The organism is Prevotella melaninogenica (genome assembly GCF_018128065.1).
Lineage (GTDB): Bacteria > Bacteroidota > Bacteroidia > Bacteroidales > Bacteroidaceae > Prevotella.
Genome location: NZ_CP072360.1, coordinates 173,014 through 230,684 on the forward strand (window position 1 = coordinate 173,014; position 57,671 = coordinate 230,684).

Genomic DNA, 57,671 nt, shown 5'->3' on the forward strand with positions numbered 1-57,671 from the left:
ATTCGTCAGTACAACATAGTCAACACTATCAGGAATAGCATTGATATGTTGTGCCTGTGTAAACGGAACAGTCTGACTGTTGTCAAACCATGACATCATAATCTTATGATTGCTTGCCTTGTAAGCACGGATACCAGCAAGGTAATTCTTATAGAGTTCAGGGTTTTGACGTTCTATACCTGGCTGGTTTATTTCTACAGGTTCAACATCTGTATCGCAGCTTGACATAAGCAAAGCCGCTGCACAGACAGTTGAATATGCTATATATTTAATGATATGTTTCATTTTCTTTCTTTTTAATCGGTAATCTTTACTTTGCCCACCAAACATCTGTAGCCATATTATCAGCTCCACCAAGCATACCAACAGCTGCATTGTAGTTTTCAAAGTTGTTGCTGCGCTCCTCCTGTGGATAAGATAAACGACGTGCACCACGCTCGCTGCTTACCACACCACCACTATTGTTAACCTTCACTGGCATCAGCTTAGGAAAACCTGTACGTCGATAGTCAGCCCATGCTTCCAAACCAAGTGGGAACATAGCCAACCATTTCTGAGTAATAATACGTTCTAACTTCTGTTCTTCACTATTGCTATCATCCCAAGCTATCGTAATAGTTGAGACTGGACCAGAATAAGAGTTGAGCCCAGCTGGGTCTGTATAGACTGCTGGTGTACTGGTATTATCAGCCAAATAAGCTGCTGCACCCTTAGCTCCCCACTGTTCAAAAGAAAGTTCAACACCCTTCTTATAGAAGTCAGCAGCCGTTCCTTCCATGTTCCAGCTCTTCAAAGCGCCTTCTGCACGTAGGAAAGCAACCTCAGCCGCATTCATCCACATGAGTTTAGTGTCAGTACTTACATTATAGTTACTGTAAGCATGAGCAACCTCAGCACCAGGAATCTGGATACCAGAACGCAAACCATAATAACCATTTGTACCGCCAGAGAAAGTTGTCTTTGTGAACATAACATCACGACGTGGGTCGTTATACCCATTCATATAAGTAGTAATATCGGCACCAACACGTGAATCACCACCATTATACTCATACATGACAACTCTGAAAGGATTAGTGTTTGATAAAGTCATAAAAGCATTATCATCATTGGAAGTTATCACACCAATCTCATTACTAATTGAAGCCTCAGCCTCTTGTTTTGCCAAAGCTGGGTCAGCCTTTGATATGCGAACAGCCAAACGAAGACGAAGAGAATTACCAAACTTAATCCACTTCTCAACATTACCACCATAAACATTGTCTGCCTTTGGTGAGAAATTAAGTGTACGGTTGGCTGTAAGAGTAGCAATAGCCTCATCCAACTGCTTGAACATTAGTTTATACACATCCTGCTGAGAATCGTATGGTGCAGTAATCTCACCATTTTGTCCCACCTTAGAATAAGGTATCGGACCATAGGCATCAGTAACACGATGAATACCTGCAACCTTTATAATCTGTGCTACAGCCAATGGAACAGGCTCATCTGTAGCACTCTTAACTTCGTTGAAATAGATAAAGAGCTTAGGAAGGAAGTCTCTAAACAACACACGACTCCAACCATTCTCCGGACTATATTGAGCAAAGTTCTTACCAGCAAAACCAGCATTGGAATCAGAGAGGTAACCACCATACGAACCACCACACAAACACTCCGTAAACTGATTGGTATTGACATCCGTAGGAACCACCCAACTCTGAAGGTTCACCATGGCTGCCCCCAATGAGTAAGCATCACGTTCCGTTTCCTTTTTCGTCACACCGTATGGATCTTGGTTATAATCCTCATAACCGTTGGTACATCCAACCAAGCTCAGAACCAAGCCTGCTGATACGGTTGACAATATGATATTTCTTAATTGTTTCATAACTTTGATTTAGAATTTAAGTTTGATGTTGAAACCAATATTTCTCGTACTTGGTGTCATGAACTTATCAATACCCTGATAATAGTTGCCAGTTGTTGCTGTTGTCTCAGGGTCGAAAGGAGCCTTACAATAGAACATCAACAAATTGCGTCCAGTCACAGAGAGGGTTAAGTCACCCAATCCAAAGAAGTGATTCTTCTTAAAGGTATAGCTAAGACTTGCCTCCTGCAAACGAACATTCGTTGCACTATAGGTGTAGAACTGTGGGATACCGTCACTTCCGCCGATGGTTGAATACCATGATTCTGGGTTAAGACGGTCATTACCATTCACCTCCACATATCCCTTGTCACGTGCCTTTGCACTTGCTTCTGATACTCCATAGAGGTCGAGTGCAGCCTGTGTTGCAGAGTAAACAATACCACCGAAACGTGCACTTACCATCACACTGAGGTTAAAACCTTTATAAGAGAAATCATTACGCCATGCCATGTTTGCTTTAGGGAAAACAGAACCTAACTTCACATCGCCAACATTATTATTACGATAAACCTTACCATTTTTGTCGATATATACGCGTCCCTTATCGTCACGCATCACATCTGTCAAAGAGTAAAGGTCACCTAAGGTGCCACCCTCCTTTAGAATAAAGTGAGCATTACCTAATCCTCCTACATCAAGACGATCTTTATTGATTATAGTACCTGTTTCTGGATGAACGTAGTTGCGAACCAACTCGTTGATACGGTTACGGTTAGAACTCAAAGTATAGTTACTTGACCATCCGAAGCCACCCCAGTTATTACTGTAACCCAAAGCTAATTCAATACCATTGTTTGACACATTACCCGTTTGGATATAAAGTGCAGAATAACCAGATGATACCGATATATCAGGATTGAAGGTCTGGTTGAAGGTCTTTGTCCAATAAAGAGTTGCATCCAAGCTGAAGTGCTTGAGGAAACGAGCCTGCAAACCAACCTCCCAAGAGTTTGTCGTCTCTGGCTTCAAGTCATAGATAGGATAAATAGTCTGACTCTTCCACTGCTTTGTTGTATTATCCCACTCATACTTTGGATTCGCAATATTGCGAAGGAATGGAATACCTACAGATGCAAACGAACCACGTACCTTCAGATAATTGATAGCCTGTGGCATCTTCACGGACTCTGAGATAATCCATGACCCACCCACTGAAGGATAGAAGAAAGAACTCTTATTAGAGTGAGGACCCGCCAACATTGAAGGCCAGTCGTTACGTCCTGTCACTGTAAGATACAGCTGACTCTTCCAGCCCAACTCCAAACTACCAAGAAGTGACTTCGTCTGCTCATGAAAACCAGAAGGCATACGCTTCTCACGTGCCGCATCTACCTGATATTCATTGAAAACATTTGGAATCAAGTTGTCTGCTATCGGACCGTCAAGACCGGTCTGATCCTGCTTAACATCAGATAGAGAAGCACCAACGTTAGCTACAAGCGATAACTTATTCTCCAAGAAATGTTTGTTGATATTCACCATAATATCACCATACACCTGCTTATCATCAGTCTTTATCTTTGCATACTGACCATTAACACCTGCAATTGTTGTATTCGTGCTGGCATAATACTTCTTCTCGAAAGTATTCGTTGCATTATCAATACGAATACGTCCCACAACGTTCAACCAATCTGTTACCTTATATGTAAGTCCTGCATTCATCATATAGCGATACTTCTTATTGGTACGAATGTTACGATAGTTAATCCAATAAGGGTTCTGACCTACAAACTCACTGAGCAGATTGTTCCAGTTCTGTGTGTAAATATTACGTGTCGTATCGAAATATTCGAACATAGCCATGTCGTTGTAGTCGTTACCACGTGGATAGAGGTAAGCTGACACCAATGGGTTGGCATACACACCCTGATTGGTCATATTGCGGTCGTTCTGAATGATATAGCTTGCACCAACATCCAATAACAACTTATCGCCCAACATACTGGATGTATTGCGGAACGTAAAGTTATAACGATTATAACCATTGTTAGGAATAATACCACCTGAATTCAACGCACTGGCAGAGAAATAACTCTGATTCTTCTCCGAACCCGTTGAAACAGTGAAAGCCTCAGTAGTCATGATACCAGTCTTGAGGTAATCCTTCTTTGGGTCATAACCCATATAGTTAGCATCATTCAACAGACGCCCCCAGCTGTAGCTATCACCACCAGCATCACGCAGGCCACTACCTGTTCCATAACGGTTCTGGAACTCTGGCAAACGGAAAGCTGAAGAGTACTCAGTACTCTGACTAACAGTAAACTCTGTATGTCCTATCTTTCCTTTCTTTGTTGTAATAACAATGGCACCGTTAGAGGCACGGTTACCATAGAGGGCTGCTGCAGCAGCACCTGTCAAGACAGACATACTCTCAATATCCTCTGGATTGATATCAGCAATTGCCTCCGTCGTACCGTTAGACCCAAAGGATGAATCACCGCCACCACCGAGGTTAAACATTGGCACACCATCAATGACATACAAGACATTGCTTGACTGCTCAATACTACGTGTACCACGCATCACAACCTTCGAAGCACCACCAGCACCAGACGAACTGGCATTGATATTTACACCAGCAACCTTGCCACTAAGAGAATTGATAAAGTTAGCATCTTTGTTTGTTCCCAACGCATCACTGTTCACCTGTTGCACGTTGTAACTCAATGCCTTTTGCTCACGTTTGATACCCAAAGCCGTAACAACAACCTCGTTCAGTTCCTTGGCACTACCCATAGAAAGACTGATGTCATATTTGTCAGCTTTACCAATACGTACCGTCTTTGTTGTATAGCCAATGTAAGAGATTTCCAGTTCTGCACCTTCTTCCGCCATCAGCGTAAACCGACCATCAATGTCAGTCACAGCACCTCCTTGGGTATCTTTCAGACGAATCGTAGCACCAATTACCGGTTCCCCATTCTCATCTTTCACAACTCCGACAACTGTAAGCATCCAAAATTCGCCGTCTTGTCACTTCACAAAAAAACCTTATATGACTGGCTTCATATAAGGGTTCTATGCTATTTATAGTTTATGGGTAGCAGTTTAATCAATTCCTCATCCTCCATGTCCAGCAAGGGTTTTGCTAATACCTGCCTTAACCACACATTAGGTTCTATCTTTGCTTCCCTACAACATGCCATGAACGTATAGAAGATGGCATTGTTTTCGGCTCCTTCGTTGTTGCCACAGAACAGATAGTTTTTCCTTCCCAATGTAATGGGTCTGATGGCTTGCTCCATAAGATTGTTGTCTATATTGAAACGCCCATCTTGTACGTATCGGCTGATGCGTATCCATACGGCGAAAGCATAACGCAGAGCTTTCTCCATAGCTTCGCCAGGGAGATACTCCTTGTGTACCTCCTTCATATATGCTTCAAGAGCCTTTAATATAGGATATGCTTTGGATTTTCTTTCAGCCTGAATCTCTTCGTAGCTGGCGTTACTGTGTTTTAAGTTTGCTTCTAACTCGTAGAGTACAGCGATCATCTTAACGATATGGGCGGCATTCTTATCATTTGTCGATAAATGCTCGAACTTTCGCCGGACATGTGCCATACATCCCAAGAGCTCTATGCCTTGAACGTTTTCAAATCTGCTGTAAGCTTCATACCCATCGGATTGTATAGCACCATGATAGCCTTTGAAGAGTTCGTCGGGTACGGCTCCCGATCGTGAACCTTCCTTCCAATGAAAGAAGACCCCTCGGCAGTGCAGCGCATCTCTTACTCCCCACAGATAACCCTTGCGAGTCTTACCCTTACGGTCGGCAACTTGTACGCTTGTCTCATCAACTTGCAAGTAGGGACTCTGTAAAATCAACTTTGCTTGGAGTTTATATAGAGGATATAAAGCGTTAGCTGTGCTGTGAACCCAGCTGTTTATGGTAGAGGTTGGGATGTTGATGCCATACTCTTTCCATCTGGTGCTTTGTCTATACTCTGGCAAATGATAGACAAACTTTCCTGTGATAATCTCAGCCAGCAGAGAGGCATCGGCAAAACAATCCACAGCTTGCTTCTGTAAAGGAGCTTCCAGTATGTCAATCTTTGCATCCGTGGGTTTTGCATCTTTCAAACGGCAGACGATGCGGTCTTCAACCTTAACATAAAAGCTTGAGGGACGTAAGCACAAGTGTTCTGTCTTATCGTGACCGATGATAACCATACGGTTTTCATCATAACCGTCTGGATAAATCTCAGTAACCACACGCTCTATATCATTAGGAACATAAGAGGCATATGGCTTGCCTTTTCTCGTAGAACGAGCGTTACAGCTTGCTTCCCTGCGCTGCTTAGCTTGCTTCTCTACTTCCTTAATGATAGTTGGTATTTCCCCCGAAAGTTGTTTACCTTCTTTTGCCCAATCTTTATCAAAGAACGAACCTGCCCAGCCGTTGGGACTCTCAGGTAAACGCTTTTCGCTACGTCTACCGAATACCATACGCTCAAGTTCAAGAATACGTTGAGATTTTCTTGCTAACTCTGCATCCTTTTGCTTAAGTTCTGCATCCTTTTGCTTAATCTCAACATCCTTAACCTTGATCTCTGCGTCCTTTTGCTTAAGTTCAACATTCTTGCTCTTAAGTTCTACATCCTTACTTTTAAGCTCCATGTCTTTCTGCTCAAGGAGATTTATAAAATCTTCTCGAGTTAAAAAATGATAGTTAGACGCAGTCTTATTGTTGGATGTATTCATCAGAAAACCAGTTATTTATATGATACAAAGGTACGAAAAATATCTGGATTTTGCAAGAAATTTCTAAGGTTTATTGTAACGTTTCCTTCGATAACAATGAGGATTTATACCTTCTATATAAAGGACCAATTCATCCCATCGAAGTTCATAAAATCCCTTGGTTTGCTGCATGATTTTACCACTTAAACAACCCTGTGCCATCTGCTTGTGGTATACGACAAAACCACATCGTTCCCAATGAAGCAGCTTGATACGATTGCGAGAACGATTATAGAACACATAAACACAACCATCAGATGGGTTAAAATCATTACCACGGACGAATTGACATAATCGAAGCATCCCCTGGCGCATATCCACAGGAGAACAACAAACCCGATAAACATTTGTTTCATTCAGTGCAAACATCTTTTTTGTGCAAAGGTAGCAACAATGCTGCATCCACAAAAGACGGCTAATTTTGGATGCTTACCGACAACTTTTTTCTTTTCGCCAGCGTCCTGTGCTTTTTGCGAAATCTGTGTTGACGAAACAGAAACAGCATTTCCATTTTTGTGTCTTAAAGTAGTCATGACATCATCCAATGTTGCGACTTTCTTGTTGTTCGCAACACCATGAGCTTCCATGCTTAGATTTAGACATAACAGGAATGCGGCCAAATACAGACCATTTCTCTTGTTATTCATTCAGACTTAGTGTTTAAAGATTAATATTTCTATTATTTATTGCTATTTAATTCTTAGGTTATAATTTATCAAAATAATGATTATTATTTAGGCTCAGCTTTCATATATCAACGTGTTATTTTCCCATGTCTCAACCTGCATTCAATAACCTATCGGTTTGTTGAGAATATTACATTATATGTAAAACTATATGCATACTTAGCTATAAAGTTTATCCACTTTGTAACATCAATGTATTGTTAAAATTTATGCTTCGCACTGGTCAAGACACGTTGTTTAGGTTATAGGCTTATTTATCTGCATTTTGATGACTATAAAGTCACTTTGTTTTTAGATATTTTTACCACAGTATTTCTTTTGCAAAGATAATAAAAAAATACAAAAACAAAGAATATAACAGATTTATTCATCGTCAATAATAATTCGGCAACAAAGAATTATTAGTGCAAATAATCCTTTTCCATAACTTACTCATTCGTTTCTTACAATTATATTATTATAACGATAACATTCTCTGTCTCTATCTTCAATCGATGTGTTTACGCCCCACACAAGTGGTGTTGAAACTAAGCACAAGTGGTGCTGAGGCTAAACACCATGTGTGCTATAACTGAACACAATGCAAAACAACATGAAGATAGGATATGATTGCAGGATGAAAAGAGTTCTGAAGGTCAATAACAAGCAATGTTCTTTTGAAAAATAGATTGTATCTTCAAATTTAACATCTATGATTATAGAATAGTTACTCATTATTTGCAAAGCCCAATGAGAGGACACTGACTTTGACATTCTCTCCTTTAAGGACTTCTTTGGCGGCTGCAACAAGGGTTGCGCCTGAAGTTATGACATCATCAACCAACAAGATATGTTGATTATTTAAGGCAGAAGCATCAAGGAGACGGAAGGCTTTTTCTACGTTTTCATTACGCTCCCAACGTCCTTTCTGTGTCTGACTACCATGAAAACTGATGCGTTCCAACACTTTATCTAATACTGGCAGACCTGTTTCTGCACTGATACCACGCGCTATCTCCACACTTTGATTATACCCTCTTTCCTTCTCACGCTGGCGAGCAAGTGGCACAGGAACCACAGCTGTGATTCCTTCAAAGAAGCCATCATGAGCAAACTCTGCAGCAACAATACGCCCAAGACCTTCGCCTAATTCGGGATGTCCGCCATACTTCAATTGATAAATCAAACGACTGGTATCAGAATGGGCTTTATAAAAGAAGAAAGCAGCACCTTTCTCTATGGGAATCCTCCCCCAGAAGAGCCGCACAAGTCTATTGTCATAACCTGATTTTGCATAGCCCGTACGAGGGAGAGAGTGGTTACAGCAAGCACACATCACCTCTTCCGTAATGGTAAGACGCCCACCACAAACCGTACACGAACGAGGGGCAAGGGTGTCTATCAGGCGAGCAAGTAAACTAATCGTCTGTGTCATCATCAACGAAGTCTACATCATCGTCCGCAGCTACAACTCCTTCATCTATACATCGACGGATTAAATCCATCGTAAAACCTCGTCCCATAGCAAACTTTATCAGCTTCATTGAACGCTCATAATCGCTCTCCGCCTTGATAGTACGATACTTACTTGCTAACAATGGGCGCAAGACTTCAAGATATTCTTCGTCATCTACAGCATCGAGGATGGGCGAAGAGACAGAACTATCAATCTTTTTCATCCACAGTGCCTGCTCAATCTTACGCCTTCCCCATTTATTATAGCGAATTTTATCATGCACAAAAGACTCCGTATAACGACTGTCATCAACGTAATGCAGCGTTATTAACTTCTCCATAATACGTGCTTGCGCATCTTCAGAAAGTTCCCACTTACGCATCTTCTCCAACATCTCACCAGAGCAATGCTCACCTTTCGCACATAAGTCGGCAAGTTTCTTCAGGGCTTGTGACTCTAATATAGGTCGTTTCTGTATCATGGTCGGATGGCTTTCGTGAATCGGAGCTTACCAAACTGGTCTTCTCGCAGTTCTATCTGCTTATAACCCAATTCGCTTAACATCTGCTTTACATTATCAATATATAATGGGTTGGTCTCAAAATAAAGCACACCATCAGCTGACAAAGCCTGCACGCCATACTCAGCGATTGCCCGATAGAAGCGTAGTGGGTCATTATCTGGAACGAAGAGAGCTGTTTCAGGTTCATACGCAAGTACGTTCTTCGCCATCCCTGTCCGTTCTTTGTCGCAGATATAAGGTGGATTACTCACTATAATATCAAATTGCTGCTGCATAGCTGCTGCTGAAGGATGAAGCGCATCCTCCATCTTTAGTTCAACACGAACCTGCCATTGGTGTACATTCTCACGTGCAATAAGTAGTGCATCACCCGATATATCCCACGCTGTAACCGCCGAGTTGCGTAGGTCGGCAGCCAATGTAACAGCAATACAGCCACTACCTGTCCCTACATCCAACACCTGCAGGGGCGCAGGAGGCTGCAAAGCACAATAACATCGGTTGTTATCCTCCTCTATCCAACGGCACAGCACCTCAGTCTCTGGGCGCGGAATCAATACGCCCGGAGCCACATGAAATGTGCGCCCACAAAAGGTTTCACGTCCTAAAACATATTGTACAGGCTCCGAACGTTCCAAACGAAGGATGATTTTCTCTAATTCCTCCTCCGCTTCTCGGGATAATTCATTAACTTTGCCCGTATATATATCGGGCAGCGTAATGCCAAACTGCACCTCTAACACAAGCCGAACGATTGCTTGTGCCTCACCTTCATCATATAAAGGAGTGAGTCTGTGCCATAAATCTTGGTATATCATAGCTGCAAAGATAGGAATTTTAATCAAATGAAACAAGAAGAAACTGACGAAAAATATATGCGTCGCTGCCTGCAATTGGCACGCAATGGACAGCTACTTGCTAAGCCTAATCCAATGGTCGGAGCAGTCATTGTGAGCAAGGAGGGTAGGATTATCGGCGAGGGCTACCACATACGTTGTGGCGAAGGACATGCCGAAGTGAATGCCTTTGCCTCAGTAAGGAAAGAGAACGAGCCTTTGTTGCACGAAGCGACAATATATGTTAGTCTTGAACCTTGCTCTCATCATGGCAAAACACCTCCTTGCGCAGACCTGATCATCAGCAAAGGTGTGCGCCGTGTGGTATGCGGTTGTATCGACCCTTTTGCTGAAGTGCAAGGACGTGGGGTAAAGAAAATTCGCGAAGCTGGGATAGAAGTGACCGTGGGTGTATTGGAAAAGGAGTGCTTGGAACTGAACAAACGGTTTATAACTTATAACACACATAAACGACCGTATGTGATATTGAAGTGGGCACAGACAGAAAGTAGACTAACCAACACGCCATTCAACACGCCAGCTGACACACCATTCAACACACCTGCCAGCCCCTCCCCCTTACCCCTCCCCCATAGGGAGGGGAGTAATCACCGAGATTTCCCTAATGAAGCAAGTATTATAAATGACAATAAAGATGGTGTAACTACTTGTACTAAAAAATCTTCTGTGGCTTACATTGGCAACTTGCCGGGTAAAGACTATCAGCCGTTGATTATCTCTACACCTTTCACAAAGATGTTAGTACATAAGATGAGGGCGGAGAATGATGCGATTCTCGTTGGGAAAACAACGGAAGAACTGGAACAGCCAAAGTTGACAGTGAGGGAATGGAGTGGTCCAAGTCCTGAGAAGTTAGTGCTGACAAGTCAACCGACAAAAGCTGGAGAATACGCAACACCTGCTGAAGTGCTGTCGCATCTCTATGCTGAAAAGAAGCAAAGTCTCATCGTGGAAGGTGGTACAAAGACCTTACAGAGTTTTCTTGATGCAGGACTATGGGACGAGATACGCATAGAATCTGCACCTTTCACGGTTAACGAAGGTGTAGAAGCTCCAAAACTCCCAGAGAACTTACGTGTTATAAAGATAGAAAAGTACGTTAATACGATTGTAACTTACGAGCGAGAGTAGGATGAAATGACATCCATACGATACAACAAAACGGCTAAAAACAATTTATCTTCATGAAAAAAAGAATTTCTTTTCATGAAGATAAATATTTATTTTCACGACAAAAAATATTTCTTTTCATGAAAATAATTCGAAAATAAGACTGAGTTGGGGTGTAATAGTCTTTTTAATTACACTTATGTGTCATAATATTCAATACCATATCATCGGTAATACACATCGCTTCCTTACCTATACTTGTAAGGTTGCGGATAGACTTATCAACGTCTTCGTCTATAATTCCCTCTGCAGCCGTTACGTGCTTACCCTCCATTGAAAGCGTTGCAGAAAGGATAGCTGTCGACACACCCGACGAAATCTTTAGTGAACAACTTGGCTTCGCACCATCGCAAATCATACCAGTAAGGTTGGCTATCATGTTCTTTACCGAATGGCAGACATTAATATAATCACCTCCCATCAGATAAGTGATACCACAACTGGAACCAATACTTGCTACAACACAACCACAAAGGGCGGAGAGTGCGCCAAGACTCTGCTTGATATAGATAGCTGTGAGATGACTCAAAGTAAGTGCGCGGATAAGTTCCTCACGCGTATTCTCATTCTCCTTGGCAAAGACAGCCACAGGATTTGTAGCACAGATGCCCTGATTTCCCGAACCGCTATTGCTCATCACTGGAATCAAAGCACCACCCATACGAGCATCACAGGCTGCAGCCGTCTTCGCAATGATATGTGAAAAGATACTATTTCCAAAGATTCCACGACTCAAAGGGCGGTCCATAACCTTACCCAAACAATGTCCGTAGTTTCCCTTTGCAGCCTCAGCTGCAGCACGGAGGTTGTATCGCTTTGCCTCAAGGATAAACTCTATTTCATCTACTGGAGAAGTCGTTGCAAACTCCCACACCGTTTTGAGATTCAGACAGAGTGGGGCTTTTTCAACAGCTGCTGCACATGGTTGCATCTTATCAAGTAGGACAGTACCTTCCTTCTCTTCAAAGACAATATTCGTATGTGTGCCGCAGATGATAGCTTTCGCATACTTTTCTTCAGCCTTACAAGTGATTTCTATATAGAGTTTCTCTGTGATACCGTCTTTCAGTTTGACATCAATTCGATTCTCACTAATAAACTGTTTACCAGCTTCCAACGTATCAGGTGTAAGATCCTTGATAACCTCTAACTGATATTCTGACTTACCCACCAAAGCACCGAGGGCAATGGCAATAGGCAAGCCTATCATTCCCGTGCCCGGAATACCAACACCCATAGCATTTTTTAGAATGTTAGCAGAGAGCAAAACGCTAATCTGCTCGGGTTTCTGACCTAACAACTCCGTAGCACGTGCAGTACACAATGCTACAGCCATTGGCTCTGTACAACCTACGGCAGGTACCACCTGCTGGTGTATCAACTCGATAATCTGTTCTCTAATGTTCTTCTCAAGCATAATGATTGGTTTAGGTTTAGCCTGATATTATGACCATAACAAAAGAATATTCTTTGTATTCTCGCTCTCAGACATTACTATCCTTGAGAGAGTATGTTATCTAACTCTTGTCGCATAGCCTCCATCTTTTGATGTCGGTCGATAGAGAATGTTGAGCCATTCGCCTCAACATAATCAAATAAAGCGTATGCCTTCTCCTGTAAGATTTGGCGCAAAGGTTGCCCTTTATAGCTTGCCTCAGCATGTAACAACTCTGCAACCATGTTTATTTTATCTATCCGCTCAGCCTCATTCCACTGTTCCTTAGCGTATTTCAACAGCTCGTCAACGGAGAGATTACGTAAATCATCATACTCTCCAACGTACTGTCTATAAAGGTCTTTCAAGTCATTATCTCGCTTCAAGTCATCGTCTTTCTTTGTTAGAAAGCGCGAAATAGCAGCATTGAATTCCTCTATCAAACGAATAAAATAATCTCGTTGTAACATAGTAGATTTCCTTTTATGACACAAAAGTAAATAAAAAAATGATATAAATCCACTTTTCTGTGTGTAATTAAACAAAAAATATTTTAGGATTAGGCTTATAAAGAATTAGCCTAATTAGCCTAATAAGGTCAATTGGGCTAATAGAACAGACACTTTTAGGACTGCGAAAGACTCTCCCACAGCTTCTTATAATATTCGTGTTTGATCATTGTTTGAACATTACCAAGTATTATCAGCTTCATTCGGGCACGTGTTATAGCCACATTCATACGGCGTAAGTCACGTAAAAACCCTATCTGACCATCATCGTTGGAACGCACAAGAGAAATAAGAATCACGTCGCGTTCCTGTCCTTGGAAGCCATCAACGGTGTTCACACTGATAAGACTTCGATAAGGCTTAAAGAACTCTCGCTTCTTTATCAGACTGCGAAGATACTGCACTTGAGCACGATAAGGAGAAATAACTCCCACGTCTATCCGTTCTTCCAACACTCTATGCTTGCCTATCTTTGTGAAATAATCCTTTAAAGTCTTGAGTGTTAGCTCTGCTTCTCCTTTGTTAATACGACCAAAAGAAGAGCCAACGAACTGTTCGTGGAAGGCATTTTCCTTTTCGTTATTTGACTGAGAAGGACCTGAATTAGCGTTACTTTCCGTCAAATCATACGATGAAACGACCGCTTCATCTGACGTATCAATCCATACCATTGGATTGTCATAATCGAGAATGCCACGATATTTAATCTGCGGAGCTGTTTCTACCTGCCCTCCATAGAACCAATCAGACGAGAAGCGCATAATCTCTTCATTCATACGATACTGTACTTTTAACAGCGTAACAACCTCTGGCTTGTTCTCAACAATGCGTTCCATCAGTGTCTTACCTAAGCCTCCACGCAGCGCAGCAATGCTTTTTACAGTCGGAGGAAGTTGGCAATGGTCACCCGCAAAGATGACCCTTGAAGCTCTACGAATAGCTATCCAACAGGCTGCTTCAAGGGCTTGTGCAGCCTCATCAATGAACAAAGTCGTAAATTTCTGACCTTCCATTATCCTACTGTTAGCTCCAACAAGGGTGGAAGCAACGACACGTGCCTCTCCAAACAGTTCTGCATTGATACGTATTTCAAGCTCAGTGGCACGGCTCTTCAGTCTGTCCATCTTCTGATGATAGCTTTCAGAACCTTTCTTTCTGTTGTTTCTTAGTTCACGAATAGCCTTCCGAATCGACCACAACTGAGGGTAATCAGGATGCGCTTCAAACTTTCGTTCGTATGTGAAACCAAGCATCTTATCATTCACTCGGGTAGGATTACCAATGCGAAGAACATTGATGCCACGGTCAACAAGCTTCTCACAAATCCAGTCAACAGCCATATTACTCTGCGCACAGACCATCACCTGACTCTCTCGCATCAGTGTTTCGTTGATAGCTTCGACCAATGTTGTCGTCTTTCCTGTTCCCGGTGGACCATGAACAACAGCCACATCCTTTGCCCATAACACCTCATTAACAGCCTTTTCCTGTGTTGGATTCAGCCAAGGTAATCGAATGGGAGCAAAGGAGAACTTCTCAACCTTTTGTCGTGAATAGAACAAGTCACGAAGATGAGCCAGCCTATTTCCTTTTGCTTTCATGGTACGGTCCAACGCATCGAACATCATCTGATAGCTCGTTTCATCAAAACCTAACTGGCAACCAATCTGCTCGGAAGCAGATTGAAGGTCTAACAACGGAACAGAGTCAGGGACAGCAACAATCATTCTATCGCCTTCCACATACGAAACAGTACCTGTAAAACCATAGTATTTCAGCTGAACAGCCTTATTAGGAGTCCCCTTCTCCGTCTCAATAAACTTAAAGAAAAGAAGCGGACGACCACTTTCAAAGTTATGTTCAATATCCCCATCTTGTGTACGAAACACCTCAATGCACAGTTGGTTGAGTCCATTATAAAACCGTTTGCCCACTCTTAACGGAAACCATGCATCCCCTCGCTTCACCTTCCGCTGCATACCAGCAGCCTCTGTCTGCTTTCTAAAGGCTTCTTTCTCAGCATAATACTCCATTTGAAGCAGTAAACGCTGTCGTTGTAAGAGTTGGATTGGACTTTCCTGAAGCATATCTTTTTATAGTTGACGAGTTTACAAGTTTACAAGTTGACGAGTTGTTTGTAAATAATTAAAATGAGATTATATATAAATAAAAGCACAGTTTACACCATGATAATAATATCTTTTTATAGTTGACGAGTTTACAAGTTTACAAGTTGACGAGTTGTTTGTAAATAATTAAAATGAGATTATATATAAATAAAAGCACAGTTTACACCATGATAATAATATCTTTTTATAGTTGACGAGTTTACAAGTTGACAAGTTAACGAGTTGTTTGTAAATGATTAAAATGAGATTATACACAAACAGAATCACACTTTACACACTAAGTATAAAAAGGTACAGAACACTAAAAGAAGAACATCTTACGACTATTCTGCTTCTTCTGTGCCAAAGCATATTCCATCTGCTTTGTAGCTGCCTTAAAAAAGAAAGCAATAAGATGTTTATCCGTCCCTTCCGTTCGTATAGTTCGCAAAGCAGCGATATACTCCTGACGATCTTCTTTCTGTATAATCAGTTCAGGATAACCATGACGTAGCAAGATGAAGTTGGACAACAACCTACCTGTTCTCCCATTCCCATCACTGAAAGGGTGTAAGTATTCGAAGAAACCATGGAACCGAGCAGAAAGCACCATAGGGTGAAGTTCTCCACGCTTCATCATCTCTGCTGTTGAAGACATCAGTCGTGGCACCTGCGCCACCAGTCCTTCATGTTCGCCAAAAACCGTATCACCAGCTGCCATATCTACCGTTGTAAACTCCCCAGGTACGGCATCTGCCTGCTTATAGGTGAGCGTACGAAGTGTTACCAACCTATTGATGGTCTTCAATAGTTCGACATCAAAAGGGTAATCTAAATGATTATGCATCCATTCATATGCTGCAAAGTGGTCTGCCATCTCCTGACACTCCAACAAAGACTTACCAACTGGATGATAGCCTAACCTTTCTTCAAACAGACAACGTGTATCATCCACTGAGAAAGAAGACCCTTCTATACCACAGCTATGGCAGGAAAAAAGGATTTCAGAATACTCTCTAAACGCCTTCTTTCCCATTGGCAACACTATCTTTTCTTGATACTCTGCTACCAACTCATCATATCTTGTTATCTCTGTTTCAAACACGTTACAAATATAATACTTTTTATCTAATATCCATTCTACAACGAATAAAAAACAGGAAGGACTTAACAACTGAAGTCATCCTCTATCTCTGCGACTTTACCTATTTGCAAACCAGGAGGCGCACAAGATGATAAGAACAAGGCAACACGGAGTTCCTCATAATCTGTAGGTAAGGAAAGAACAAGGTCTAACTTCCCATCTCCATCCAAGTCACCAGCAAACAAAAGTGCAAAACTTGCTGCATCGACCCTTGCTTCCCTAACTATTCGTTCCCCATTCAGCAATAATGTATAGTTCTTTAATTGGCTTTCTCCCTGCGCCCTTGCCTCTAACTTGTAATGCTTTCCTGCAAAAGTAAAATTCCTTACAGAGCCTGGTTCCAGATAAGTACTGTCTGAAAATGCAATATCAGCAATCTTAACTTTCCCCTTCTTTATTGGCAACTGATTGACAAACAATATCGTATTTCGCTTTTCTGCCAAGTATGTTGGAATAGTACTTGAGCACATATCCTCTCTCCTTTCAATACCATACCGAGCTTTACCAACATAATAATCCTTCCCATCTTTATAGAGTTCAACCCAATTTCGGTTGATTATCGTATCTGGATTACACAAACGATAATTAAAAGGAACAAGAATCTTATATGTTAGTGGCTGCTTCTTTGCAACCTTAACACTATCAACCTTCTTCACAGGCACACTATCTTCCTGCTGTACAGACGACTCCTGCGCTTGACTTACAGGCTTCTTATCGGTACAAGAAAGAAGTATCATACAAAGACTCAGCAAAAAGACAAGGGACTTAACTTTCTTCATAATCACATGTTTATCGCCTTTCAGCAAACACTATCATCATATATCACACGCTGCAAAAATAATACTTTTCCCTCTATATTCCAACCTTGAACACTATAAAAGACACAATAGTATTAACTATATATGGGTATTTTGCACCATAACTCCACCTATTTACCTTTTTTATCCTAACTTCTTACACCACTTCCACGAATATTTACTATTTTTGTCATCAATAATTAACAATAAGAACTAAGACTTTTAAGCTTATGAAAACAAACAAAGTGCAAATTGAGCACAAACTCCCTTCAGAGTGTACAACCATCATCATTGGTCAAGAACAGACTGCTGATGGTTCTATGATAGTAGCGCGTTCAGAGGACTGGGACGCTATGGAAGCTAAGAACTACGAGATATTTGAGGGTACAGACAATGGTCCACGTGAGTTCGTTGCAAAGGATAGCCCTTTCCGTTGCGAACTCCCAGAGAAGGCTTTAGGCTATTCTGCCCTTTCTCCGTATAATCTTCACGGTCATTGGGGCAGTGCTGGTTTCAACACAGCAGGCGTAGGAATGAGCGCTACGGAGAGTATCTTCAGTAGTGACGAGGTGTTGAAACATGACCCATTGGTCGAGAATGGTGTGGCAGAGAACTCTGTCTTCAACATTACCCTACCTTACGTCCACACCGCCCGCGAAGGTGTTGAGCGTTTGGGTATGCTCATTGAGAAACATGGTATTGCTGAAGGCTTCGGCATTGGCTTTGTAGATAGCAAGGAAATATGGTACTTGGAGACAGCTTGCGGCCATCGTTGGTTGGCTTGCCGTATGCCAAAAGATCAGTATTTCGTAACTGGTAACCAGAGCCGTTTCCGCACCTACGACCCTAATGATAAAGAGAATTACCTCGCATCAGCCGACTTGATTGAGTTTGCTGAGAAGCATGGACTTTACAATCCTGCACAGGGTGCCTTTGATTTCCATGAGGCTTACGCACGTGATATCAAACTCGACACTACCTATAACTACCCACGTGTATGGGGTTTGCAGCAGTTCTTCTCTCCAGAGATCAAGAATGACGTAACAAAGAACACCTTCCCTGTCTTTGCCAAGGCTGCTCATAAGGTCACACTGACCGAACTCCGCACGGCATTCCGTTTCCACTACGACAATACGGAGCACGACCCTTATCTCAATTGTAATCCAAAGGAACCTTATCGTCCGGTTTCTATCTTCCGTACCACACAGACCCACCTCTTACAGGTACGCCCTGAACTGCCACAAGCTATCGGTTGTGTCAACTATGTTGCAATGGGTATGGCTGACCTTGGTGTGTTCCTCCCACTCTATCAGGGCATCACTTCCTATCCAGAGGCATACACAAAGGGTAATGGTGAGTCAAGTGCTGACTCTGCTTATTGGAAGTTCCGTAAGGTGATGGCATTGGGTATGACCAACTACAACAAGTATGCTCCTATCATCAAGGAGGCGTATGCAAAGTTTGAAGCTGAGACCGACCAGCGTCAACGTGAGATGGAAGAGGAGTATCTTCGCATCTACAAGACCCAACCTCTTCATGCAAAGGACATGTTGCAGGAGTTCTCTGACAAGATTCTTAATAGTGCACTCGACCTTGCAGACTGCCTACAAGAGAAGCTCTTTACGCTAATGACACAAGATATTCAACAGGAGTATCTCTTCCACGGAGCATAAAAGTTAGTTTAACAAGTGTTATATAGGGGTAATAAGGACTTATGGGCATCTGGTAAACCATCGCCCTATAACCTCTTTATTACCATCTTCAACCAATGTGTTTATGCCCATTACTTGTAATGATGGTGAAGTTCACGTTCTGTACTGAGGCTGAACACAATGTGTGCAAAGGCTTAACACCATATGTGTTAAGGCTTAACACCATGTAAAAAGATACGAGGTTGAAGTCTGCTTACTATCAGAAAAGAACTATGCAGACTAAAACAAAGCACTGAAAGTAAGTAGATTGTATCCCTAAATGCAACACTTATGATTATTGAGTAGGTACAAATTGTCCATCAACGTTTCATTATCAGGAACTTTGATGGGCAATTTCTTTTTCATCACAGAGTTACATAAGGGTTCAAAAATCTCATATCATTCTATGGTCTTCAGATAAGGTAAAGGTAAAAAAACTATCGTTTCACAACGTATATAACTTTTTTTTTCTATCTTTGCAGACAAGAACTATTGCACGACCATTCTATGGAAGCAAAGCAATACGTGAAAAATTCGCTCTGATAGTTCAATGGATAGAACGTAGGTTTCCTAAACCTTTGATCCGGGTTCGATTCCCGGTCGGAGTACTAAACAACAACTATTACCCCCTCCTATTTAATGGGTAAGGACTTGATTATCATTATCGTATAGATTTACTACTAACAACAAAAAGAAAACATATACCCCATAGTATTTTTTAATTCCCTCTCAAGAAACGGAGAGCTTAAAGAAGAAAAGTTATGATTGGTGCTATTATAGGAGACATCGTTGGCTCACGCTTTGAATTTGGACCAGCCCCACTGAAAAGCTTTGAGCTTTTTACCCCCGACTGTTCTTATACCGATGACACAATTTGTACCATCGCTATTGCTGATGCAGTGCTGAATGAGCGTGATTACAAGGACAGTCTGCTCGATTGGTGTCGTCGTTATCCTGATCCTATGGGTGGATATGGTAAGCGCTTTTATGAATGGATTAACGCTGACGACCCACAGCCTACGAACTCGTTTGGCAACGGTTCTGCCATGCGTGTCAGTTCTATTGGCTGGCTCTTTGATGAGTGGGAGGACGTGATTAAGGAAGCTAAGAAGAGTGCTATTGTAAGTCATAACCATCCAGAAGGTATCAAAGGTGCCCAATGTATTGCTGAAGTAATCTGCTGGCTACGCCTAATGCGTTTTTCGAAGTCGGATGTCGAACGAAAAGTAGAGAAGTTTTTTGGCTATGAGCTACCACCTTTGCGAGACATAAAGAAGATTGGTTCTGAAGGACACTTTGATAGCACATGCCAAGAAACCGTACCGATGGCATTGCGTTGCTTCATGGATAGCAACAGTTTTGAGGAAACAATCCGGCTTGCTGTCCTATGTGATGGCGATACTGACACGAAGGCTTGTATTGCTGGTGCTGTTGCTGAAGCCTATTATCAAGTACCAGAATGGATGATTGAAAAGGCTATCAGCTACTTGCCCGATGATATGCTCAACATCCTCGGACAGTTCTATGAGCGCATACAAGATAGCTGTGGGGTTAAGAAAAGGTAACTTTCATCCTTTTCAGAATACTATTCTCCAAGTCTAACAACAAGGTTTTGAAAGGTTCTAACAAGCAAATTGTCTACTCATCAACTTGTTCACTCTTAAACTTTTCCTTACCTTTGCATGGTGAAGTTTCATCCTATCCTATCAAAACAGCCCCTACCCACTCGGTTTAATAACCCATTCGATTATGAACCAGACGCTCTTTGCCGTGCAGCAGCCAAGCAGTTGCAGGCAAATCTCCCTATGACACCTTCCGAAGGAAAGATGTATGGCATTCTGATTGTTGAGCGAGACGGAGAGATTGGCTATCTGCAAGCCTATTCAGGGCAGATAGCAGACGAGGGAGAAGACTTTGTGCCAGCTGTTTTCGATTATCTCCAGCCCAATGGTTACTTCAAAATTCACGAGGCTGAGATTACCCATTTGAACATGCAGATAGCCCAACTAAAAGCGTCAACAGCCTACCAACAGGCGAAAGAAAACCTAAAAACAATTCGGGAAGAGACTGAAAAAAACATTGAGGAAGCCCGAAGGATAATGCAAGGGGCTAAGTTCCTACGTGACAAACGCCGCAAGGAGGCTTTTATTTCAGAGGAGGAACGAAACGAAATGACACGCCAGAGCCAGTTTCTTAAAGCTGAACTGCACCGTAAGAAACAGGCATACGCAGAGCAGATTACCGCTGCACAGACTGCCGTAAATGACTTTCAGGACCAGATAACAGCATGGAAACGGGAACGGAAAATGAAGTCTGACCGTCTGCAACGTTGGCTGTTCTCCCAGTTCTCACTCGTCAATGCACACGGAGAACGCAAGAACCTGCTCGATATTTTCCGTGATTATTATCTAAAGAATAGTCCTGCACGTACCAAGGCTGCCCACGCAATAGCCGCAACCCCTGCTGAACGTGCCACCAAAGAGAGCTTTGCGCCCTCGCTACTTCCGCCCTCAGGCGCAGGTGAATGCTGTGAACCGAAGCTCTTGCAATACGCCTTCCTTCATGGATATAAGCCTATTAGCATGGCTATGTTTTGGTGGGGATCATCGCCAAAGACCGAAGTTCGACAAAATGGTTACTATTATCCTGCCTGCAACGGAAAGTGCAAACCTATCTTGGAGTGGATGTTGGAAGGGGTAGAAATTGAAAACAAAGGTCATAACGAGGCTGAAAATGAAATCAAAACTACTCTTTCTACAGACGTAAAACTACTCTATGAAGACGATTATCTTGCTGTCGTTGCCAAGCCGTCGGGCTTGCTTTCCGTTCCGGGAAAAGGCTGTCAACCATCAGTTTATAGTATTCTAAAGAAACGATGGGAGGGAATGAGCGATGTGTTTATGGTACATCGGTTGGACATGGCGACAAGTGGCTTGCTCGTTGTTGCACGCAATGCGGAGATTCACAAGGCTTTACAGGCACAGTTTATTGAGCGAACTGTAAAGAAGAAGTATGTTGCTTTGCTTCCCCTCTCTATTCTCGACAAACAGTTGCCAGCATCAGGACGGATTGAACTTTCGCTTTCGCCCGATCCGAACGACCGTCCCCGACAGCGTGTTGACACTGCAAATGGCAAGCCTGCCATCACAGAATATCGTATTATCGGCAAGACTACATACGGCAAGAAAGATGCAGAAGCCGTGAAGATTGAACTCTATCCGCTGACTGGTCGTACTCATCAACTGCGCATTCATTGTGCGCATCCAGACGGATTGGGTACTCCCATCATCGGTGACTGTCTCTACGGACAACGCTCTGAACGTCTCTGGCTGCACGCCGAATACCTTGAATTCACCCATCCCATCACACAAGAACGGATGAGTTTTACCCTATCGCTGAAAAAATCAGTCGACTATTTTTGAAAAACAGTCAACCGTTTTCAGAGAAAGGGTCTACCTTTTTAATGAAAAGGGTCTACCTTTTCTGTATCTATTGAAGATATAACGCTGATTTGGCACATCAACCTTACAGGTTTTCAGAACATAAATATACACTTCAGGATACTGTTCATACCTATTTTTTGGACTGTAAGAAAGCTGTACAAGTCACGTTTGGAAGGACAAGTAGAAAGTTAATTGTCAGGTTACATAGCTATTTCCTTTGTCATTTACCTTATTTACTGTAACTTTGCAAGTAGAAAATAAATAATCAAACAGATATGGAAGAAAAGAAATTCAAACGCACCACGGTTACGGCGGCATTGCCATACGCTAATGGTGGTGTACATATAGGACACCTTGCTGGTGTGTATGTTCCAGCCGATATCTATGTGCGTTATCTCCGACTGAAGAAGCGTGAGGTAATCTTTATCGGTGGCAGTGACGAGCACGGTGTGCCAATCACAATCCGTGCAAAGAAGGAAGGAATCACCCCGCAGGACGTATGCGACCGCTATCACAAGATGATTAAGGACTCTTTCGAGGAGTTTGGTATCTCGTTCGATGTGTACAGTCGTACGACAAGTGAGACCCATCACAAGTTTGCTTCTGACTTCTTCCGTAAGCTATATGACGACGGTAAGCTCGTAGAACAGGAGAGTGAGCAGTACTATGATGAGGAAGCTCACCAGTTCCTTGCCGACCGTTACATCATGGGTGAGTGTCCTCACTGCGGCAATCCGAATGCCTACGGCGACCAGTGTGAGAAGTGTGGCAGCGACCTCAGCCCTATGGAACTGAAGAATCCACACTCAACAATCTCTGGTTCGCAGCCTGTTATCAAGAAGACAAAGAACTGGTACCTGCCGCTGAACGACTATCAGGAGTGGCTGAAGCAGTGGATTTTGGAGGATCATAAGGAGTGGCGACCAAACGTTTATGGTCAGTGTAAGAGCTGGTTAGACATGGATCTCCAGCCACGTGCTATGACCCGCGACCTCGATTGGGGTATTCCTGTACCCGTAGAGGGTGCTGAGGGCAAGGTGCTCTACGTATGGTTCGATGCGCCAATCGGCTATATTTCAAACACTAAGGAGCTATGCGATAGCGACCCAGAGCACTTCGGCAACTGGCAGAAGTGGTGGCAAGACCCAGAGACGCGCATCGTTCACTTCATTGGAAAGGACAATATCGTGTTTCATTGCCTCATCTTCCCAACGATGTTAAAGGCTCATGGTGGTTATACGCTGCCTGACAATGTACCTTCAAATGAGTTCCTCAATCTTGAAGACCATAAGATTTCTACAAGTAAGAACTGGGCAGTTTGGCTTCATGAGTACCTCCGTGACTTTGAAGGAAAGCAAGACGTGTTACGTTATGTATTGACTGCCAATGCGCCAGAGACCAAGGACAACAACTTCACTTGGAAAGACTTTCAGGAGCGTAACAACTCTGAACTCGTTGCTGTTTACGGTAACTTCGTGAACCGTGCATTACAGTTGACAAAGAAGTATTGGAACGGTGTCGTTCCTGCTTGTGGCGAATTGGAAGAGATTGACCGCCAGACAATTCAGGAGTTCAAGGATGTTAAGGAAAAGGTTGAGAATTATCTTGATAACTTCAAGTTCCGTGAGGCACAGAAGGAAGCGATGAATCTTGCTCGTATCGGTAACAAATACATTGCGGAGACAGAGCCTTGGAAGCTTTGGAAGACCGACCCTAAACGTGTGGAGACTATTCTCTACATCTCGCTTCAGCTCGTTGCCAATCTCAGTATTGCCTTCGAACCATTCTTGCCATTCAGCAGTAAGAAGCTTCGCGAGATGATTAACATGACGGAGTATGAGTGGAGTGAGCTCGGCTCTACCAACCTCCTCCCTGCTGGCAAGCAGCTTGCTGAACCAGAGTTGCTCTTCGAGAAGATTGACGATGAGGCTATCGAAGCACAGCTTCAGAAGTTGGAAGAAACCAAGAAAGCTAACGAGGCGGCATCCTACAAGGCTGAACCTATCAAGAAGGATATTCCTTTCGAGGACTTCGAGAAACTCGACATCCGTGTAGGACATATCATCAAGTGTGAGAGGGTGAAGAAGAGTAAGAAGCTCTTGCAGTTCACCATTGACGATGGCTCTGGTGTTGAACGCACTATCCTTAGCGGTATTGCAGCCTACTATGAGCCAGAGCAGCTCACAGGTAAGGACGTTCTCTTCGTAGCCAACTTTGCTCCTCGCAAGATGATGGGCATTGAAAGTCAGGGAATGATTCTCTCTGCTGTTAACTTCGATGGCTCACTCACCGTTACGACAACCATGGGTGAGGTGAAGCCGGGTAGTCAGGTGGGATAAGATAAGCCCAAGCGGCTTTTTCAAATAACCTAAAAAGGCAATTATAATGTGTGAATCTCCATACTTTATAATTGCCTTTTTTCGTATTGTTTTCGTAAAAGTAAGTCTCCCTCTGTTAACCCCAAATCTCTAAGTTAGCACCTCAAAAAGCGTAAATATAAATCGACGTTCACATCTTCTTTTGCATTAAAAATACTCCTTTACGGCAAATTCAAATTGTTCTATGAATATTTGCTTAAAAGCATAAAGGTTATTCTGCTCATAAAAAATGAGCATAGCTTTCTTATAGTCTATAGAGTCTATGGAACGAAAACTAAGTGGACAATAGTCATTAGCAATAAGTATTGCATTGCTCGTAATACGTGCTGTGCGCTTATTTCCATCTAAGAAGGGTTGAATATAAGACAGAAGTAAGAGTGTGAGTAAGGCTTTCTCAAAGATATTATATTTACTGTTGATTAGCTTACAAGCATCTCTCATAGCTTCACGGATTTGAAACTCGTTATCTAAAGGATGGTAATTGGTTCCAGTAATACCAACACGATGACGACGAAGACCTTTATCTATAGAGAGATCCTTTGTTAGTAATTGGTGAATATCCTCTATATGACTAACCGTTAGTTCCTGTAGATAGTCTGAGTTATCAAGGATAAAGCTCAAAGCATCCTTATGATTGAGCAGCATCACAGCCTCTTCTTTCGTCTTACCTTCTGCTGTCTTACTCTCACGGAGCAAACGTTCTGTTTCAAGCAAAGTATATGTGTTACCTTCTATTTGCGAAGACTTCCAACTAAGATCAATTCCTAACCGCTCCATCTCCTTACGATACTCATTATCAGTCAACTCATTGACATGCTGCCGAAATTCATCTTGTAACGCATCAAGGTGAGCTTGCTCTTTATCTGAGAAAAGTCTTGTTTCTGTGAGTAGACCATTAATTAACTCAAAATTGTAACTGCTTTGCACCTGTCGTTCATCCACTTCAAGTGCGAAATAGGTATCAAGATTGAGTGGCATCAGTAACTGAGCTTGGGGAGAAAGCCTATAACGAGTAGCACGTGCCTTTCCTTCTGCCACGATGTCACCTGCCTTAATGCCTGCTGCTATCACACGTTTCAAAGTTGCATCACTACCTTTGAAAGCCGTTCCAGCAGTAATATCACCACGAGAAGAGAGTGGATGATAATGCAGATATTGCAATATGTCTCTTGATTCATTCATGACTTACAAACCTTAATCGGTGCAAATATAGCAATAAAAAGCTAATTATCGGCTCATCGTGAGCCTAAAAATGAGTAAAATGAATGGTATTTTGAGCCGATTCTTGCACTCTATACGTTTAAAGGCAAGCTCTCGATAACTCTACACAACCCTTAAAAGCTACATGTTTAACTCGTTTTATTTACCAAAAGCGATATAAGGGATCTTCTCAAAAACTAAGAACAAAACGACAACATATAAACTCTATTATCCATAATCCTTTCGTTTCTGATAGCAGTTAATACCTTAGTTCGTCGAAATCTTCTATTTCAGAGAGTTTCATTAACGGCTTCTTCTTCAGTTTAACGACGGTCCTCTTGAACACTTCATCTATTTCTGAGTCATCATCAGAATCAGCATTAAAGTTGTAAGCATTAATATTCTCATCATCATATTCGACGCCTGTAAGAAAGTTAATGCTCGTTTTAAATAAGACAACTGGTCCACGATCATGAGACGCTTCATAGCCTATAAGCATAAAATCTGAGTTCTGATAACGGAAACAATACTCCCAATAACCATATCTGCCATGGTAATAATGTAAATACAGTTTACTATCCTTTATGATTACACCCAACTCTGGAGAAAAATAATTACCCCCATCTTCATTCTCTGATGAGAAGCAATTGTAATTCTTCGACGCAAGTTTATAACCATCTTTCTCGGTAAACAGTATGATAATACCCCTGCGATTACGGTCTACCACTTTATCAAAACTGTTTTTTACGAAGCCATCCTTACGAGTTGCCTTGATAATTAACACGCAGTCGTCAAGCCCATCTTTGTTCAAGTCACCCGATATCTTCTCCAAAATCTTATAACCTTTGGGAATGAAATCAGTTATTCGCTTCTGGTCAGCAACATCATACTGACGCATATCTTCTTTCTTTTTCGACTTTGATATACGACTCACCCTCTGCCCTACTGCAGCCAAAGAGTCTGCAGTTTCAGCTTTTGACTGTACTTTATCACGGCAGCCAGTTAGCACTATTGCCACACAGAACAAATAAAGAATTAACTTACAGACTTGTTTCATATCATATATAGAATTAATTTCACTTGCAAATATAAATAAAAAGAAGGATAACAAGCGACAAAATACAGCTTTTATTATCACTAAATTGTATGTGTTTACTAACCAAAAAGAAGGTAGCGCAATAGCACAACAAGTTTTTCCTGCGAATTATTTTCATGTAAAAAAGAATTTATTTTCATGAAGATAAATATTTATTTTCACGACAAAAAATATTTATTTTCATGTAAATAATTTGGCAAGCATAGTTCTTACTTGTTTATATCGGTACTTTTAATTACTTTTGCAATCATAGGAAAGAATAGAAACGATAGTTAATTATAAAACGAAAGAGGGTTAGGAATATGAGAAGAAAGGTTTTCTACTTTTTATTATTTACGCTGTTTGCCGTTAATTGCATGGCTTTCAACCTTTCTGCCGATACCACAAAGACAAGTAAAAAGGCTGATAACCCATTCATAGAGGACAGATATGATGTTGATGCCGACACGGTCATAGCCTATTGCGGAAGACCTATTCAGCATCTGACAAGCTTTGTGAATAACACCATAACGCTTAGTTGTCCTACACCAAACTGCTGGAAGGGCTTTTATACATGGAAAGGCTTTAAGATATCTAACTTCTATGTGAAGACGGGTGAAGCATCTTTCAAGGGGATGAATGCAGCTATTTTGTCTCCGATAACGATGACGACAAGCATAGACAGCATCACAGATTCGATCTTTACCGACCGTCTTCTTGCCATTGAATACAAGGGAAAAAGATGGGTTTATAGCAATGTTATCCGTAACACGGAGGCGGATGTAATGCTAAGTTTTGAGGAGATTACGACAGGAAAAGAGGGTATAGAACTGAGTTATGAGGCTGGACAAGGATACAAATATTACTATCAACTCCTTATCAATATGTGTGGTGGACAACCCTGTTTGACGAACATCTACGTTGAAGAACACAATTCTACTGCAAAGTATCAAGCCACACATCAATTCGATTTTACGGCGTTTGACGACAAAGGCGACTTCTCCCTTTATCGTTACCGACGCCATTTCCCAATGCTCTTACGGATGGGAAACTATGAAGCCTTTGGTGAATAGTAACCTATGCTATCGTCCCCATAAATCGTAACCACAGCAAGTATCAGCACCTAAAACCGCCAACGCAATTGAATATCAAGTCCACTTAGCGTTGAGGAGTTGACTTGCTGAAGTGCTGAGGATATATGGTCACGGTCGAAATAATGCGTGGTTGAACTGCGAAGAATTATCATAAGACGGCTCGATAGGTCTGCCCGAGTAAACAGACTATAGTGCATACCCTTACCAAAGAAGGCAGGAAAGCTAAAAGAATAGAGTGGACCACGCTCGTAAACATAGATACGTGAGGCAAAATCTGTCGTTTGAAAATAACCAATCATACCATTCAGCGTGAGCCACGAAAGCGGTTTCCAAGCCCCTGACTCACTCACCATATAACCGAAACTACGCTTGAGATAATTGCTTGCAACGACATCCAACTGACTTTTACAGCTCCAAGACGCTGCCGAATAAGCCAAAGAAAGGCGACCACGTTGCGTTACTTCGTTTACAAGAGTGGTCTTATCTCCATTATCTTTCTCACGTATTCTAAAGCGATAGCGAGCCAAGAGCGACCAACGTTGACGGCTATAGTTAAGCATTAATAGGTTATCCCAAGCCTTACTGGATGTATGTGCGCCAAAACGAGGGTGTGAGAAATAAGCGAAATCACTATAAGCCATGAGCGACAAACCCCGTTTTACATTCCAATTCGCACCAACAAGCAATCCACTTTCATTCTGAACCGCCCCATTATCACCAAAGCTACGTGCGAAGAGTGCTGTGTATTGGTAGCCATAATAACGCTGAACGGCAAGTAAAGAGAGTTTAGAAGTAGGCAAATAGGAAAGGTTATTCACCATTGCAATACTTCCCTTACTGTCCATTGCCGTCTCACCAGCCAACGACCAGCGTGGGTGCTGGTAGCTATAATCTACACTCATGTTCCAAAAGCTGTTGCCAGCGGGCGCATATTGATGGTAATATAAAGAAGTATTGGGTGTTAACTCCTTATTAAAACAAGTATAAACGCCCGACAATCCCACACGAAAAGCTCCCGATGACCAAGCTAAATGGCTTCCAGCAACAAACTGCGTGGCTGCATCTTTGCTGTTCATCTCACGCACAGTACGGTGATAACCAGTCTTGAGTATAGTCTTAATGGTTCCACTATCCGTAAGTGTAGCATCTATACTGCGGTAAGAAAGAAAGGTAGTTAGGTCAAGATGCTTTGCTATTTCCACCGTTGCAGCCGCTCCCTGTAGATAGTTAGCAGCCGAACGAGAGGAGTGTGCATGAATACCTATTGTCTGTCTGCCAAGCGTTGAGAGCATAGCAAGTTTCCCAAAGCCAAAAGAATTGTTGATAACAAGTCCTTGCCCGAAGTTCACCTTATATCGTCCTACAGCCAGCGTCTTCAATCGTCCCATCTTTCTTAACAGCAAATAAAAACTGTAATGGTCATAACCTAAACCGTTGCCATGCGCAAAGAAGGGTTCACCAGCATCTTGTGCGCCCACCAATCCAGCCTGAACATAATCGCCATAACGGAAGGAATAACGAAAAGAATGGGCATAAGGATAGCCAAGATAGCCATTGCGGTCGCCCGCTCGTTGATAGAAAGGGAGATGAGAGGTAAATAAGAAGGTGTGCTTTCCTCCCTTCACGATAGATTTAAGTGTAGGAAACCTTTGTTGTTCATCTACTGGAGCGACATAGACAAAATAAGGCAGAAGCTTCCGGCGAAGGGCATCCAAGGATTCAATCATTGCCAGTTCGCCTAACGACTGCATACCATGATATTGATAAACATAGGCTTGTAAGTCCTCAATCTGTTCTGCCGTAAGGAAAGGAATACGCTCCAACTCTTCCTGACTTGCCGTGTTAAGGTTCAGTGGATGTTCTGCAAGGTCGGTTAATAGTTCAAAGGTTTCTTCCTTTGTGCCTATATTCTCTTCACTACTTGCATAGAGTTCTTCAAACAAATCCTCCCAATCATAGGTTTGTTGTGCAATAGAAGTAAGACTTATAAGCCCCATAAGGCAGGTCAATAGTAGATGTTTCATTCAGTTAGACTTTCAAAGTATTAAGACAACAAATATAGTCTTTACAACTGAGAAAAGCAAACGAAACGAGAAGAAAAGTAAAAATAAAAACCCTCTCAACCTCCTTTTCGTCCACGATTGAGGGCAAAAGCGAAGTGATGAGAGGGTTATGTTTTATGCTATTAAGCAAGAAGAGCGGTAATAGCAGAGAATTCTTTACTGAATTCTCACACTCTTTCCATCCTTATAACAAGCGATAGTACGGCTACCATTGGTGTAGATATCCTCGCTACCAGGCATATCCAAGGTGAAACCTGCAGCCTTTACCTGAGCGACAAGGTTGTCGTAAGCAGGCTGATTGAATACGGCAATAATGATTGCTCCATCCTTAAAAGCTACGTAACTTGACACACCTTTGCGCATAGGCTTTGGATAATCCTCATACTTATCAGCAGTAAGGAGCTTTGCCAGAACACAGTTCTTATAGTACATCTTATTGAACTTGTCTAAGCGATAAACCTCATAATTGTTTTTCAACTTATAACCATACTTCTTTGTTATAGCAGTCACCTTATCTGGATTTTGATACATATCCAATGCTTCTGCAATACTAATAACATCCTTCAAAGGCTCAACATCCACAACAGTATCTTTAACAACAGGAGTCGTTACTGGCACTGTTGCTTTCTGTGGTGTACCACAACTATTCAAGATTAAGACAAGCACAAGGACGATAGGAGCTATCCATACATTCTTTTTCATAAGTTCGTTCGATTTATTTTAATGTTTATTGATTACGTATAAGATTGGAAGCACAAACGAAAGGCAGGCAAAAGTAGGGCTTAACTGCCTATGATTGCATTGATAGAAGTCTTCACTTCCGTTGCTGACACTTCCTTTAAAGTACCCTCTTTCACCTCCAACAAACTGTCAGCAAACCGTACTGCGAGTTCTAAGTCGTGGGTTGAAAGGAGGATAAGTTTATCCCTTTCATGTGCCATACGCTGTAAAGACTGAAAGGTTTCAGCCTTAGAAGGGAAGTCGAGGAAGGCTGTTGGCTCATCAAGTAAGATGACTGGTGTCTCTTGGGCAAGTGCTTTGGCAATCATCACCTTCTGCCTTTCACCATCAGAAAGGGTCTGAATCATGCGCCCTCTCAGCTTCTCAATCCCCATCGTAGCGATTGCATCATTGACAACCATACGGTCATCTATACGCAATCGACCAAAGAAGCCAGTATAAGGCGACCTTCCCAAGCCTATTATCTCCTCTATTGTGAGGTTTTGTACATCAGGTTTCTGCGTCAAAACAATGCTCACCTGCCGTGCCAATTCTCGTTGGGAGAATGACGTTATGTCACGGTTATCAAACAAAACACTGCCTTTTAACTTAGGTAGGAAACCTGTCAGCGTTTTCAAAAGGGTTGATTTACCAATTCCATTCTCCCCTATCAGACATGATAACTGCCCACTCTTTAACTCTAAATCAATATCAGAGATAACGGGATGGGAAAGCGAATAGCCTACTGATAGATGAGATAAACTGATAATCATTGCGACACAAAGGATCTATCAAACAAAGAACATCACTAACACCTGTGCAATGATAACCCTCACAAACATACCCAAAGGATAAACCGAAGCATAACTAATGTTACTGGTTTCACCCTTTATCGTATCGTTTGCATAGCCCAAAGCCATTGGATTAGCCATCGAACCGCAAAGAATACCACAGATTGTTCCGAAGTCAAACTTCTTCATTCGTAAAGCAATCAAGCCCACAATGACGATTGGTACGACCGTAAGTACAAAACCTATGCCGACCCAGAGTAAACCTTCAGGGCGTACGACAATTGCAAGGAAATCCTTTCCTGCATCCAAACCCAAGCCAGCAAGATAAAGGGAAAGTCCCAACTTACGAAGCATCAGCGAGGCACTACGTGTCGTATAAGCTATGAAATGCAAACGAGGTCCAAAGGCTCCAGCAAGGATTCCCATGATGATAGGACCACCAGCAATACCTAATCGGATAGGAGAATCCATACCTGGGAGCGAGATAGGAATAGTTCCTAATGCCAAACCAAGGAGCATTCCGAGGAAGATGACAGCAAGGTTTGGTTCGTTAAGCGTCTTAACAGAGTTGCCCAAGAAGTGTTCTGCCTGATCAATTGCCTCTGGCTGACCCACCAAGGTGAGTCGGTCACCATAACGAACGACAAGGTCTTGTGTTGCGAGCAACTTAATATCACCACGAAGAATACGGCTCACATTGACATTGTAAGCTTCACGCAGATGAAGTTGCCCGAGCTTTTTACCGTTTAGCATCCCCTTTGACAAGACGATAACACGGCTTTCCACCTTTGTATCAAGATGATTCCAATCCACCTGTTCCTTGTTCAAGTCACGATTAACCATCTTTCCAAAGAGAATCTCCATTGCTGGAGCTTCGTCTCGTTTTGTCGCAACAAGGAGGTTATCATTTTCTTTTAATACCGTTGAACTCATAGGAACAATTACATCATCGCCACGCCAAATACGCGAGATAATAAACTTCCGATGTGTTCCTTGTGCTATCTCTGCGATTGATTTTCCACTAATAGCTGGATTAAGAACGACATACTGTCCAATGAAAGTATGGTCATCTTCTGCCCCAGAATGAACAACTAAGTCGGAAGGCTTGACAAAGAACTTACGAAGGAAGATCATTGCAAAGATAACACCTACCACACCTAACGGATAGGTAATAGCCGTTGCTAAAGCTGCCGTTCCTCCACTCAAACCTATGTGCTGTAATGCTTGTTGCGCAGCACCCAATGCAGGCGTATTGGTTGTTGCTCCACAGAGAATACCAACCATACTATTCATTGGCACATTCAGGGCATAAGAGAGTGCTACAGCCATCACCGTACCCAAAAGGATAACACCCAATCCCCAGATATTAAATAAGGTTCCTTCATGTCGAAAGGAGCCAAAGAAGGTTGGTCCTACACTCAGTCCGAGTGTATAGACGAAGATAACCAATCCGAAAGTCTCACAATAGTTGAGCATTTGCTCATCTACACGCAAGCCAAAACTACCAGCGGCAATACCAAAAAAGAACACAAAGGCAATACCAAGTGATATGCCTGCTACCCTAATCTTGCCTAAGCCCAAACCCACTGTACAAACAAGCGAGAGGACAACAACTGCCTGTAAGGCAGAAGGGATATTGAATAATCCGTCAATCCAATTCATAATTATTTGTTACAAGATGCTAAGATACTTTTCCAGAGGGATTCCCCTGTTTTTGTCTTTGTTATCTTTATTGAGATCAATAAGTTTATAAACGCCATCAATAGCCTTCTGTGTACTTGGAATCAACTCTTCACCATCCAGCAGATGACCAATGAGGATTGCCGAGAAGATATCACCCGTACCTGGGAAATGTACTGGTATCTCGGTATAAGGTAGTGTAAAATACTTATCTGTTGCATGGTTATAACCTACAACAGACGGTGTACCATCAACGAGAATAGAAGTAATCATTGCAGACTTTGTACCTATCAGTCGCAAACCATCCAGCAATCTTTTAGCTTCTTCGAAACTAACTCCCTTCTCATCATACTTACTTGATGTAAGATAACACGCTTCTGTGTAATTAGGGAAAGTAAGGTCGGCTACGCTAATCATCTCTCGCATAGAGTTGATTGTTGCAGCTGTCACACCATTATAGAGCTTTCCTTCATCACCCATAATCGGGTCTACAAAGATAGTCGTACCACGTTCAGCCTGCTCACGACAATAGTCGGCCACTAATTTAGCCTGTCGTTCTGAAGCCATAAAGCCCGTAGCAATGGCATCAAAGATAAAGCCAAGCTCTTTCCACACTGGGAATACGCCTTTGATATAGTCAGTTGTTTCAAGTATATTGAACTTACCATAATCGAGCGTATTAGAAACCAACGCTGTAGGAAGATTATAAACGGGATGTCCCAAGTAGGACAAGATAGGGAGCATGGCTGCTGTTGCAACCTTTCCGTATCCTGCAATGTCATTAACAAGAAGTATATGTTTCTTACTCATTATATCTTTCTTCAATTGGACTACAAAGGTAGTGTAAAGCGCATTAACAGCAAAATAAAAACTAATAAATCACCATAATAAGGCTTGCTTTCCCTTTTCTGTCGTGGTCTTGATGCTGCGCACATGTGGTGCGGACGCCCCGCACACATCGTGCGGATGGTAAACACACATCGTGCGGATGGTAAACACCAATAAGAATAATGGTTATATCTATAGAAGATTATTAACAGTGGAAGGCGAAAATAACCGTTAAGAGCACAAATAGCAAAACCACTTAATACTACCTCTCATGGTTTTTACGACTATAATACCCTATCCCTGCGAATTATTCTCATGAAGAAAAGAAATTATTTACATGAAAAGAAATATTTATCTTCACGAAAAAAAATATTTATTTTCATGTAAATAATTTGTAAACTAACAACCATAACAAGTAAAGCAACAATCTTGTCAGCCATCATTTACATCCAACTGCCCCCGCAATTCAGTACCATTAGAAATACGATAACAGCCCGCTACCATTGCTGATAACGGGCTGTTATATATAATAAGGTGTAAAACCTCAGTTCTGACTATCTAATAATTAAGCCTCAACAGGTGCTGCTGCAAGTTCCTTTGAACGCTTCTCAATCTTCTTACCCAATACGAGGTAAGCAACAGGGGATGCAATGAAGATTGAACTCAAAGTACCGATAATAATACCGATAATCATTGCGAAAGAGAAGCTACGGATGCTATCACCACCAAGAACAAAGATAGACACGAGTACGATCAATGTTGATACAGATGTATTGATAGTACGTGAGAGGGTCTGGTTGATAGAATCATTGAAAATCTTTTGAATATCAGCCTTTGCAAGATTATGCTTGTGCTTACCCAAGTTCTCACGGATACGGTCGTAAACAACCACAGTATCGTTGATATCATAACCGATTACCGTCAGGATAGCACCGATGAAAGTCTGGTCAATCTCAAGTGAGAAGCCAATCCAACCATAGCATAATGAGAAGCAACCGATAACAATCGTTGTATCAAGAACCAAGCCCACGATAGAACCAACAGAGAAACCAATGTTGCGGAAACGCAAGAGGATATACAAGAAGATGAAGAAGATAGCCAACAATACGCTCATGATAGCATTGTAAGTAATGTTCTTAGCGATTGAAGGACCAACCTTCGCACTCTGAATAATAGATCCACCCTCACGAATATCTGGATTCTTAAACTTCTCAACATTTGCCTGACTAACAAAGCCTCCCTTCTTTAAGGCATTGTAAAGGATTGTCTCTGCCTTATCATCCTCTGCAGGATTGTTAGACTCTATATTGTAGTTGGTTGAAACACGGATTGTCTTACCATCAGTACCCAATGCAATAACGGTTGTAGTAGCAGGCTTACCTGCATTCTCACCAACAGTGTTTACGAATGCACCATCCATCACCTTACGGACGTCCTCTACATGAGTAGGCTTGTTCAATGTGACAACATAGTTGCGACCACCAGTAAAATCAATACTACGACTCAAACCGCGAACAGCGAAGCTGACAATACATATCAAGACAGCAACACCCCAAATCGTAAAGGTAGTCTTGTACATGCCAAGGAAGTGGTAATCCTTACCATGCATGAAGTTCCTTGACAAACGTGTTGTGAAAGTCAAGTTCATCCATTTATCCTTATTTACACGGCTTTCAAACACAAGACGTGTGAGGAATACTGCGGTAAAGAATGAGATAACAATACCAATGATCCATGTTGTAGCGAAACCACGGATAGGACCAGTACCAGTAACAAGAAGAATCACACCAGTGATGAGTGATGTCAAGTTAGAGTCGAAGATAGCTGAGAAGGCATTTCCATAACCTTCCTTCAACGCCTGCTTCATACCCTTACCGAGTTTCAACTCCTCCTTAATACGCTCATAAATAAGCACGTTAGCATCCACAGCTGTACCCAATGTCAATACGATACCAGCAATACCTGGCATAGTCAATGCCGACTGGAATGATGCTAAGACACCCAACGTGAAGAAGAGGTTGGCTATCAAAGCAAGGTTAGCCATCATACCAGGGATGAGGTTGTACATGAAAATCATGTAAAGCATCAAGAGTACAAAAGCAATAGCAAATGAGATAAGACCCTGCTCAATAGACTGTGCACCAAGTGTAGGACCTACGACTTCCTCCTGTACAATCTTTGCAGGAGCAGGCATACGACCTGACTTCAAGGTGTTAGCCAAGTCCTTAGTATCCTCAATAGTGAAGTTACCAGATATAGATGACTGACCACCAGATATTTCACCATTTACGCGTGGAGCAGAATAAACAACGCCATCGAGTACGATTGCGATTGCTTTACCTACATTTGCCTTTGTCAAAGCAGCCCACTCACGAGCACCTTCAGAGTTCATTGTCATGCTAACCTCAGGACGGCCATGCTGGTCAAACTGATCCTTAGCTTCGGTAACAACGTCACCCTCTAATGGAGCACGACCATCAGAAGTAGTAACTTTCAAAGCATAAAGCTCGTATACATTCTTCTTATTAAGTCCCTCTGCTGGCTTAGCACCCCAAAGGAGCTTCAAGTCGCTTGGCAAAATCTGCTTAGCAAGCTGGCTATGTATCATCTTATTGATAGCGGCAGTATCACGAACGCTTGCATAACCAACGAGGCTAAGTGCATCACCAGGGATAGTCTGCAACATAGAGAGCAATGGGTGCATCTTCTTCAATGCTGCCATCTGAGCATCCTCGCCCTTATCAGCATTGTTTTTGTTGAGTGCAAACTTAGGAGCAGAAGTACCCTTAGCTTGTACATTCTTAGTTGAATCAGTAGCTGTTGTATCAGCCTTTGTATCACCATTTGCCAAACGCTGGTCGAGTTGAGTGAGATAAGGAGTTACTTCCTGGTTGTTATAAGTCTCCCAGAATTCAAGGTTAGCAGAACCCTGAAGGAGCTTACGCATACGCTCTGGCTCACGAATACCAGGCATCTCAACCATGAGTCGTCCTTCCTGACCTTCCAACTTCTGGATATTTGGCTGCACAACACCATACTGGTCGATACGGTTTGTTACAACATTGTAAGAGTTATCGATGGCTGCAGCAACCTCTTCGCGAAGTGCTTTTTCAACCTCTTCATCTGTACTCTGTGTGCTAACCTTGCCTTTGAGCTGCTGTGTAGCGAAAATCTCTGCAAGCTTATGACCAGGAGCATCCTTGTGGAAAGCATCTACAAAGAGGGAGATAAAGTCCTTCTGACTTTTCATCTCTTCCTGCTTTGCAGCCTCCAAAGCCTTCTGATAAGCAGCATCCTGCTTGTGATCTGCCAAGAAATCAACAACATCAGGTACTGAAATCTCGAGTACAACATTCATACCACCCTTCAAGTCAAGACCAAGACCGATCTGTGTTTCAAGGCATTTCTGGTAAGAATAGATACCTAAATACTTTACAGAATCCTTATAATCCTGTCGTGCAATAGGGTCTTTAATCTTTGCTGCCTGACCATCATAGTAGCTTGTCGCTACCGAAAATGACAGGTAAAAGATACTTGCGAGCGTTAAGAGAACGGCTACGCAAATTACTAATCCTTTGTTTTGCATTTTATTTGATTGTTTTTAATTATTGTTTCGCTACACTTGATAGACGTGCAAAGATAAGCAAATTTTCACACTTTGGGAAATTTATACCTTATAAAAGTGTGTTTTTTAAGGTTTTGGACGGTATTTAAGCCAACAATAGATGGGATAATGGTCGGAAGTAGTCACACTATTGTCGACCTTAGCCCCATAAGACTCAAATTCGTCGGAAGCAAAGATATGGTCTATACGGAAGTACATTCCACTTTTATGATAGCTTATCCCTGGACCGTTTCCACTCTCAATATAACAGTCGTTCAACTCCTTTGACATGACTCTATGCGTATAACTCAATGGATTATCATTGAAGTCTCCACAGAGAATAACGGGCACATTCTTATCAAGATATTTCTTGACATAACGTACAACCACCTCCACTTGTGGTGCTCGTCGCACTGAAACATCGCCTAACTTTCTAAGCAAATGGACTGATTGACGCTTAGCTTCACCCGTCTTCATCTCACCTTTTACAAGCGTCTTAAACTCTTCTTTGTCGCCAGAAGACAAGCCATTACTCTCAAAATGATTATTCACTACGAGAGTCTTATTCCCTTTAATATCAAGCATATAAGCTACACTCTGATTACTACTTGAGCCGTATGGAATTGAGTCTTGCCAAAGAACAGGATACTTACTCAATAGCACCATGTAATCAGCTCCAGGCTTCTTTTTATCATCAACTTGAAATATGGGTAGTGTTCCTTCAATGTTGAGTAAATATGGTCTTTGTTATCCAACGTTGCTTGTGCCTCTTGTAAACAGACTATATCTGCCTTACTCTTAACGATATAATCCACGATTGGATTCTTCTTAGCATCAGGCTCACTCCACGAAGAGAACATAAAGACATTATAAGACAACACTTTAATAGTCCCGTGTGGCTTATCTTTAGGAAAATTGAAGGGTGAATACGTACGGATAGGACCATAACAGAGCAGAAAACCCAATAATGACAACCAGATTGTACGCAGTCGGAGAAAGCACCAAACAACAAGGAATAGCACATTAAACGCAAGGAGTATCGGGAAGCCTAACCCTAAGTTAGCCAACATAGGATAATCAACAGGATTAAACCTACCTATATTTCCGACAAACAACATCAGCAGAATCACTATGATATTGCCTATCAAAAACACCCTATATGTAAGTTTCTTGAATTTGCTTAACATCTTAATTCCAAATACCCAGGTACTCCCTACCTCTGTTATCTTACGATTTACAAATAAAATCAATAGTTACCAAGTGGTCATTATCGTAAGCTGATAAATATCAAAACTGATAATCAGATATCAACTCACGTTTTAATGAGTTGCTGATTGATAACTTATCCGTTATGAATCAACAACTCATTAATTTGTCAACTGAGTAGCAGCTTAACTCTTACTACTATCAAAGAGCTTCTGTTTCTCGTCCTTTGTCAAACTATCATAACCACTCTTACGAATCTTATCAAGGATGCGGTCTACCTCTTCTTGCTGCTGTCTCTTACGAGCGTTATAGTCCCAATCGCTCTTATTATCAGCAGTATTGCGCTGAGAAGTATTCGTCCATGAATCACGACTACCATTCGTTGCGTTACGAGCATCATGCCCTCCGCGCTGTTCCCACGAACTCTTCATACGATCAAAGAACTGATGCCCCTTATTCATACCAAAGTCACCATAGCCAGAATACGGATGCTTCTTCCAATAACGGATAAGAATGAAACCAAAGAGCATACCGCCTAAGTGTGCCAAATGCGCCACTCCGTCATTGCTTGTGCCTATCGCAGAGAACAATTCTACCACAATTGAGCCCATAACAATCCACTTAGCTTTTATCGGAATAGGGATAGGAATGATGAACATACGCTCTTCAGGAAAGAGCATTCCAAAAGCAAGTAGTACGCCATAGATGGCTCCAGAGGCACCAACAGTGTTCATCATATTCAGATAAACATTCATAGGAAGAACTGTAGTACCAATTCTCACGGAATCGAAATGAGCCAATCCCTCTACGAGATACGTACCATATTGAGCCAACTCTTGACAGAGTCCAGCGCCAACACCACATACAATGTAATAAAAAAGGAACTTCTTAGGACCCCACACATTCTCAACAACCATACCAAACATCCATAGCATAAACATGTTCATCAAGATATGTGTAAATCCACCATGCATGAACATATAAGTGAAAAACTGCCATATATGGAAGTCTGAGGCTAAGAAGAAATGTAAACCAAGAATATCATTTAAATCAATATTCACTCCTTTAAAAACATACGTGGCTACGAACACCAGAATATTGATAATAAGAAGATTCTTTGTTACAACAGGTATATTTCGCATTTACTTTATATCTAAATCTTTACAATATATCATTTAAACACTGCAAAAATACGAAATTCTATCGTTATTAAGCAGAAAACAAGCGAGATAAAGACTTTTTTTGAAAAATTCTACACTTTTCCCAGTAATTTATTTGTTTTATAAAAGGAAACAACTATATTTGCAACACAATCTTGTATATCACTCATAAAATTAATCAATAAATAAATCAAAATTATGAACAAAACAGAATTGATCGAGAAGATTGCAGCTAATGCAGAGGTAAGTAAGGCTGCTGCTAAGAAAGCTTTAGATGCTACTACAGAGGCTATAAAGGAAGCACTTGTTGCTGGTGATAAGGTACAGTTAGTTGGTTTTGGTACTTTCTCTACAACTGAGCGTCCAGCTCACGAGGGTATTAACCCAAGATCAAAGGAGAAGATTAAGATTGCTGCTAAGAAGGTTGCTAAGTTCAAGGCTGGTGCTGAGTTGGCAGACGCAGTAAACAAATAATATGTAAAGATATTACATAATATTAAGGCAAGCCATAGGCTTGCCTTTTTTGTTTTATAGGCTTGCCTTCTTGTTTTATGAAAGTCTAAAGAACATTTTACCATAGCTTAAAAAGTCCTTCCGTTAATAGCATAGATTGGAAAAAGATAAAGACTTATCTACTCGTATGGTATAATTATCCCAATTTAGATGGTCTTACAAGCGGACATAAACTATAGGATAAAATGCAAATTGATACTATGTCTATTCGTCTTCCATAAACATCCCATCCCTACATCTTTGATTTTTGTAAACTATTTTCACTCAACTCAAAAACAATACATGCTCTTTTGGCTTCTAAAAGACGCCTAATTGACTTGCAAAAGACGCCCTTTAAGACCCTTACTAACGCCCTTTTGAAGTCCAATTAAGCACCTTTTCTCACACCACTTTATAACCAACTGATTTCCTGATGGTTACAAACCTGCTTTTTATACGTATTTATATCCTTATTTATAGATGTTTTATCCGAATTTATGTAACGATTTTTCAAATACTTATCTACCTCTTCGAAGAGTTAAAAAGGGAAAAGGTCTTCCTGGTCAGAAACATGATAATTGAATAGAAAGACCTTTTCCAATAACGAGTTAGATTGTATTTTCAATACCCTAAGGGTACACCCCTGCAGCTATCCACTATAAAATACTCGTCTGTTTATTCCCCTCATGCTGTACTTTCTTGTCTATTTCTTTATAGCTTTTACCCTTTGACAACTTCCAACTGAACCTAAGGGTTATCATGTTACCCAAGTCTCTACTACGATAAATATACTCTTTATGGAGGTTTTCATTCAGTACTTTACCACGCTGTATAGCGGGATGCTGCTGGAAAGGATGCTGCATAAAGAGTGACAGACTACACGTTTTCCACCTGTAACTAACGCCCAAATAGATTGCTGGACCATTCCTTCCCTCATGCTCGCCTTCAACAAATTTCCAACCATTATCGGCATATCCCGTGAGTGTCCAACGTCCAAGATAAGCCTGAACATTACCACCATAGTTGTAACTTGTAAGATGATGACGATACAGACTACTGATGTTAAAGAAACGATTGATACCTCCGAAAAGTGTTACAGACAGACGCTCTGGCACTACATCATACCTCACATAATTCTGTACAACAAACATCATGATATTACCAATGTTCTGTTGTGAATAAAGAAACTCATCTGTTGCCGTACGTTCATACACACTCATATTGCTCCCAAGGTCACGTCGATACTCCATATTCATCCCACAGCTCACACGTTTACCATTATAACTTATATCTATAATATTCTTAATGACTCTTGAAGGTTGCAAATTAGGGTTTCCAACCTTCCATTCACGGCTATTTTCTCTGATTCTTGCATCGCTCACCATAGCGTATGAAGACACACTACGATAGGTTTCAAAGGTATAACGTGCATTTAATCCTGTCAAAATATCGTAATTCAACGTGAGTTTTGGACGGAAAGTCCAGTAGTTAAAGCTATAGTTTTCCTGCGAATAGGTCTTATTAGCAACCCCAATACCTGCCGAATAGCCTATTCGTTTCCACCGTCCTTTCACCTCAGAGAATAGATAAAGTTCTCCTCTCCGCATCTTGTTAAGAGCAGATACATCACCAGTATATTCATTATTTGTAAACGACACCGAGTGTTCTAAACCTGCAGAAAGGGTGAAAGGCTTGAGTTTATTCTCATAAATAGCTTCACTCTCCAGCGACCAAGTACGCCCATCAACATCATAGGCATAAGTTCTCCCTTCTCCATTATATCCCCGCTTGTCCGTGTAAATACCCGAACCAAAGACATTTGCCGTGATACTTTGATGCTTACCAAGCTGATGAAAAAAATAAAGATCAAGAGTTGGAGAGAAATCACTTGACACATTAATCGTCCGATAAGTCTGCTCTACTGTTCCATCCCGATACACAAAATCAGCATAATTACCGGGCGTATTGCCTCCTCCCACTGACAGATTTGCTTGGAAAACATACGTAGCCGAGTCGGCAAGACTATACTTTATCTCAAACTGATTACCAAAACGACGACTCCTGCCATCGGTCTGATTGCGTGAAACCAGATAATGACTACCGTTGTTCAAGGTATAGTCAGCCACTTCTGAAGACCGAAAACCATGCTGATCTTTATAAAGGGAAGTAAAGGTTAAAGCCAGTTCCGAATTCTTATGATTGTACTTTGCATAGAGCGTATTACCGCCGTTCACAGCCGTAACAGAGTTCGATAAATCTGCTCCAAGCACGTAGCCAGTGGTGCTACGCTTCGTCCGAATATCAATAACATAGCCTATTCCGTCACCATATCTAACTCCCGGATTATCGATGAAATCGATGTTTTTCACAAGTTTTGGGTCCAGTGAAAGCAGGTCTTCTTTGCTTGCCAAAGTTCCGTTCAGCCTAAGTTGAACACTTCCATTGTTCATCAAGGGCGTGATGGTACGCATCACCTCGTCTACTCTGATACGTGGAAGAGACAACTTTCCAAGCAGACTATAACCGTCCGTTGCCGCTTCTCGCTGTGCATCAGACGGTATAATCAGCAGACCATCTATCTTTTTCGTCACTCGTGCAGCCTCAACTGTCACCTCTTTCATCTCTACATTCTTTGCTGTCTTATCGCTTTCTTTCTCGTTCTGTGCATCAACTGACAGTGTAAGAAAGCATAACAGCAGCAGCCATAAACCTTTTCTCATAATCTTTGTTTTTTGCTACAAAGATAGAATTCACCTACTATCAGGACAAAAATAGTTACTGACAATTAACTGACAATAGCTAATTGAGGTGTGATAAACAAGAAAAAGCACAACAAAAATTACCCAATAGCCCCCTATTAGGCATAATATTCCTATAGAGAAAGGTTAAGATTTATATTTCAAAGGTACATTCTTCTCCTTTAAGAAAGACTGTCCAATGCCTTCTTTGATGACGAATCAGAAGTAAGTCGATACCCATCACCCCTATCAGCTACAATCTTTAATCCGCAACGTTCACTGACAATAGGCTTTAGACGACGGATAAGTGTGTAGAGGGTTTCGCTTGCATCGGGTTTCTTAGGCCAAAGTGTTTCGCAGATAACATCCTTTGACAGCTTATGATCAGCTGCATTTATAAATAGCTCCATGAGCTGCTGTTGCATTGGAGTAAAGGCTATCTTTTCTCCATGCCAGTCATGGAAAATATGGTCAGAAGAGGCATATACCATCCTACCTAAAACGAAACGACCAGCACGATAACGACGAAAATACACAATAGATGCAGCCATCCAAACCAATGATAACAATAGGAATGAAAGCGGTAGACGCTGATCGGATAATCCCCATACCGTAGCAAAGGAACAATCGGCATAACTTTGGAACATAAGTGTATGGCTACCAGACTGCCACTTCATCCGTCTACTGCGCAGCGAATGACTGTCTTCTCCCAAAGCGTATGACACAAACGAACGGTTTTTAAGGTCGGCTATCTGTAAATGCTGCCGATAACTTTGTATTGTATCGGGCGTAATCCACGCCTCACGTTTCCCAGCAAGTGTCTTTGATAAAGCCTGATCCATATCTTGTACAATAGCTGTTTCCGCACAGTGGTAGCTGTCAACACTTGCCCATACTGCCGAGCAGACGAGTAACAAAAATATGATAACTGACGATATAGGTTTCATAGACTTGTATAAAACAAAGTGATAGAATGTTCCAAACTATAGTATGTTACAAAGATAGTATTTTCTCTCATGAACACCAAAAAGAATGGAAGAAATATCATATAAAGTAAGATTAAACCGAGTGTTATTTGCTGTACAATGACGGTAGATGCGTAAAATTATACAGCAAAATTTGTGCATTAGACTAAAAACACTATCTTTGCACCCACAATTGTCCTATGGTGTAATGGTAGCACTACAGTTTTTGGTTCTGTCAGTGGTGGTTCGAATCCGCCTGGGACAACACAGAAAATCCGCGGATTCTTTATGATTCTGCGGATTTTTTGATTTAAACTCATTCCTAAACTATTATAATTATGACATTTCAGTTACTTAAACTTCGTAAATCACTCCTGCTTGTTGCAGTCTTTCTGCTTGCTTCATTGAACACGATGGCAAACAATCGTGACTCATTAGCACAGACTCCTCCTATGGGTTTTATGACTTGGAATAAATATAAGGAGGATATTAGCGAACAGCTTATCCGACAAATTGCCGACAAGATGGCCGCTGATGGCTATGCAGAGGCAGGATATAAATACATCTTCATTGATGATGTGTCTTATAGCAGATTTACTTCACATCATTTTAACATTTAAAATTCAAAATGGGAAGTAAACATTCTAAACACAGAACATTCAGTGAGAACTTTATTCTCACTTTACTTCGTGAGTATTACTCATCCGAAGTGTCAATTAATTTCATCTGTCGTAAGTACGACATTAATAGTGCCAGCTTTTATCAATGGCAAAAAAAGTATGATTTAGATGAAAAAAAGCTATCTTTGTCGCATGATATTATTACTAAAGTAAAAGCTATGCGTAGTAAGAAAGCTATGGAGAAAGCCCCTCTAACGCGTGAGGAAGAGCTTGAAGAACAAGTATCCAATTTGAAGAAAGCTTTGGAGTATTCTGAACTTCGCAATCAAGGTTTGATGAAAGTCATAGAGATAAGCAGTAAGGAATACGGTGAAGATTTGCTAAAAAAGCTGGCGCCAGGCAGTAGACAGCCTTCGAGTCAGCAACCCTCGTTTATCAATTGGGCTGCTGAGTGGACTGTTTGGCAAGACTCGTGAAGGCTATTACTCTGTGAGTAAGGAGAAGAGGGAGCACCGTAAACTTACTGAGAAAATTGTCGTACGTGCAGTAATGGATGTTCGTGCAGATGCTCCTCGAATAGGAGCACAGAAACTTTTGCACATGCTTATGGATATCTATCCAGGCTTAATGCTTGGGCGCGACAGGTTCTACCAGCTAATGCACAAGCATCACCTTATGCTGAAGCCATCCAGATGTCGCCACACCACGAACTCCAATCACAACTATTTCAAGTATAAGAACACGGCAAAAGGAATGGTTCTTACACGTCCTGCACAACTCTGGGTAGCAGACATCACGTATATAGATACTGAGGATGGTGTGGTCTATCTTCACCTCATAACCGATGCGTTCACTCATGAGATAATCGGATGGAAGCTTTCTGACAGTCTGCAGGCTGTCAATACGCTTGCTGCCCTAGACATGGCAATAGAACAGTCACAGGGTATGGATCTCTCGCTGATGACGCACCACTCTGATCGTGGGGTTCAATACTGCAGCAACGCCTACGTGGCAAGGCTGGAGAGTATACACTCAGGCATAAGCATGACTGAAGACTACAACCCTACAGATAATGCAATCGCCGAAAGAGTGAACGGAATAATAAAGCAAGAGTGGCTCTACCACATGAAACGACCGAAGAACCTCGATGATGCACGATGCACTATTGCTGGTATCATAGACTTCTACAACAATAAGAGACCCCATATGAGTAACGGCATGCTTACGCCAAGACAAATGAGAGAAAGGCACTGCAATGTGGCATAAGGCTTTCTGTGCTTTTCATAGTATTAATTTTTGTAAGTTGAAGGAAAAATATTAACTTTGAACATGTGCTACACACGTTCGGACTTCATTGTCAAAGTTTATGATTATGTAAAGCGAATCAGTAAAGTTTCCATGGGGGAGGTAAAGCTGTTCAGGAAGCAAGTAAAAAATGTGTAAACCAATTCAGTAACAATAACCAAAAAGTGTGAAGTAAATTTAGGCATAGTCACTTCAAAACCAATACATGCTCTTTTAGCTTCCAAAAGATGCCTAATTGACTTGTAAAAGATGCCCTTTAAGATCCTTACTAACGCCCTTTTGAAGTCCAACTAAGCACCTTTTCTTACACGATTCCATAACCAACTGATTTTCTGTTAGTTGCGAACTTACTTTTTACACGTGTTTTTTACATTATTTTAAGAGTTTAGCACAACTTTATGTAATGATTTTTCAAAACCCTACCAGCATATTATCAAAGTGTTAAAATTAAGAGGTTAGCTGTGATGAAGGCTAATAATAAGACAGATTGTTGACCGACTTGGCTATCTGTTTGTTTAATGTATAACTTCGATTCTTCCGCTAAAGCTATAAGAAATGCATCCACGTGTTTAATGGGAAAAACAAAATAGCATCTATAGAAAACTTGTCATTTCTATAGATGCTATTTTCTAAGTTTGCCTTTTACTCTAATGTGTTGCCTGATAATACAAATTTTTATTCCAGAATCGTGTAACATCAGGATTACTTGAAGGGTCAGAGATAGTTATACCCGAATAAGTTCGGATAGGCAGTACGTCTCCACTACGGCTACGAACAGCAGTATAATACGATGGTGTATTTCCTTTCTCAGGAACAAGAAGGTTAAGCTGTTGGTTGAATCTTGCCAATAAAAGTGGGTTATTCTGTAATATAGTACGCCCATAATCTCCCATATCATAGAACATTGAAGGGGTGTAACCATCCATACTCTGGAGGTTACTTTCCACAAATGGAGAGAGAGAAGCAGATGCGTTAACCTCCTTCATGAGGTTTACCATACCCTCAACCTGCGAACAATCAATCACACTGATGGTACCATAAGGATAAGGAGAGCCGTTATACGTATAATTGCTATAGAAGTTTATGAAGGTGTTACAGATACTTCTATAGTTTGGATTCACCTTTGACAGTTCACCCCACAAGAGCTTATAAGGCATACCATAAGCCATAATCTCTGTAGGGCTTCCAATAATATGATTTGTTGCATTACGGAGCTCGTAAGCAACTTCAATACCTGTCATATTACAATCGTCGAAGAGAATGTACTGGAACTTACCTATACCTGAATCTTCGATACCCCTATCAAAGGCTGAGATATCAGTCTGATAAGCATCACCACCCAACCAACGCGTTGGAGGTCCTGCCATACCTGCATCTCTATCAAGTCCGAAAGGAGAAACTGCTAAACGAGCACGGCGTGTACTTGGCTTACCGGGAATCCATCCCATACCATGACAACCCACAATCATTGAGTAATACTTCGCTGATGCTTCCTGCTTAACTCGCTTCAAGAGAGTTGTTATCCACTCTGCAGAATTCAGCTTTAAGCCTGCTAATGTATTGTTATAGATGGCAACGGTATCGTCTACACAGCGTCCATTCTGATACTTAACATTAATCAAAGCACCCTTATTTACCTTGGTTGAGATAAATATCATGAGTCTCTTTTTGCCAAGTCCACCCTGACTTTCAATAGCACTCTTTATGTCTTGTATGTTAGTTAAAAAGAATCCGTAAAGTCCTGAATCTTGCTCATTAGCGCCCGACCATGGCATATAAACAAAGATAGTATTCTCTATTTCTGGCATTGGTGGCGTTGGTCCTGGTATTGGGTCTGGATCTTCGCTACTACAAGAGGCAAAAAAACAAGCATTGCCAGCTGTAAAAATAGGACGATTTTCTTCATAATGAATCTTTTTAGCCCCATGAATATTATGTAGGAATTCAATGGGAGTGGTTAATCAAAAAGCCTTGCAACGCCACAATAGGCGTAGTAAGGCTTTTCATAGTTATGTATTGATAGTCTGTGAAAACTTATTTCACAATAATCAGAGAGTAATTCTTCTTACCCTTCTGTACGAGGAGATACTTACCATCAATAAGGTCCTCGGCTGTTACTGGCTGATCAAAGGCTGCAAGCTTCTCCTTATTGAGTGCTACACCACCGCCCTTTACGAGCTTACGCATCTCACTCTTACTTGGGAAAATCTGCATACCTTCCTGATTGAAGACATCAACTGCAGGTTGTCCAAGCACATCCTTTGATACTTCATAATGTGGTACATCCTTGAATACATCGGTAAAGGTCTGTTCATCTAACTGCAACAAGTTCTCCTTTGTACTCTTACCAAAGAGGATGTTAGAGGCTGCAATAGCCATATCGAGATCCTCCTGAGAGTGAACCATACGAGTAACCTCCTCTGCAAGACGGTACTGAAGTGTACGACGACCTGGGTCCTGACGATGCTCTTCGATGAGGTTGTCGATGACATCCTTCTCCAAAGAGGTGAAGATTTTGATATACTTCTCGGCATCATCATCACTGACATTCAACCAGAACTGATAGAAGGCATATGGTGTTGTTCGGTTGCGATCGAGCCAGATATTACCACTTTCTGTCTTACCAAACTTCTTACCATCAGCCTTTGTAATCAGTGGACAAGTAAGGCAGTATGCCTCTGTTTCATTGCCAAGTGTACGACGAATAAGTTCGGTACCAGTAGTCATGTTACCCCATTGGTCATTACCACCCAATTGCAACTTAACACCGTACTTCTCATATTGATAGAGGAAGTCGTAACCTTGCAGAAGCTGATAGGTAAACTCGGTAAAGCTAAGTCCATCGCGAGCCTCACCATTCAAACGCTTCTTCACGCTATCCTTAGCCATCATATAGTTGACGGTAATATGCTTACCAACCAAACGAGCGAAGTCGAGGAAGGTGAAGTCCTTCATCCAGTCATAGTTGTTAACCATCTCAGCCTTGTTAGGCTCGTTGCTATCAAAGTCAAGGAACTTGCTTACCTGCTTTTTAATAGCCTCCTGATTATGGTAAAGTGTTTCAGCATCAAGAAGGTTACGCTCCTGACTCTTGCCAGAAGGGTCACCAATCATACCAGTAGCACCACCCACGAGGAGATAAGGTTTATGTCCGCAACGCTGCAAATGACGCAACATCATGATACCACAGAGGTGTCCGATGTGCAGAGAGTCAGCTGTTGGGTCAGTACCCAAGTAAGCTGAAACCATTTCTTTCTGAAGCAATTCCTCAGTACCTGGCATAATCTGAGCCAGCATACCACGCCAACGGAGTTCTTCTACAAAGTTCTTCATCTATGTCTTTATACTTTAAGGAGTCAGAAACTTGAAGACGTTAAAGGCATTTTGCCCATTCTTCAAGAGCCTTAACTCTGTATTAATATTCTATTGTGAGCATCGTTAGGGTACTGGGTCATAGCCACTTCCACCCCATGGATTACATCTTAATATACGCCAAATTGTAAGTGCCAAACCCTTAAAAGGTCCATGCTTTAGGATAGCTTGTCTACCATACTCCGAACAAGTAGGAGTGAAGCGACAAGAAGGTGGCGTAAAAGGAGAGATGAACTGGCGATAAAAGAGTATAGGGAGTATCAACAACCACGATAGACCACGTGTAAAAAGACGCCACAATTTAGCAAAAATATTTTGAGATTGCTGCTCATTTGCTGCCTTCTCGTTTCTCTCCTTCTCATCCATTATATCCGTTCTCCTATTCTTTGAAGCAGGTTAGAAACCCGCTGTTCAATTGTAACAGAGTCTATCAATTCGTCTGAAAGCCATATAAAAGCTATCAGTAACTGCTTATCTGTTAGCTCGTTCACACGAGGAGTCACAAAACTTTTATGCTTTCGATAAGCCTCACGTACCTGCCGTTTCACCCTATTGCGCTTTACGGCACGTTTGAAATGCTTCTTTGGTACACTGATTAACACCTGTACATTCGACTCTATGACCGTTTCTTCTGGTGCTGAAGTCTCCGACTTACAGTCAATTAGTCTGTAAACAGCCTTCAAAGGGAATGCTGTCATCGCATGACTTCCACCAGTTCCAAAGAGCGTATCTATGAGCTTCTTGCTGCATAGACGTTCTCCTTTTCTTAGTCTTTCTTCATGCTTTTCCATTCCTTATCAGCCTTTATTTACCGTATGTCCGGTACTGATGTCGGCTCCTTCCCCATCCTTTCAGATGAGGCAGAAGCCGTTATTCTATTTATTCTTCTTCTCTTTCTCCAAGAAAGCACGCAATGCACCTGTCATAGAAGGATACTCCTGAGATGGAGCCTGAAGGTCAAGTCTTAATCCTTGTGCCTCAACTTCCTTTGCTGTAGCAGGACCAAAGGCTGCTATCTTGATATCCCCTTGCTCGAAGTTAGGAATATTCTCCTTCAAAGCCTTAACTCCTGTTGGGCTAAAGAATACAAGCATATCATAATCAAAGTTCTTCACCTCTTCCTCTGTCAAGCCATTGCTCACTGTGCGATACATCACACATTCCTTGTGCTTGAGCTTATTTGCATCCAACAACTCGGTTAAAGCATCCGTATGTACAGAACTCTGTGGAACGAGGTACTTCTCAGTCTTATGTTTTGTCATTGTAGGGATAAGACTATCAATCTTTCCCGTATTACCAAAGAACACCTTACGCTTACGATACTGCACATACTTCTGGATATAGAGAGCAATCGTTTCAATCACACAGAAATACTTCATATCTTCTGGGATAGTAACGCGCATTTCTTTAGCAAGATTGAAGTAATTGTCTACAGCATGACGAGAGGTAAATACCACTGCGGTATAATCCAACAGGTTTATCTTCTGCTGACGGAACTCTTTCGCTGAGAGTCCTTCTACCTTAAAGAAAGGTCTGAAAACCAGTTCCACTCCTAAGTCTTCTGCTATGTCGTAATAAGGCGACTTATCGCTTGACGGCTTTGGCTGTGAAACTAAGATCTTTTTTATCATCGTGTCCTAAAAGTTTTTTATAATCAAATAGTTATCTGTAATGAACAAAACGCCCCACAATACCATCAGCGGCATCAATTCGAGCGCACAAAAGTACAAAATTATTTGCAGACTGCCCCCCATTCTCTTAAAAAAGATGGTATAACTCTTATAAAAAGCAAGCATTTTGATAAATAATATAACAAATAGTATATAAATCAATGCTGCATGGAGTGACAAAGAGAAGTAAACCTGCAAGAGTACTATCGGGAATAATAAGACTCCTTCCAAAGAGGAAAGAAACACCTGTGTTCGCCTCCATTGTCCATTATTTTTCCTATCAAAGAACACCCAGTTTACGAATCCATAGACCAGATACTTAAATAGGAAATAAGCGATAAGAATGCCAAAAAAGCATCCTATCGCACCAAGTTGTGAGCCATTTGAGAGTCTTCCGCCCCCCAAGTCACGCATAAAGAAATAATAGAGAATACTTCCTAACAAGGAAGTTTGTGCTATCAGGATTGTTTGATAGCTCACTTCCTCATTTGCTTCAACTACCGACTCCTTACTACGGCTAACGCGAAAGAAACTCTTTATCTGTCGTTCTATGAAGTTCCTTGAAAGGGAAAACGCCACCATTGACATCACAAAACACCCCAAGAGTATTGCAGCAATAACATTATCATTACTTACTGCATAAGGAGCAGGAACACCCGACACACCATCAGAATGGCCGTTACCACGCCCCAACTTGAAATACTTATTCCCTTTGAAGTATCCTTCTTCTGCAAATTTAAAGTCCGTCAGCTGAAACGTCTTCTGTTTTTTTGAGCGCAATAAGATGGACGAGTCAGTTTTCTGACCCGCCTTACCCACAGAATCGACATTCGCCTTATGCCCTGCTGCCAATGTTGACTTCAACAGCAGAGAAGGGCGAACAATGGAATCAGTTGTCGGCATTATCTATTAGAGTCCGAATGTCTTTTTAATATCCTCTACTCGATCGAGCTTTTCCCAAGTGAAAAGTTCAACATCAACTGTCTTTTTCTCATGATAACGGCTTTCGAAGGTCTTCTTAACAACCTCATTCTGACGCCCCATATGACCATAAGCAGCTGTCTCTAAATACATTGGCTGACGAAGTTTCAGTATCTTCTCAATAGCCTTTGGACGAAGATCAAACAGTTTCTTTACCATCTCAGCTATCTCACCATCAGTAGCCTTCACATGTGAACGACCATAGGTATTCACATAAACGCTAACAGGCTCGGCAACACCAATAGCATAAGCCAACTGTACGAGAATCTCATCACTCACACCAGCTGCCACCATATTCTTAGCAATATAGCGTGCTGCATAGGCTGCAGAACGGTCTACCTTACTTGAATCCTTACCAGAGAAGGCACCACCACCGTGACCACCCTTACCGCCGTAAGTATCAACGATAATCTTACGACCAGTCAAACCAGTATCACCATGAGGACCACCAATCACGAACTTACCCGTTGGATTGACAAGATACTTGATATTGTCGTTGAACAAGGCAAGTACTTTCTCCGATGTTATCTGTGCCTTTACACGTGGCATAAGAATCTCAAGTACATCCTTACGAATCTGCTCTACCATCTCTTTATCAGCCTTCAACTGTGCCTCACGTGAGTCGTCAGCAGGCTTGATAAAGTCGTCGTGCTGTGTTGAAACGACGATAGTGTCAATTCGCTGTGGGATATTGTCATCGCTATACTCCACTGTCACCTGACTCTTAGAGTCTGGACGGAGATAAGTCATCTGCTTACCTTCCTTGCGGATGTCAGCCAATGTGGTCATAAGGAGGTGTGCCAAATCGAGTGTCACAGGCATATAATTATCTGTCTCGTTACAAGCATAACCAAACATCATACCCTGATCACCAGCTCCCTGGTTCTCGGCATCACCATTGTCAACGCCACGATTGATATCATCACTCTGCTCATGAATAGCAGAAAGAACACCGCAGCTATTGCCATCAAACTGATATTCGGCCTTTGTATAACCGATTTTGTTAATTGTTTTACGAGCAATTGTCTGGAGATCAACGTATTCCTTTGACTTTACCTCACCCATAATCACTACCTGACCTGTAGTATTAAAGGTTTCTATAGCGCAACGTGCATCCTCGTCGTATGCCAAGAACTGGTCGAGCAATGCGTCGCTTATCTGGTCGGCAACCTTATCTGGGTGTCCCTCAGATACTGATTCCGATGAAAACAAATATGCCATATATTTATCTACTTTTTATGTTTGTATTTACTACTAACTCTCTGTTTAAGAGTGCAAAGTTACTGCAACTTAGCGGGATAACAAAATAAATAAGTAAGATTTATACATTATTGGGTGATAGATAGTGGGTGGTGGGTGATGAATGATGGGTGATAATGAACAGTAGATATTAGGTGTTAAATGATGGATGATGATAAAAATACAATCTAAGGTTACCCTTGCAAAATTTGCTTTATTTGAGAAGTTAATAGGTATTTCAGAGCTATTTTAGTTTTATTGTCGCATAATTTGCGACGATATAAGCCATAATCGTCGCACAGATATAAATTAGCATCATATTAATGCAATAGAATTATAAAGCTTGATGCAGAACGATACGAAAGAGGGGATTTACCATTGTCTAATTTGCTTAGCAAATACTGTTCGTATATAATGACAAGCAATAGAGACCAATAACTTCCTTTTTAATAATATCCTATGATTTGAGTCAAATAGTGAATATGAACCTTCAACGTCATAGCTTTTTCTTGTGAGACAATTTTATGTATTGAGATATCTTTTGGACTCTATACATTGATAGGAGGACATTTTCTGGATTATATCCAAGTGTTTTGAGCACTTTGTTCCTTGAGCACTTGGATTTCTCACAAAGTTTTACACTTCCGAATTAAGGGATAAGAACTGTTGTGTGCTGGGAGGTTTTCCTCCACCTGTTGATGGCGACGAAAAGACTGATAGTATGGTTTTAAGTACGGAAGAGAATCTAGAAAGGCTGTCATAAAAAATGGGGAATAACGGACTATGTTTCTTATTTTAGATCTGCCATAATACAAAACCATCTTCTATTGTTCTGCTATTCTTCATTTGAGAGAATTGCTGTGATATATTGATAAGGAATTTCCTTATCGCGAGCACACCTTTCCTTTTATGTCTGCTAGATAGCCAAAGAATGTTAAAGCAGTCTGTAATCACCTTTTTCTATAATATTCAATTGCTGAATTCCAAAAAAAATCAATACTTTTGTAGTAAATAAACTGTACTCTATAAAACGAGAACAGTTTTTTGCATTACTTTTGCAGACATACTAATGAAGCTGAAATCATGTTTGAAGAAATATCCATTAAGCATTTTAGGGGAATCAGGAATGCCGAGATAAAGGGAATCAATCAAGTGAATCTCTTGTTTGGTAAGAATAATTGTGGCAAGTCTTCTGTTCTTGAGGCTGTTTTCCTGATTTCAGGGTTTTCAAATCCGCTCCTGCCCGTATCAATTAATATGCTTAGGAATTATAACAAGCATGCGTTTGGCGACCTGTTGTTGGACTTTTATAATCTTGATACCAATAATCTGATAGAGCTTTTTGCAAAAGGTTCATATAACCGTTCACTGGTTATATCTCCCATTCAGTCTGTAAGCAATAATATCTCGCTTGAGTCTTTAGCATCGGGTAACTCTGATAACGTACAGAAGTATTATGGATTGAAGTTGGCGTATAAGTATGGAGAAGAGAAGACTACATATCATTCTGAGTTTATAATAGAGGGGGATGATACAGAAAACAACCGTATTAGGCGGGATAAGCGTTACGAGGAAGAGCTGAAAGCAATGTATATCCCTGCCTCCTATATGAGCGTGCCTGTAAATGAAAGATTTGCACAGATTGTAAAGGAAAAGAAGGAAAATGAGATAGTAGCCATACTGAAGGTTCTTGACCCACGTATTATTGATATGCAGCTGGTAGACACGGAACTCCTTGTTGATATTGGCTTATCACATCGGCTGCCCGTAAATGTTATGGGTGATGGTATGCGAAAACTTATCTCAATCATCTTATCTGTCTATAGTTGTAAGGATGGTGTTTTGATGATTGACGAGATTGATAATGGCTTTCATTATACAACAATGCCTCTGCTGTGGAAGGCTTTGCTTACAGCTGCGAAGGCTAATAATACGCAGGTTTTTGTCACCAGTCATAACATTGATTCTCTGAGAGGATTGTCAAAGGTACTTGAAGAAGATGAAAATGCTCTGTTCAGAAACCTCGTTGCAGCTCACAAACTGGTGAATAACACTGATGGTAACCTGCAGAGTTTCAGATACGATTATGAGGCTTTTGACTATTCTATCAAACAAGAACTTGAGATACGATGACATATATTTTTCTTGAAACAGGAAAGCCTGCTACATCTGAAGCTGTCTTTATCAAGACACTCATAGAGAATTTAGGCTATAACATGTCTTCTAATAAAGTTGAATTTGTAAATGGCTATAAGAATCTGATAAATGTGATTCCTACGATAAAGGCAAGGTGTGCAGAAGATGGAAAGGTCATTATCATATTTGATGCTGACTCTCCTGGCAACAATGGAGGATACTATACAAGGCGGGAGGAAATAGAGAAGATATTAGATGAAAATAATACTCAGGCAGAGCTATTCTTGTTTCCCAATAATGATGAGGATGGTGATTTTGAGACTTTGTTAGAACATCTAATGCAGAAGACAAAGCATGCGAAGATGCTTGATTGTTATACTGATTATGAGAATTGTCTGGGAAACGATTATGTTCATCCTAATTTGAAAGGGAAGATTTTTACCTACATTAGTGCGATGAAAATGACAAACTCAAAGCGCAGGAAATTAGGTAATGGTGAATGGATGTTTGATAATGCAGAGTATTGGAACCTTGAATCGGATTATTTGAAGCCCTTGAAAGAGTTTCTTCAGCAACACTGTTCAAAGTAATAGTGCTAAATTGAGCGAGTCGTAAAAGTAAGGTCTGCGTTTTTATATGCTGGATAGCAAGCCGGAGTGTTCTTGGATGATTACCAATCATTTAGTAATCATACTGGATATGATTAGTTATATGTATGTTTTATAATCCGCTATTGCCTCAACTCTGCCGTATTTTCCTTGTGATATAAATTTTATATATTGATATCTTTTTAAGAGCTCTATACATTGATAGGAGGATATCTGCGAATTATTTTCATGAAGAAAAAGATTTATTTACATGAAAAGAAATATTTATTTTCACGAGAAAAAATATTTATTTTCATGAAAATAATTCGCAATTGGTAGTTTATTGTATGAAAAAGGACCCATAAAAATCCTTTTTCATACACAGAATACGTACTATTTTGCTGGTGTCATAATCACCTCGGCATGGTTACCAGCTGCCAAGATTTGCTTCAAGTGAGCAGCAAGCTTAGCTGGAGTGATAGCCTCAATGGTCTTTTTGTAGTTAGTATGGAAGTCTACACCTGTCATAATATAAGTATAGAGAACACTCATCCATGCGCCATTATTCTTAGCAGCAAGGTCTGCATTCTTCAGCATCAAGTCCTTAACTTTCTGAACCTTGTCGGCATCCATCTTGACAGTGTTGTCATTCATACCCTCAGCAAGGAGCTTAACAGCAAGCTCAGCCTTCTCTGGATCCATCGGACAGTAGCTCTGAACAATAGCGACAGCCTTGTTACCAAAACGGCGTAACCTGCCGCTTGCGCTTACAGAATAAGCTGCGCTGGCATCTTCACGAATGCTCTTCAAGTAAACCATTGAGAGCACCTGAGCTGCAGCATCAGTAAGAACGTCGTTCTCAAGCGTGTAAGTCATTGGCGCATGCCACATCTCGAAGGCAATCGCCTTTGGTGTTTCAGATTTATTTGTGAACTTACTAACGACCTTACCATTCACATAGCTTGGAACATCCTTCCAGTTCTCAGCCTTGCCCTGTGGCAGAGATGCAATGTACTTCTCAATCAATGGGCGGATTGTAGCCTCATCAAAGTTACCTACGAAGTAGTAAACAAACTGACCAGGATTAGCAAAACGCTCCTTCCAAATCTGTAAGATACGGTCATAATTAACGTTCTTCAATGTGTTCAATGTCATTGGAGCGAAACGTGCTTCGTGACCATAAATAGTCAAACTGAGCGAATCACCGAATACGCTCTCAGGTGAGAGGTCCTTGTTCTTCAGTGCCAACTCCATTTGTGCCATCAATGCCTTGTAAGAATCTTCGTCCTTAGCAATATTGGTAAAGTTG

General features: G+C 41.4%; 44 protein-coding genes, 2 tRNA genes and 2 pseudogenes (2 of these 48 only partly in view). 14 read left to right on the forward strand and 34 right to left on the reverse strand.

From position 1 onward, the window contains the following. From J5A56_RS06660 to prmC, 9 genes are all read right to left on the reverse strand, one after another. On the reverse strand, window positions 1-285 hold the 5' portion of the coding sequence (locus J5A56_RS06660; RefSeq protein WP_036918343.1) for a glycoside hydrolase family 18. 753 nt of this gene lie to the left of the window's left edge; only the first 285 of its 1,038 coding nucleotides appear in the window; the start codon lies at window positions 283-285; the stop codon falls past the left edge of the window. A gap of 25 nt (window positions 286-310) precedes the next feature. Continuing rightward, window positions 311-1,870 (reverse strand): RagB/SusD family nutrient uptake outer membrane protein, encoded by a 1,560-nt coding sequence (locus J5A56_RS06665; protein WP_021670416.1) that lies wholly within the window; start codon window positions 1,868-1,870, stop codon window positions 311-313. Between the two features lie 9 nt (window positions 1,871-1,879). Continuing rightward, window positions 1,880-4,873, reverse strand: a complete 2,994-nt coding sequence (locus J5A56_RS06670) for a SusC/RagA family TonB-linked outer membrane protein (protein ID WP_021670415.1) — start codon at window positions 4,871-4,873, stop codon at window positions 1,880-1,882. A 68-nt stretch (window positions 4,874-4,941) separates the two neighbouring features. Further along, a complete protein-coding gene (tnpC, locus tag J5A56_RS06675) occupies window positions 4,942-6,621 on the reverse strand; it encodes an IS66 family transposase (RefSeq protein ID WP_249112090.1) in 1,680 nt (559 codons plus the stop codon). Between the two features lie 63 nt (window positions 6,622-6,684). Continuing rightward, window positions 6,685-7,029 (reverse strand): IS66 family insertion sequence element accessory protein TnpB, encoded by a 345-nt coding sequence (gene tnpB, locus J5A56_RS06680; RefSeq protein WP_211807225.1) that lies wholly within the window; start codon window positions 7,027-7,029, stop codon window positions 6,685-6,687. After that, on the reverse strand, window positions 7,017-7,307 hold the full coding sequence (locus tag J5A56_RS06685; RefSeq protein ID WP_211815577.1) for a hypothetical protein: 291 nt from the start codon (window positions 7,305-7,307) through the stop codon (window positions 7,017-7,019). Before J5A56_RS06685 ends, tnpB begins: the two co-directional genes overlap by 13 nt. Window positions 7,308-8,052: 745 nt before the next feature. Beyond that, complete coding sequence (locus J5A56_RS06690; protein ID WP_036919963.1) at window positions 8,053-8,760, reverse strand: ComF family protein; 708 nt, start codon at window positions 8,758-8,760, stop codon at window positions 8,053-8,055. Continuing rightward, entirely contained in the window at window positions 8,744-9,262 is a 519-nt protein-coding gene (locus tag J5A56_RS06695; protein ID WP_021672099.1) for a regulatory protein RecX, read from the reverse strand. The genes J5A56_RS06690 and J5A56_RS06695 overlap by 17 nt, the downstream gene beginning before the upstream one ends. After that, window positions 9,259-10,122: a peptide chain release factor N(5)-glutamine methyltransferase gene (gene prmC, locus J5A56_RS06700; RefSeq protein ID WP_036919961.1), complete on the reverse strand. Its 864-nt coding sequence runs from the start codon at window positions 10,120-10,122 to the stop codon at window positions 9,259-9,261. The genes J5A56_RS06695 and prmC overlap by 4 nt, the downstream gene beginning before the upstream one ends. Before the next feature lie 27 nt (window positions 10,123-10,149). On the opposite strand from prmC, the gene ribD reads away from it, so the two are divergent. After that, on the forward strand, window positions 10,150-11,292 hold the full coding sequence (gene ribD, locus J5A56_RS06705; RefSeq protein WP_211815578.1) for a bifunctional diaminohydroxyphosphoribosylaminopyrimidine deaminase/5-amino-6-(5-phosphoribosylamino)uracil reductase RibD: 1,143 nt from the start codon (window positions 10,150-10,152) through the stop codon (window positions 11,290-11,292). A gap of 166 nt (window positions 11,293-11,458) precedes the next feature. Here ribD and J5A56_RS06710 read toward each other — a convergent pair whose 3' ends face one another. From J5A56_RS06710 to J5A56_RS06730, 5 genes are all read right to left on the reverse strand, one after another. After that, a complete protein-coding gene (locus J5A56_RS06710) occupies window positions 11,459-12,748 on the reverse strand; it encodes a serine dehydratase subunit alpha family protein (RefSeq protein WP_021672095.1) in 1,290 nt (429 codons plus the stop codon). 77 nt (window positions 12,749-12,825) lie between these two features. Further along, entirely contained in the window at window positions 12,826-13,236 is a 411-nt protein-coding gene (locus J5A56_RS06715; protein WP_021672094.1) for a hypothetical protein, read from the reverse strand. Window positions 13,237-13,391: 155 nt separating this feature from the next. After that, window positions 13,392-15,362 (reverse strand): AAA domain-containing protein, encoded by a 1,971-nt coding sequence (locus J5A56_RS06720; protein ID WP_021672093.1) that lies wholly within the window; start codon window positions 15,360-15,362, stop codon window positions 13,392-13,394. Window positions 15,363-15,705: 343 nt separating this feature from the next. Then, on the reverse strand, window positions 15,706-16,488 hold the full coding sequence (locus J5A56_RS06725; RefSeq protein WP_036920183.1) for a Fic family protein: 783 nt from the start codon (window positions 16,486-16,488) through the stop codon (window positions 15,706-15,708). Window positions 16,489-16,550: 62 nt separating this feature from the next. Continuing rightward, window positions 16,551-17,306 (reverse strand): FG-GAP repeat protein, encoded by a 756-nt coding sequence (locus tag J5A56_RS06730; protein WP_021672549.1) that lies wholly within the window; start codon window positions 17,304-17,306, stop codon window positions 16,551-16,553. 248 nt (window positions 17,307-17,554) lie between these two features. Here J5A56_RS06730 and J5A56_RS06735 point away from each other — a divergent pair, with 248 nt between their 5' ends. The 5 genes from J5A56_RS06735 to metG all read left to right on the forward strand — a co-directional run bounded on the left by J5A56_RS06735 (window position 17,555) and on the right by metG (window position 24,797). Beyond that, a complete protein-coding gene (locus J5A56_RS06735; RefSeq protein WP_021672548.1) occupies window positions 17,555-18,997 on the forward strand; it encodes a C69 family dipeptidase in 1,443 nt (480 codons plus the stop codon). 554 nt (window positions 18,998-19,551) lie between these two features. After that, a tRNA-Arg gene (locus J5A56_RS06740) sits at window positions 19,552-19,623 on the forward strand. A 153-nt stretch (window positions 19,624-19,776) separates the two neighbouring features. Continuing rightward, complete coding sequence (locus tag J5A56_RS06745; protein ID WP_021672547.1) at window positions 19,777-20,580, forward strand: ADP-ribosylglycohydrolase family protein; 804 nt, start codon at window positions 19,777-19,779, stop codon at window positions 20,578-20,580. Between the two features lie 120 nt (window positions 20,581-20,700). Continuing rightward, window positions 20,701-22,437, forward strand: a complete 1,737-nt coding sequence (locus J5A56_RS06750) for an RluA family pseudouridine synthase (protein ID WP_036920184.1) — start codon at window positions 20,701-20,703, stop codon at window positions 22,435-22,437. A gap of 296 nt (window positions 22,438-22,733) precedes the next feature. Next, window positions 22,734-24,797 carry a methionine--tRNA ligase gene (gene metG, locus J5A56_RS06755; protein WP_021672545.1) on the forward strand — a complete coding sequence of 688 codons (2,064 nt, stop codon included), beginning with the start codon at window positions 22,734-22,736 and terminating at the stop codon, window positions 24,795-24,797. 186 nt (window positions 24,798-24,983) lie between these two features. Here the strand turns inward: metG and J5A56_RS06760 are convergent, their stop codons facing one another. Both J5A56_RS06760 and J5A56_RS06765 read right to left on the reverse strand, forming a co-directional pair. Continuing rightward, a complete protein-coding gene (locus J5A56_RS06760) occupies window positions 24,984-26,018 on the reverse strand; it encodes a Fic family protein (RefSeq protein ID WP_021672544.1) in 1,035 nt (344 codons plus the stop codon). Window positions 26,019-26,295: 277 nt separating this feature from the next. After that, the gene (locus tag J5A56_RS06765; protein WP_021672543.1) at window positions 26,296-27,093 is read right to left on the reverse strand and encodes a hypothetical protein; all 798 of its coding nucleotides are present in this window, start codon (window positions 27,091-27,093) and stop codon (window positions 26,296-26,298) included. A 341-nt stretch (window positions 27,094-27,434) separates the two neighbouring features. On the opposite strand from J5A56_RS06765, the gene J5A56_RS06770 reads away from it, so the two are divergent. Next, the gene (locus J5A56_RS06770) at window positions 27,435-28,184 is read left to right on the forward strand and encodes a hypothetical protein (RefSeq protein ID WP_021672542.1); all 750 of its coding nucleotides are present in this window, start codon (window positions 27,435-27,437) and stop codon (window positions 28,182-28,184) included. 50 nt (window positions 28,185-28,234) lie between these two features. Here the strand turns inward: J5A56_RS06770 and J5A56_RS06775 are convergent, their stop codons facing one another. The 8 genes and pseudogenes from J5A56_RS06775 to J5A56_RS06810 all read right to left on the reverse strand — a co-directional run bounded on the left by J5A56_RS06775 (window position 28,235) and on the right by J5A56_RS06810 (window position 40,239). Beyond that, complete coding sequence (locus J5A56_RS06775) at window positions 28,235-30,229, reverse strand: helix-hairpin-helix domain-containing protein (protein ID WP_021672541.1); 1,995 nt, start codon at window positions 30,227-30,229, stop codon at window positions 28,235-28,237. A gap of 195 nt (window positions 30,230-30,424) precedes the next feature. Then, window positions 30,425-30,970, reverse strand: coding sequence for a hypothetical protein (locus J5A56_RS06780; RefSeq protein WP_021672540.1), 546 nt, complete (start codon window positions 30,968-30,970; stop codon window positions 30,425-30,427). Window positions 30,971-31,050: 80 nt separating this feature from the next. Continuing rightward, window positions 31,051-31,761 carry an ABC transporter ATP-binding protein gene (locus J5A56_RS06785; protein WP_021672539.1) on the reverse strand — a complete coding sequence of 237 codons (711 nt, stop codon included), beginning with the start codon at window positions 31,759-31,761 and terminating at the stop codon, window positions 31,051-31,053. An 18-nt stretch (window positions 31,762-31,779) separates the two neighbouring features. Next, on the reverse strand, window positions 31,780-33,441 hold the full coding sequence (locus J5A56_RS06790) for a putative transporter (protein ID WP_021672538.1): 1,662 nt from the start codon (window positions 33,439-33,441) through the stop codon (window positions 31,780-31,782). Window positions 33,442-33,450: 9 nt separating this feature from the next. Beyond that, window positions 33,451-34,269, reverse strand: coding sequence for a pyridoxamine kinase (locus J5A56_RS06795; RefSeq protein ID WP_021672537.1), 819 nt, complete (start codon window positions 34,267-34,269; stop codon window positions 33,451-33,453). 583 nt (window positions 34,270-34,852) lie between these two features. Beyond that, a complete protein-coding gene (secDF, locus tag J5A56_RS06800; protein ID WP_021672535.1) occupies window positions 34,853-37,873 on the reverse strand; it encodes a protein translocase subunit SecDF in 3,021 nt (1,006 codons plus the stop codon). A 105-nt stretch (window positions 37,874-37,978) separates the two neighbouring features. Next, window positions 37,979-39,078, reverse strand: a pseudogene (locus J5A56_RS06805) (endonuclease/exonuclease/phosphatase family protein). 204 nt (window positions 39,079-39,282) lie between these two features. After that, window positions 39,283-40,239 (reverse strand): rhomboid family intramembrane serine protease, encoded by a 957-nt coding sequence (locus J5A56_RS06810; RefSeq protein WP_021672533.1) that lies wholly within the window; start codon window positions 40,237-40,239, stop codon window positions 39,283-39,285. Window positions 40,240-40,455: 216 nt separating this feature from the next. Between J5A56_RS06810 and J5A56_RS06815 the strand changes: the two genes are divergently transcribed. Continuing rightward, window positions 40,456-40,731 carry an HU family DNA-binding protein gene (locus tag J5A56_RS06815; protein ID WP_021672532.1) on the forward strand — a complete coding sequence of 92 codons (276 nt, stop codon included), beginning with the start codon at window positions 40,456-40,458 and terminating at the stop codon, window positions 40,729-40,731. Between the two features lie 674 nt (window positions 40,732-41,405). On the opposite strand, the gene J5A56_RS06820 is transcribed toward J5A56_RS06815, so the two are convergent. Beyond that, window positions 41,406-43,469, reverse strand: a complete 2,064-nt coding sequence (locus J5A56_RS06820) for an outer membrane insertion signal domain protein (RefSeq protein ID WP_021672531.1) — start codon at window positions 43,467-43,469, stop codon at window positions 41,406-41,408. 200 nt (window positions 43,470-43,669) lie between these two features. Continuing rightward, entirely contained in the window at window positions 43,670-44,434 is a 765-nt protein-coding gene (locus J5A56_RS06825) for a winged helix-turn-helix domain-containing protein (RefSeq protein ID WP_021672530.1), read from the reverse strand. Between the two features lie 212 nt (window positions 44,435-44,646). Here J5A56_RS06825 and J5A56_RS06830 point away from each other — a divergent pair. The 4 genes and pseudogenes from J5A56_RS06830 to J5A56_RS06845 all read left to right on the forward strand — a co-directional run bounded on the left by J5A56_RS06830 (window position 44,647) and on the right by J5A56_RS06845 (window position 46,338). Next, window positions 44,647-44,717 (forward strand) — tRNA-Gln (locus J5A56_RS06830). A gap of 73 nt (window positions 44,718-44,790) precedes the next feature. After that, window positions 44,791-45,030: pseudogene (locus tag J5A56_RS06835) on the forward strand (glycoside hydrolase family 27 protein); the annotation flags it as partial. A 50-nt stretch (window positions 45,031-45,080) separates the two neighbouring features. Further along, window positions 45,081-45,548, forward strand: a complete 468-nt coding sequence (locus tag J5A56_RS06840; protein ID WP_249112148.1) for a transposase — start codon at window positions 45,081-45,083, stop codon at window positions 45,546-45,548. Then, window positions 45,529-46,338, forward strand: coding sequence for an IS3 family transposase (locus tag J5A56_RS06845; protein WP_249112063.1), 810 nt, complete (start codon window positions 45,529-45,531; stop codon window positions 46,336-46,338). Before J5A56_RS06840 ends, J5A56_RS06845 begins: the two co-directional genes overlap by 20 nt. Before the next feature lie 686 nt (window positions 46,339-47,024). Here J5A56_RS06845 and J5A56_RS06850 read toward each other — a convergent pair. The 7 genes from J5A56_RS06850 to metK all read right to left on the reverse strand — a co-directional run bounded on the left by J5A56_RS06850 (window position 47,025) and on the right by metK (window position 53,621). Further along, on the reverse strand, window positions 47,025-48,185 hold the full coding sequence (locus J5A56_RS06850) for a clostripain-related cysteine peptidase (RefSeq protein WP_249112149.1): 1,161 nt from the start codon (window positions 48,183-48,185) through the stop codon (window positions 47,025-47,027). Between the two features lie 226 nt (window positions 48,186-48,411). Then, window positions 48,412-49,710 carry a tyrosine--tRNA ligase gene (gene tyrS / locus J5A56_RS06855; protein WP_021671318.1) on the reverse strand — a complete coding sequence of 433 codons (1,299 nt, stop codon included), beginning with the start codon at window positions 49,708-49,710 and terminating at the stop codon, window positions 48,412-48,414. Window positions 49,711-49,815: 105 nt separating this feature from the next. Further along, the gene (gene yidD, locus J5A56_RS06860) at window positions 49,816-50,115 is read right to left on the reverse strand and encodes a membrane protein insertion efficiency factor YidD (protein WP_021671317.1); all 300 of its coding nucleotides are present in this window, start codon (window positions 50,113-50,115) and stop codon (window positions 49,816-49,818) included. Then, window positions 50,115-50,540: a ribonuclease P protein component gene (locus tag J5A56_RS06865; protein ID WP_021671316.1), complete on the reverse strand. Its 426-nt coding sequence runs from the start codon at window positions 50,538-50,540 to the stop codon at window positions 50,115-50,117. Before J5A56_RS06865 ends, yidD begins: the two co-directional genes overlap by 1 nt. Before the next feature lie 84 nt (window positions 50,541-50,624). Next, window positions 50,625-51,380: a uroporphyrinogen-III synthase gene (locus J5A56_RS06870; protein WP_021671315.1), complete on the reverse strand. Its 756-nt coding sequence runs from the start codon at window positions 51,378-51,380 to the stop codon at window positions 50,625-50,627. 6 nt (window positions 51,381-51,386) lie between these two features. Next, a complete protein-coding gene (locus J5A56_RS06875) occupies window positions 51,387-52,322 on the reverse strand; it encodes a DUF4271 domain-containing protein (RefSeq protein ID WP_021671314.1) in 936 nt (311 codons plus the stop codon). A 6-nt stretch (window positions 52,323-52,328) separates the two neighbouring features. Then, complete coding sequence (gene metK, locus J5A56_RS06880; RefSeq protein ID WP_021671313.1) at window positions 52,329-53,621, reverse strand: methionine adenosyltransferase; 1,293 nt, start codon at window positions 53,619-53,621, stop codon at window positions 52,329-52,331. Window positions 53,622-54,722: 1,101 nt separating this feature from the next. Here metK and J5A56_RS06885 point away from each other — a divergent pair. Next, entirely contained in the window at window positions 54,723-55,772 is a 1,050-nt protein-coding gene (locus tag J5A56_RS06885) for an AAA family ATPase (protein WP_021671312.1), read from the forward strand. After that, window positions 55,769-56,365 (forward strand): DUF3226 domain-containing protein, encoded by a 597-nt coding sequence (locus J5A56_RS06890; RefSeq protein ID WP_021671311.1) that lies wholly within the window; start codon window positions 55,769-55,771, stop codon window positions 56,363-56,365. Before J5A56_RS06885 ends, J5A56_RS06890 begins: the two co-directional genes overlap by 4 nt. Before the next feature lie 390 nt (window positions 56,366-56,755). Here J5A56_RS06890 and J5A56_RS06895 read toward each other — a convergent pair whose 3' ends face one another. Continuing rightward, window positions 56,756-57,671: the final stretch of a M16 family metallopeptidase gene (locus J5A56_RS06895; RefSeq protein WP_021671310.1), read on the reverse strand. 1,901 nt of this gene lie beyond the right edge of the window; only the last 916 of its 2,817 coding nucleotides appear in the window; the start codon falls outside the window, past its right edge; its stop codon occupies window positions 56,756-56,758.

Bases quoted from the DNA above. Each gene is read 5' to 3' on its own strand.
- J5A56_RS06735 (WP_021672548.1), top strand. From the start codon at position 17,555: ATGAAAACAAACAAAGTGCAAATTGAGCACAAACTCCCTTCAGAGTGT.
- J5A56_RS06780 (WP_021672540.1), bottom strand. From the start codon at position 30,970: ATGAAAAAGAATGTATGGATAGCTCCTATCGTCCTTGTGCTTGTCTTA.
- J5A56_RS06760 (WP_021672544.1), bottom strand. From the start codon at position 26,018: ATGAATGAATCAAGAGACATATTGCAATATCTGCATTATCATCCACTC.
- J5A56_RS06715 (WP_021672094.1), bottom strand. From the start codon at position 13,236: ATGTTACAACGAGATTATTTTATTCGTTTGATAGAGGAATTCAATGCT.
- J5A56_RS06825 (WP_021672530.1), bottom strand. From the start codon at position 44,434: ATGAAACCTATATCGTCAGTTATCATATTTTTGTTACTCGTCTGCTCG.
- tnpC (WP_249112090.1), bottom strand. From the start codon at position 6,621: ATGAATACATCCAACAATAAGACTGCGTCTAACTATCATTTTTTAACT.
- ribD (WP_211815578.1), top strand. From the start codon at position 10,150: ATGAAACAAGAAGAAACTGACGAAAAATATATGCGTCGCTGCCTGCAA.
- J5A56_RS06720 (WP_021672093.1), bottom strand. From the start codon at position 15,362: ATGCTTCAGGAAAGTCCAATCCAACTCTTACAACGACAGCGTTTACTG.
- J5A56_RS06840 (WP_249112148.1), top strand. From the start codon at position 45,081: ATGGGAAGTAAACATTCTAAACACAGAACATTCAGTGAGAACTTTATT.
- J5A56_RS06665 (WP_021670416.1), bottom strand. From the start codon at position 1,870: ATGAAACAATTAAGAAATATCATATTGTCAACCGTATCAGCAGGCTTG.
- J5A56_RS06810 (WP_021672533.1), bottom strand. From the start codon at position 40,239: ATGCGAAATATACCTGTTGTAACAAAGAATCTTCTTATTATCAATATT.
- metG (WP_021672545.1), top strand. From the start codon at position 22,734: ATGGAAGAAAAGAAATTCAAACGCACCACGGTTACGGCGGCATTGCCA.
- J5A56_RS06685 (WP_211815577.1), bottom strand. From the start codon at position 7,307: ATGAATAACAAGAGAAATGGTCTGTATTTGGCCGCATTCCTGTTATGT.
- J5A56_RS06770 (WP_021672542.1), top strand. From the start codon at position 27,435: ATGAGAAGAAAGGTTTTCTACTTTTTATTATTTACGCTGTTTGCCGTT.
- J5A56_RS06765 (WP_021672543.1), bottom strand. From the start codon at position 27,093: ATGAAACAAGTCTGTAAGTTAATTCTTTATTTGTTCTGTGTGGCAATA.
- metK (WP_021671313.1), bottom strand. From the start codon at position 53,621: ATGGCATATTTGTTTTCATCGGAATCAGTATCTGAGGGACACCCAGAT.
- tyrS (WP_021671318.1), bottom strand. From the start codon at position 49,710: ATGAAGAACTTTGTAGAAGAACTCCGTTGGCGTGGTATGCTGGCTCAG.
- J5A56_RS06670 (WP_021670415.1), bottom strand. From the start codon at position 4,873: ATGCTTACAGTTGTCGGAGTTGTGAAAGATGAGAATGGGGAACCGGTA.
- J5A56_RS06695 (WP_021672099.1), bottom strand. From the start codon at position 9,262: ATGATACAGAAACGACCTATATTAGAGTCACAAGCCCTGAAGAAACTT.
- yidD (WP_021671317.1), bottom strand. From the start codon at position 50,115: ATGGATGAGAAGGAGAGAAACGAGAAGGCAGCAAATGAGCAGCAATCT.
- J5A56_RS06820 (WP_021672531.1), bottom strand. From the start codon at position 43,469: ATGAGAAAAGGTTTATGGCTGCTGCTGTTATGCTTTCTTACACTGTCA.
- J5A56_RS06790 (WP_021672538.1), bottom strand. From the start codon at position 33,441: ATGAATTGGATTGACGGATTATTCAATATCCCTTCTGCCTTACAGGCA.
- J5A56_RS06890 (WP_021671311.1), top strand. From the start codon at position 55,769: ATGACATATATTTTTCTTGAAACAGGAAAGCCTGCTACATCTGAAGCT.
- J5A56_RS06850 (WP_249112149.1), bottom strand. From the start codon at position 48,185: ATGCCAGAAATAGAGAATACTATCTTTGTTTATATGCCATGGTCGGGC.
- J5A56_RS06875 (WP_021671314.1), bottom strand. From the start codon at position 52,322: ATGCCGACAACTGATTCCATTGTTCGCCCTTCTCTGCTGTTGAAGTCA.
- J5A56_RS06775 (WP_021672541.1), bottom strand. From the start codon at position 30,229: ATGAAACATCTACTATTGACCTGCCTTATGGGGCTTATAAGTCTTACT.
- J5A56_RS06730 (WP_021672549.1), bottom strand. From the start codon at position 17,306: ATGAAGAAAGTTAAGTCCCTTGTCTTTTTGCTGAGTCTTTGTATGATA.
- J5A56_RS06815 (WP_021672532.1), top strand. From the start codon at position 40,456: ATGAACAAAACAGAATTGATCGAGAAGATTGCAGCTAATGCAGAGGTA.
- J5A56_RS06745 (WP_021672547.1), top strand. From the start codon at position 19,777: ATGATTGGTGCTATTATAGGAGACATCGTTGGCTCACGCTTTGAATTT.
- J5A56_RS06710 (WP_021672095.1), bottom strand. From the start codon at position 12,748: ATGCTTGAGAAGAACATTAGAGAACAGATTATCGAGTTGATACACCAG.
- J5A56_RS06690 (WP_036919963.1), bottom strand. From the start codon at position 8,760: ATGACACAGACGATTAGTTTACTTGCTCGCCTGATAGACACCCTTGCC.
- J5A56_RS06865 (WP_021671316.1), bottom strand. From the start codon at position 50,540: ATGGAAAAGCATGAAGAAAGACTAAGAAAAGGAGAACGTCTATGCAGC.
- J5A56_RS06785 (WP_021672539.1), bottom strand. From the start codon at position 31,761: ATGATTATCAGTTTATCTCATCTATCAGTAGGCTATTCGCTTTCCCAT.
- J5A56_RS06795 (WP_021672537.1), bottom strand. From the start codon at position 34,269: ATGAGTAAGAAACATATACTTCTTGTTAATGACATTGCAGGATACGGA.
- J5A56_RS06885 (WP_021671312.1), top strand. From the start codon at position 54,723: ATGTTTGAAGAAATATCCATTAAGCATTTTAGGGGAATCAGGAATGCC.
- tnpB (WP_211807225.1), bottom strand. From the start codon at position 7,029: ATGTTTGCACTGAATGAAACAAATGTTTATCGGGTTTGTTGTTCTCCT.
- secDF (WP_021672535.1), bottom strand. From the start codon at position 37,873: ATGCAAAACAAAGGATTAGTAATTTGCGTAGCCGTTCTCTTAACGCTC.
- J5A56_RS06870 (WP_021671315.1), bottom strand. From the start codon at position 51,380: ATGATAAAAAAGATCTTAGTTTCACAGCCAAAGCCGTCAAGCGATAAG.
- prmC (WP_036919961.1), bottom strand. From the start codon at position 10,122: ATGATATACCAAGATTTATGGCACAGACTCACTCCTTTATATGATGAA.